General features: G+C 69.7%; 55 protein-coding genes and 2 tRNA genes (1 of these 57 cut by a window edge). 23 read left to right on the forward strand and 34 right to left on the reverse strand.

Going from position 1 to position 55,291, the window contains the following annotated elements; translation table 11 throughout:
* Window positions 1-159 precede the first annotated feature (159 nt).
* Entirely contained in the window at window positions 160-4,164 is a 4,005-nt protein-coding gene (dnaE, locus tag IEY21_RS00005) for a DNA polymerase III subunit alpha (protein ID WP_188900050.1), read from the forward strand.
* A gap of 106 nt (window positions 4,165-4,270) precedes the next feature.
* On the opposite strand, the gene IEY21_RS00010 is transcribed toward dnaE, so the two are convergent.
* Window positions 4,271-4,447, reverse strand: coding sequence for a hypothetical protein (locus IEY21_RS00010; protein WP_188900053.1), 177 nt, complete (start codon window positions 4,445-4,447; stop codon window positions 4,271-4,273).
* Between the two features lie 38 nt (window positions 4,448-4,485).
* The gene (locus tag IEY21_RS00015; protein WP_188900055.1) at window positions 4,486-4,995 is read right to left on the reverse strand and encodes a GNAT family N-acetyltransferase; all 510 of its coding nucleotides are present in this window, start codon (window positions 4,993-4,995) and stop codon (window positions 4,486-4,488) included.
* A gap of 197 nt (window positions 4,996-5,192) precedes the next feature.
* Between IEY21_RS00015 and IEY21_RS00020 the strand changes: the two genes are divergently transcribed.
* Complete coding sequence (locus IEY21_RS00020) at window positions 5,193-6,224, forward strand: tRNA dihydrouridine synthase (protein WP_188900057.1); 1,032 nt, start codon at window positions 5,193-5,195, stop codon at window positions 6,222-6,224.
* Window positions 6,221-6,787 carry a DinB family protein gene (locus IEY21_RS00025; RefSeq protein ID WP_188900059.1) on the forward strand — a complete coding sequence of 189 codons (567 nt, stop codon included), beginning with the start codon at window positions 6,221-6,223 and terminating at the stop codon, window positions 6,785-6,787. Before IEY21_RS00020 ends, IEY21_RS00025 begins: the two co-directional genes overlap by 4 nt.
* Before the next feature lie 80 nt (window positions 6,788-6,867).
* On the opposite strand, the gene rocF is transcribed toward IEY21_RS00025, so the two are convergent.
* Together rocF and IEY21_RS00035 are read right to left on the reverse strand one after the other, a co-directional pair.
* Window positions 6,868-7,767 (reverse strand): arginase, encoded by a 900-nt coding sequence (rocF, locus tag IEY21_RS00030; protein WP_188900061.1) that lies wholly within the window; start codon window positions 7,765-7,767, stop codon window positions 6,868-6,870.
* A 114-nt stretch (window positions 7,768-7,881) separates the two neighbouring features.
* On the reverse strand, window positions 7,882-8,424 hold the full coding sequence (locus tag IEY21_RS00035; protein ID WP_229752710.1) for a GNAT family N-acetyltransferase: 543 nt from the start codon (window positions 8,422-8,424) through the stop codon (window positions 7,882-7,884).
* A gap of 116 nt (window positions 8,425-8,540) precedes the next feature.
* Here IEY21_RS00035 and IEY21_RS00040 point away from each other — a divergent pair, with 116 nt between their 5' ends.
* Both IEY21_RS00040 and IEY21_RS00045 read left to right on the forward strand, forming a co-directional pair.
* A complete protein-coding gene (locus IEY21_RS00040) occupies window positions 8,541-9,188 on the forward strand; it encodes a metallophosphoesterase family protein (protein WP_229752711.1) in 648 nt (215 codons plus the stop codon).
* Window positions 9,189-9,484: 296 nt separating this feature from the next.
* Window positions 9,485-9,937 (forward strand): pyrophosphohydrolase domain-containing protein, encoded by a 453-nt coding sequence (locus IEY21_RS00045; protein WP_188900063.1) that lies wholly within the window; start codon window positions 9,485-9,487, stop codon window positions 9,935-9,937.
* Here the strand turns inward: IEY21_RS00045 and hisD are convergent.
* Genes hisD through IEY21_RS00060 form a run of 3 tightly spaced genes read right to left on the reverse strand, consistent with a single transcriptional unit; the run spans window position 9,934 to window position 13,142 of the window.
* On the reverse strand, window positions 9,934-11,271 hold the full coding sequence (hisD, locus tag IEY21_RS00050) for a histidinol dehydrogenase (RefSeq protein ID WP_188900065.1): 1,338 nt from the start codon (window positions 11,269-11,271) through the stop codon (window positions 9,934-9,936). The genes IEY21_RS00045 and hisD overlap by 4 nt on opposite strands.
* 51 nt (window positions 11,272-11,322) lie before the next feature.
* A complete protein-coding gene (locus IEY21_RS00055; protein ID WP_229752712.1) occupies window positions 11,323-11,916 on the reverse strand; it encodes a hypothetical protein in 594 nt (197 codons plus the stop codon).
* Window positions 11,917-11,966: 50 nt separating this feature from the next.
* Entirely contained in the window at window positions 11,967-13,142 is a 1,176-nt protein-coding gene (locus IEY21_RS00060; RefSeq protein WP_188900067.1) for a phosphopentomutase, read from the reverse strand.
* A 157-nt stretch (window positions 13,143-13,299) separates the two neighbouring features.
* Here IEY21_RS00060 and lptB point away from each other — a divergent pair, with 157 nt between their 5' ends.
* The 4 genes from lptB to IEY21_RS00080 all read left to right on the forward strand — a co-directional run bounded on the left by lptB (window position 13,300) and on the right by IEY21_RS00080 (window position 17,597).
* On the forward strand, window positions 13,300-14,049 hold the full coding sequence (lptB, locus tag IEY21_RS00065) for an LPS export ABC transporter ATP-binding protein (RefSeq protein WP_188900590.1): 750 nt from the start codon (window positions 13,300-13,302) through the stop codon (window positions 14,047-14,049).
* Between the two features lie 19 nt (window positions 14,050-14,068).
* Window positions 14,069-15,862 carry a DUF3084 domain-containing protein gene (locus IEY21_RS00070; protein ID WP_188900069.1) on the forward strand — a complete coding sequence of 598 codons (1,794 nt, stop codon included), beginning with the start codon at window positions 14,069-14,071 and terminating at the stop codon, window positions 15,860-15,862.
* A gap of 80 nt (window positions 15,863-15,942) precedes the next feature.
* Complete coding sequence (locus IEY21_RS00075; protein ID WP_229752713.1) at window positions 15,943-17,145, forward strand: ABC transporter substrate-binding protein; 1,203 nt, start codon at window positions 15,943-15,945, stop codon at window positions 17,143-17,145.
* A gap of 14 nt (window positions 17,146-17,159) precedes the next feature.
* Entirely contained in the window at window positions 17,160-17,597 is a 438-nt protein-coding gene (locus IEY21_RS00080; RefSeq protein ID WP_188900071.1) for a hypothetical protein, read from the forward strand.
* Window positions 17,598-17,629: 32 nt separating this feature from the next.
* On the opposite strand, the gene IEY21_RS00085 is transcribed toward IEY21_RS00080, so the two are convergent.
* The 3 genes from IEY21_RS00085 to IEY21_RS00095 all read right to left on the reverse strand — a co-directional run bounded on the left by IEY21_RS00085 (window position 17,630) and on the right by IEY21_RS00095 (window position 21,250).
* The gene (locus tag IEY21_RS00085; RefSeq protein ID WP_188900073.1) at window positions 17,630-18,289 is read right to left on the reverse strand and encodes a potassium channel family protein; all 660 of its coding nucleotides are present in this window, start codon (window positions 18,287-18,289) and stop codon (window positions 17,630-17,632) included.
* A gap of 78 nt (window positions 18,290-18,367) precedes the next feature.
* A complete protein-coding gene (locus tag IEY21_RS00090) occupies window positions 18,368-19,741 on the reverse strand; it encodes a TrkH family potassium uptake protein (protein WP_188900075.1) in 1,374 nt (457 codons plus the stop codon).
* A gap of 99 nt (window positions 19,742-19,840) precedes the next feature.
* Window positions 19,841-21,250 carry a TrkH family potassium uptake protein gene (locus IEY21_RS00095; RefSeq protein WP_188900077.1) on the reverse strand — a complete coding sequence of 470 codons (1,410 nt, stop codon included), beginning with the start codon at window positions 21,248-21,250 and terminating at the stop codon, window positions 19,841-19,843.
* A gap of 142 nt (window positions 21,251-21,392) precedes the next feature.
* Here IEY21_RS00095 and IEY21_RS00100 point away from each other — a divergent pair, with 142 nt between their 5' ends.
* Both IEY21_RS00100 and IEY21_RS00105 read left to right on the forward strand, forming a co-directional pair.
* Window positions 21,393-22,475: a methyltransferase domain-containing protein gene (locus IEY21_RS00100; protein WP_188900079.1), complete on the forward strand. Its 1,083-nt coding sequence runs from the start codon at window positions 21,393-21,395 to the stop codon at window positions 22,473-22,475.
* Window positions 22,476-22,494: 19 nt separating this feature from the next.
* The gene (locus tag IEY21_RS00105) at window positions 22,495-23,508 is read left to right on the forward strand and encodes a Gfo/Idh/MocA family protein (protein ID WP_188900081.1); all 1,014 of its coding nucleotides are present in this window, start codon (window positions 22,495-22,497) and stop codon (window positions 23,506-23,508) included.
* A 62-nt stretch (window positions 23,509-23,570) separates the two neighbouring features.
* Here the strand turns inward: IEY21_RS00105 and IEY21_RS00110 are convergent, their stop codons facing one another.
* The 7 genes from IEY21_RS00110 to IEY21_RS00140 all read right to left on the reverse strand — a co-directional run bounded on the left by IEY21_RS00110 (window position 23,571) and on the right by IEY21_RS00140 (window position 29,284).
* The gene (locus IEY21_RS00110; RefSeq protein WP_188900594.1) at window positions 23,571-25,700 is read right to left on the reverse strand and encodes a DNA internalization-related competence protein ComEC/Rec2; all 2,130 of its coding nucleotides are present in this window, start codon (window positions 25,698-25,700) and stop codon (window positions 23,571-23,573) included.
* 72 nt (window positions 25,701-25,772) lie between these two features.
* Window positions 25,773-26,162: a ComEA family DNA-binding protein gene (locus IEY21_RS00115; RefSeq protein WP_188900083.1), complete on the reverse strand. Its 390-nt coding sequence runs from the start codon at window positions 26,160-26,162 to the stop codon at window positions 25,773-25,775.
* Window positions 26,163-26,227: 65 nt separating this feature from the next.
* Window positions 26,228-26,593 (reverse strand): hydroxyisourate hydrolase, encoded by a 366-nt coding sequence (gene uraH, locus IEY21_RS00120; RefSeq protein ID WP_188900090.1) that lies wholly within the window; start codon window positions 26,591-26,593, stop codon window positions 26,228-26,230.
* Window positions 26,593-27,462: a factor-independent urate hydroxylase gene (pucL, locus tag IEY21_RS00125; protein ID WP_188900092.1), complete on the reverse strand. Its 870-nt coding sequence runs from the start codon at window positions 27,460-27,462 to the stop codon at window positions 26,593-26,595. Before pucL ends, uraH begins: the two co-directional genes overlap by 1 nt.
* A gap of 35 nt (window positions 27,463-27,497) precedes the next feature.
* Window positions 27,498-28,031 (reverse strand): 2-oxo-4-hydroxy-4-carboxy-5-ureidoimidazoline decarboxylase, encoded by a 534-nt coding sequence (uraD, locus tag IEY21_RS00130; RefSeq protein WP_188900094.1) that lies wholly within the window; start codon window positions 28,029-28,031, stop codon window positions 27,498-27,500.
* Window positions 28,032-28,280: 249 nt separating this feature from the next.
* Window positions 28,281-28,715: a hotdog fold thioesterase gene (locus IEY21_RS00135; protein WP_229752714.1), complete on the reverse strand. Its 435-nt coding sequence runs from the start codon at window positions 28,713-28,715 to the stop codon at window positions 28,281-28,283.
* A complete protein-coding gene (locus IEY21_RS00140) occupies window positions 28,712-29,284 on the reverse strand; it encodes a PaaI family thioesterase (protein ID WP_188900096.1) in 573 nt (190 codons plus the stop codon). Before IEY21_RS00140 ends, IEY21_RS00135 begins: the two co-directional genes overlap by 4 nt.
* A 166-nt stretch (window positions 29,285-29,450) precedes the next feature.
* Between IEY21_RS00140 and hemC the strand changes: the two genes are divergently transcribed.
* Together hemC and IEY21_RS00150 are read left to right on the forward strand one after the other, a co-directional pair.
* Window positions 29,451-30,392, forward strand: coding sequence for a hydroxymethylbilane synthase (gene hemC / locus IEY21_RS00145; RefSeq protein WP_188900098.1), 942 nt, complete (start codon window positions 29,451-29,453; stop codon window positions 30,390-30,392).
* A gap of 108 nt (window positions 30,393-30,500) precedes the next feature.
* A complete protein-coding gene (locus IEY21_RS00150; RefSeq protein ID WP_188900101.1) occupies window positions 30,501-31,343 on the forward strand; it encodes a VOC family protein in 843 nt (280 codons plus the stop codon).
* A gap of 65 nt (window positions 31,344-31,408) precedes the next feature.
* Here the strand turns inward: IEY21_RS00150 and proS are convergent, their stop codons facing one another.
* On the reverse strand, window positions 31,409-32,911 hold the full coding sequence (proS, locus tag IEY21_RS00155) for a proline--tRNA ligase (RefSeq protein ID WP_188900102.1): 1,503 nt from the start codon (window positions 32,909-32,911) through the stop codon (window positions 31,409-31,411).
* A gap of 127 nt (window positions 32,912-33,038) precedes the next feature.
* Between proS and IEY21_RS00160 the strand changes: the two genes are divergently transcribed.
* From IEY21_RS00160 to IEY21_RS00170, 3 genes are all read left to right on the forward strand, one after another.
* On the forward strand, window positions 33,039-33,320 hold the full coding sequence (locus tag IEY21_RS00160) for a DUF2171 domain-containing protein (protein ID WP_188900104.1): 282 nt from the start codon (window positions 33,039-33,041) through the stop codon (window positions 33,318-33,320).
* A gap of 176 nt (window positions 33,321-33,496) precedes the next feature.
* Window positions 33,497-33,796 (forward strand): DNA-directed RNA polymerase subunit omega, encoded by a 300-nt coding sequence (gene rpoZ / locus IEY21_RS00165; RefSeq protein ID WP_188900106.1) that lies wholly within the window; start codon window positions 33,497-33,499, stop codon window positions 33,794-33,796.
* Between the two features lie 142 nt (window positions 33,797-33,938).
* Window positions 33,939-35,195: a cation:proton antiporter gene (locus tag IEY21_RS00170; RefSeq protein ID WP_188900108.1), complete on the forward strand. Its 1,257-nt coding sequence runs from the start codon at window positions 33,939-33,941 to the stop codon at window positions 35,193-35,195.
* 74 nt (window positions 35,196-35,269) lie between these two features.
* Here IEY21_RS00170 and IEY21_RS00175 read toward each other — a convergent pair whose 3' ends face one another.
* Entirely contained in the window at window positions 35,270-35,845 is a 576-nt protein-coding gene (locus IEY21_RS00175) for a peptidylprolyl isomerase (RefSeq protein WP_188900110.1), read from the reverse strand.
* 124 nt (window positions 35,846-35,969) lie between these two features.
* Entirely contained in the window at window positions 35,970-37,238 is a 1,269-nt protein-coding gene (locus tag IEY21_RS00180; RefSeq protein WP_188900112.1) for an aminopeptidase, read from the reverse strand.
* A 105-nt stretch (window positions 37,239-37,343) separates the two neighbouring features.
* Between IEY21_RS00180 and IEY21_RS00185 the strand changes: the two genes are divergently transcribed.
* Entirely contained in the window at window positions 37,344-37,643 is a 300-nt protein-coding gene (locus tag IEY21_RS00185) for a hypothetical protein (protein WP_188900114.1), read from the forward strand.
* 8 nt (window positions 37,644-37,651) lie between these two features.
* On the opposite strand, the gene IEY21_RS00190 is transcribed toward IEY21_RS00185, so the two are convergent.
* From IEY21_RS00190 to IEY21_RS00215, 6 genes are all read right to left on the reverse strand, one after another.
* A complete protein-coding gene (locus tag IEY21_RS00190) occupies window positions 37,652-38,113 on the reverse strand; it encodes a tRNA (cytidine(34)-2'-O)-methyltransferase (protein ID WP_229752715.1) in 462 nt (153 codons plus the stop codon).
* Complete coding sequence (ispF, locus tag IEY21_RS00195) at window positions 38,110-38,601, reverse strand: 2-C-methyl-D-erythritol 2,4-cyclodiphosphate synthase (RefSeq protein ID WP_188900116.1); 492 nt, start codon at window positions 38,599-38,601, stop codon at window positions 38,110-38,112. The genes IEY21_RS00190 and ispF overlap by 4 nt, the downstream gene beginning before the upstream one ends.
* A 46-nt stretch (window positions 38,602-38,647) precedes the next feature.
* Entirely contained in the window at window positions 38,648-39,268 is a 621-nt protein-coding gene (locus tag IEY21_RS00200; RefSeq protein WP_188900118.1) for an IMPACT family protein, read from the reverse strand.
* A complete protein-coding gene (locus tag IEY21_RS00205) occupies window positions 39,265-39,876 on the reverse strand; it encodes an NUDIX domain-containing protein (RefSeq protein ID WP_188900120.1) in 612 nt (203 codons plus the stop codon). Before IEY21_RS00205 ends, IEY21_RS00200 begins: the two co-directional genes overlap by 4 nt.
* A 100-nt stretch (window positions 39,877-39,976) precedes the next feature.
* Window positions 39,977-40,051: transfer RNA gene (locus tag IEY21_RS00210), tRNA-Val, on the reverse strand.
* A gap of 40 nt (window positions 40,052-40,091) precedes the next feature.
* Window positions 40,092-40,165, reverse strand: a tRNA-Cys gene (locus IEY21_RS00215).
* Between the two features lie 131 nt (window positions 40,166-40,296).
* Between IEY21_RS00215 and IEY21_RS00220 the strand changes: the two genes are divergently transcribed.
* Complete coding sequence (locus IEY21_RS00220; protein WP_188900122.1) at window positions 40,297-41,202, forward strand: glycerophosphodiester phosphodiesterase family protein; 906 nt, start codon at window positions 40,297-40,299, stop codon at window positions 41,200-41,202.
* Between the two features lie 69 nt (window positions 41,203-41,271).
* Here the strand turns inward: IEY21_RS00220 and IEY21_RS00225 are convergent, their stop codons facing one another.
* Complete coding sequence (locus tag IEY21_RS00225) at window positions 41,272-42,489, reverse strand: adenylosuccinate synthase (protein WP_188900124.1); 1,218 nt, start codon at window positions 42,487-42,489, stop codon at window positions 41,272-41,274.
* Between the two features lie 168 nt (window positions 42,490-42,657).
* Window positions 42,658-43,077, reverse strand: a complete 420-nt coding sequence (locus IEY21_RS00230) for a secondary thiamine-phosphate synthase enzyme YjbQ (protein WP_188900126.1) — start codon at window positions 43,075-43,077, stop codon at window positions 42,658-42,660.
* Window positions 43,078-43,130: 53 nt separating this feature from the next.
* On the opposite strand from IEY21_RS00230, the gene IEY21_RS00235 reads away from it, so the two are divergent.
* On the forward strand, window positions 43,131-44,402 hold the full coding sequence (locus tag IEY21_RS00235) for a hydroxyacid-oxoacid transhydrogenase (protein WP_188900128.1): 1,272 nt from the start codon (window positions 43,131-43,133) through the stop codon (window positions 44,400-44,402).
* 19 nt (window positions 44,403-44,421) lie between these two features.
* On the opposite strand, the gene IEY21_RS00240 is transcribed toward IEY21_RS00235, so the two are convergent.
* On the reverse strand, window positions 44,422-45,885 hold the full coding sequence (locus tag IEY21_RS00240; protein ID WP_188900134.1) for a GGDEF domain-containing protein: 1,464 nt from the start codon (window positions 45,883-45,885) through the stop codon (window positions 44,422-44,424).
* A complete protein-coding gene (locus tag IEY21_RS00245) occupies window positions 45,869-47,410 on the reverse strand; it encodes a FecR family protein (RefSeq protein WP_188900136.1) in 1,542 nt (513 codons plus the stop codon). The genes IEY21_RS00240 and IEY21_RS00245 overlap by 17 nt, the downstream gene beginning before the upstream one ends.
* Before the next feature lie 65 nt (window positions 47,411-47,475).
* Here IEY21_RS00245 and abc-f point away from each other — a divergent pair, with 65 nt between their 5' ends.
* Window positions 47,476-49,386 (forward strand): ribosomal protection-like ABC-F family protein, encoded by a 1,911-nt coding sequence (gene abc-f / locus IEY21_RS00250; RefSeq protein ID WP_188900138.1) that lies wholly within the window; start codon window positions 47,476-47,478, stop codon window positions 49,384-49,386.
* Between the two features lie 59 nt (window positions 49,387-49,445).
* On the opposite strand, the gene IEY21_RS00255 is transcribed toward abc-f, so the two are convergent.
* The 4 genes from IEY21_RS00255 to IEY21_RS00275 all read right to left on the reverse strand — a co-directional run bounded on the left by IEY21_RS00255 (window position 49,446) and on the right by IEY21_RS00275 (window position 52,985).
* The gene (locus IEY21_RS00255) at window positions 49,446-50,120 is read right to left on the reverse strand and encodes a phosphoribosyltransferase (protein ID WP_188900140.1); all 675 of its coding nucleotides are present in this window, start codon (window positions 50,118-50,120) and stop codon (window positions 49,446-49,448) included.
* 103 nt (window positions 50,121-50,223) lie between these two features.
* Window positions 50,224-51,051 carry a nucleoside/nucleotide kinase family protein gene (locus IEY21_RS00265; protein WP_229752716.1) on the reverse strand — a complete coding sequence of 276 codons (828 nt, stop codon included), beginning with the start codon at window positions 51,049-51,051 and terminating at the stop codon, window positions 50,224-50,226.
* Between the two features lie 18 nt (window positions 51,052-51,069).
* Window positions 51,070-52,290 (reverse strand): toxic anion resistance protein, encoded by a 1,221-nt coding sequence (locus IEY21_RS00270; RefSeq protein WP_188900144.1) that lies wholly within the window; start codon window positions 52,288-52,290, stop codon window positions 51,070-51,072.
* Between the two features lie 128 nt (window positions 52,291-52,418).
* Complete coding sequence (locus IEY21_RS00275; RefSeq protein WP_188900146.1) at window positions 52,419-52,985, reverse strand: flagellar hook assembly protein FlgD; 567 nt, start codon at window positions 52,983-52,985, stop codon at window positions 52,419-52,421.
* A 150-nt stretch (window positions 52,986-53,135) separates the two neighbouring features.
* On the opposite strand from IEY21_RS00275, the gene gatC reads away from it, so the two are divergent.
* From gatC to IEY21_RS00290, 3 genes are all read left to right on the forward strand, one after another.
* Entirely contained in the window at window positions 53,136-53,426 is a 291-nt protein-coding gene (gene gatC, locus IEY21_RS00280) for an Asp-tRNA(Asn)/Glu-tRNA(Gln) amidotransferase subunit GatC (protein WP_188900148.1), read from the forward strand.
* Window positions 53,427-54,704, forward strand: coding sequence for a serine--tRNA ligase (gene serS / locus IEY21_RS00285; RefSeq protein WP_188900150.1), 1,278 nt, complete (start codon window positions 53,427-53,429; stop codon window positions 54,702-54,704).
* Window positions 54,705-54,809: 105 nt separating this feature from the next.
* On the forward strand, window positions 54,810-55,291 hold the 5' portion of the coding sequence (locus IEY21_RS00290; RefSeq protein ID WP_188900152.1) for an endonuclease. 1,489 nt of this gene lie beyond the right edge of the window; only the first 482 of its 1,971 coding nucleotides appear in the window; the start codon lies at window positions 54,810-54,812; its stop codon lies beyond the right edge, outside the window.

Genomic DNA, 55,291 nt, shown 5'->3' on the forward strand with positions numbered 1-55,291 from the left:
TCAGAACCATACGTCTGAGAGGCCATTCCTCATGGTATTTGCTCGCCCAGAGAGGCGTGAAATTCCAAAACGGGCTCTAGCCCTGAACAGATGGGCGGCCAAGCAGCGTCAAGGCCTGGAGTCACGGACAGCGGGCGCGGGGCGACCTATGCTCTGGGCATGACCGTGCCCGCCGATTCTGCTCCCCATATCCACCTTCCGGACGGCTCGTGCTGCGCGCCGGAAAAGAGCTACAGCGGACGCTTTGCACACCTGCACCAGCACACCCAGTACTCGCTGCTGGACGGCGCGGCCAAACTCAAGGACCTGCTCAAGTGGGTGAAAGAGGTCACGCCCGAGGGCCAGGACGCCGCGTGCGCCATGACCGACCACGGCAACATGCACGGCGCGGTGCACTTCTACAACTACGCACAGGCGGCGCAGGTCAAGCCGATTCTGGGCTACGAGGCGTATGTGGTGCCGGGCATGGGCACGCGGCGCGACAAGAAACCGGGTGTGAGCGGCGAGAAGGGCATCTTTCACCTCACGCTGCTGGCCCGCGACTTCGAGGGTTACCAGAACCTGTGCCGCCTGAGCAGCCGGGGCTACACCGAGGGCTACTACTACAAGCCGCGCATTGACCACGAACTGCTGCAGGAGCACCACAAGGGCATCATCGCCTTTTCCGGGTGCCTGGGCAGCGAGGTGCAGCAGCTGCTGCTGCAGGGCCGGGAGGACGAGGCCAGGCAGAGACTGATGTGGTACCGCGACCTGTTCGGCGAGAACTACTACATCGAGATTCAGGACCACGGCCTGCCCGAGCAGCGCAGGAACAACCCGATTCTGAAGGCCTGGGCACAGGAACTCGGCATCGGCATGGTGGCGACGAACGACGGCCACTACGTCAAGAAGTCCGATGCCACCGCCCACGAAACCCTGCTCGCGATTCAGACCAAGGCCACCCTGGCCGACGAGAACCGCTTCAAGTTTCCGTGCGACGAGTTCTACGTCAAGGACCTCGACGAGATGCACCGCGCCCTGCCTGTGGCCGAATGGGGCGAGGAAGTCTTCGACAACACTGCCCGGATTGCCGACCTGTGCAATGTGGACCTGCCGGTGGGCAAGAAGCGCGTGTACCAGATGCCCGCGCTGCCCATTCCCGAGGGCCGGACCATGGCCGAGGAACTGCGGGTGCAGACCTACGCCGGGAGCCTCAAGCGCTACCCGCACCACGTCACCGAGGCGTTGCTGCGCGAGTACGCGGTGCGGAGCCTCGCGGCGCTGGAGCCGGAAGAGCGTGAGCGGGTGCTGACGCGCACCCACGGCTGCGACGCCCGCACCTGCGACCAGGACACGCTGCTGACCCTGGTGGCCTTTTTAGGCAGCGAGTGGGAGGCGCGCGGCAAGGCGGCGGGGGAGAAGTACACGCCGTACCCGGCGCTGGAAGTCATGGAAGCCGAGGCCGGCAGCGGTCCCCTGCCCAGCTACGCCTGCACCGACTGGCAGCGCAGCAGGGGCGAGGCCAGCGACACGGCCATCCAGCTTGATCCCGGCAGCGAGGAGGAAAGCACCTGCCGCGCCCACCATACCCACGCCCTGGTTCTGCTGCGCCGCGCCGAGTACGAGTTGAGCGTCATCAACAACATGGGCTTTCCCGACTACTTCCTGATCGTGGCCGATTACATCAACTGGGCCAAGGACCAGGACATCAGCGTGGGGCCGGGGCGCGGTTCGGGCGCAGGGTCGCTGGTGGCCTACGCCATGCGCATCACCAACCTCGACCCGCTGGAGTTCGAGCTGCTGTTCGAGCGCTTCCTGAACCCCGACCGCATCTCCATGCCCGACTTCGACATCGACTTCAACGACGCCCGGCGCATCGAGGTCATCCAGTACGTGCAGGACAAGTACGGCGAGGACAAGGTGGCCCAGATCGCCACCTTCGGGACCATGGCGAGCAAGGCGTGCCTGAAGGACGTGGCCCGCGTGATGGGCCTGGAATACGCCAAGGTGGACAAGGTCAGCAAGCTGATTCCCATCAAGTTCGGCAAGAGCTTCTCGCTGGAGCAGGCCCGCGGCGCCGTGCCGGACATCCAGCAGATGCTCGCCGAGGACGCGCAACTGCTCGAGGCCTACGAGTTCGCGCAGAAACTCGAGGGCCTGACCCGTCACGCCTCGGTCCACGCGGCGGGGGTGGTGATCGGCAAGACGCAGCTCACCGACCTCGTGCCGGTGATGCGCGACACGTCCGGCATGGGCATGGTCTGCCAGTACGACATGAAGGCCGTCGAGGACATCGGCCTGATCAAGATGGACTTCCTGGGGCTGCGTACCCTGTCGTTCCTGGACGAGGCCCGGCGCATCATGCGCGAGTCGCGCGGCATCGAGATCGACTTCGACGCCATTCCCTTCGACGACGCCCGGACCTACGAGCTGATGAGCCGGGGCGACACCAAGGGCGTGTTCCAGCTGGAAGGAGCCGGGATCGCCGACGCCTCGCGCCGCCTCAAGCCGCGCCGGCTGGCCGACATCATCGCGCTCTCGGCGCTGTACCGCCCCGGCCCGATGGAGAACATCCCCACCTACGTGCGCCGCCACCACGGCATCGAGGAAGTGGACTACGTGCGTGACGGCTTTCCGCACAGCGCGCAGTACCTGGAAAAGATCCTGGCCGAGACCTACGGCATTCCGGTGTACCAGGAACAGATCATGCAGATCGCTTCCGAGGTCGCGGGTTTCTCGCTGGGCGGGGCCGACCTGCTGCGCCGCGCGATGGGCAAGAAGGACGCCGAGGAGATGAAGCGCCAGCGCCAGATCTTCGTGACCGGGGCCGAGGGCAACGGCGTTCCCAAGGACGAGGGCAACCGCCTGTTCGACCTGCTGGACGCCTTTGCCAACTACGGCTTCAACAAGTCGCACTCGGCGGCCTACGGGGTCATCACGTACCAGACCGCGTGGCTCAAGGCGAACTACCCGGTGGAGTTCATGGCCGCGCTGCTCACGGTGGAGCGCAAGGACAGCGACAAGGTGGCCGAGTACATCAGTGACGCCCGCAAGATGGACGTGCGGGTGCTGCCGCCGGACATCAACCGCTCGGCTCCGGACTTCGCGGTGGCGGGGCAGGAAATCCTGTTCGGGATGTACGCCATCAAGGGCCTGGGCGAGGGCGCGGTGCAGCGCATTCTGGAGGAGCGCGAGCGCGGCGGGCGTTTCAAGTCGTTTGCCGACTTCTGCTCACGGGTGGACAACAAGACCTGCAACCGCAAGGCCCTGGAAAGCCTGATCAAGAGCGGTGCCTTCGACGCCTTTGGCGAGCGCCGCCAGCTGCTCGACAGCCTGGAAGAGACGCTGGCCTGGGCGCAGGGAGCCGCCTCCATGATCAGCAGCGGCATGGACGCCCTGTTCGGCCTGGAAGAAACCGCCCCCGAGCCGCCGCTGAAATCCTCTTTCACCCCCCTGACCGATCTGGAACGCCTGAGCATCGAGAAGGACGCCCTGGGTCTGTACATCTCCGGTCACCCGCTGGAGCAGCACGAGGGCCTGCGCGAGGCGGCCAGTTGCCGCATCAGCGATCTGGACACGTGGTTCCAGACCCAGAACGTCGCTCCCGGCAAGCGCATCAAGGCGGTGCTCGCGGGCATGGTGGAAAGCGTGGTCAAGAAACCCACCAAGTCGGGCGGCATGATGGCCCGCTTCATCCTGGCCGACGAGTCCGGGCAGACCGAGCTGGTGGCCTTTTCCCGCGCCTACGACCGCATTCAGGACAAGCTGGTGAACGACACGCCCGCGCTGGTGATCGTGGAGCTGGAATCCGAGGACGGCGGCCTGCGCGCCATTGCCGAGGAACTCGTGAGCATCGAGCAGCTCTCGGAGGTGCCCAAGGTCATGTACGTCAACATCGATCTGGAAACCGCCAGCCCCGACGCCGTGGGCGAGTTTCAGAGCGTGCTGGATGAACACGCAGGCAGCATGCCCACCTACCTGCGCCTGGAAACGCCCGAGCAGTTCGTGGTGTATCAGCTGGACCACGGCATGGGCAGCCCCGACGCGATCCGGGTGCTGAACAGCACCTTTCCGTGGATTGAGGCGTACCTAGCCTACGACCAGCAGACCATCCTGGGCCGCTTTGCGCCCAAGCCGCCCGCGTGGATGAACCGGCAGAACGGGGGCGGGGGGATGCGGGCGTGAGGTTGTCCAGCCGGACTGCGTTCTGATCGGAATGAGAAAGGTCGGCTCGTGTGCTTCCGGAGGACACCAGAGGGACACACCAGCCGACCCGCGTTACAGAACCCGTTTACCCGCAGTGGAGGGGATGGAGATTTCCCATCCCGCCCACCAGCTCCGTCTTGCTGTGGCCCCGGCGGCGGCTCTGGGGGTGCTCGCGGGTGTCCTCCAGCACGTCCTCTAGCACAGTGACGCCGTGGGCGCCCAGCGTGTCCAGAAGGGCGTGCAGCTCAGCGTTCTCGGTCAAATAGTCCACAGGGTGGGCGCGGCGGCCGGGTCCACCGCTCAGTCGCTCGCCACACTCACGTTCAGGACCGGATCGGGGTCGTGCAGGCGGGTGTGGACCGGTTTGGCATACCAGGACATGACCGGGCGGGCGTCCACCGTGAAGGCAAAGCCCAGGCGTTCCCAGAAGCGGGCGCCGCGTGGGTTGTCGCCCAGCACGCTGGCGAGGACGCGCCGGATGCCCGGCGGCAGGCGGCCTTCCAGATGCCGCATGGCGGCCTCGCCCAGGCGCTGCGACTGGCGATCTTCGCGGATCAGCAGCAGGTTGATGGTCAGGTCGCCTTCCTGCGGGTAGTCAAGTTTGTAGTCCAGGCTGCCCACCAGCTGCCCGTCATGGTCATGGAGCAGTTCCAGACGCCGGCGCGGGTCAAGCAGGGCGATCTCCACGTCCCGCTCGACCTCTTTCAGGGACGGAACGCGGGTGCCCAGCAGGGCGAAATAGCCTGGAGCGGCGGTGTAGAGCGTATGAAGCAGCGGCGCGTGGTGGAGCGCCAGCGGCGTGGCATTCAAGATGAAGCCTCCCCCATCCAGCAGGACCGGAAAAGAGTGAAAGTAGCGCAGTAACGTCCAGAGAGGATCATCACTGTGGTGTGCTGGACTGCTTTAAAGCATACCCCGTGAAGCGCAAGAAGGGTACGCATGGTGCGTGGACGGCGTTTGAGACGGTCTTCACGCAATGGCGGGGGGGGGTGAGGTACCCTGAGACCATGAGCAACCGCCCCACCCCCAGTTCCTTTTATGCGGCCCGGCTGACCCGTCCGGGAGCGGTGCTGGCGCCCATGGCGGGTTACAGCGACGCTCCCATGCGCCAGCTGGCCTCCGAGCACGGCGCGCTGTGGACCGTTAGCGAGATGATCAGCGCCCGCGGGCTGGTGATGGGTGGAGACACCGAACGCCTGAACCTGGGCCGGCCGTATCCCGGCGAGGCGGGGCGCGTGGTGCAGCTGTTCGGCGCCGAGCCGGAAGTTCTGGCCGAGGCGGTGGGCCGGGCCGAGGCGTGGTTTGCTCCGGCGGCCCTCGACCTGAACATGGGCTGCCCGGTGCCCAAGGTGCGCGGCAAGGGGGGAGCGTGCCTGCTGCAGACGCCGGAGGTGGCCTTCACCCTGATCCGCGCGATGCGCTCGGCCACCTCACTGGACGTGAGCGCCAAGATCCGCCTGGGCTGGGACAGTGACCGCAGTGTGGAGGTCGCGCAGGGGCTGGCCGCGGCGGGCGCGGCGCTGATCACCGTACACGGGCGCACCAGCCGCCAGCGCTACACCGGCGAGGCCGACTGGGACGCGATTGCCCGCGTCGCCGCGAGCGTGGACGTGCCGGTGGTGGGCAGCGGGGACATCCTCAGCGCCGATCATGCCCGCGTGCGGCAGCGCAGCGGGGTGGCCGCCGTGATGATCGGGCGCGGCGCGGTGGGCAATCCCTGGATCTTCCGGGCGCTGTCCACCGGCGACGACACAGCGCCGGATCTGGATACCCGCGCCCACACCGCGCTGCGCCACGCCGAACTCCAGACCCGCTTTTATAACGATGACAGCGGTCGCCTGACCCTGCGGCCACTGCGCAAGGTGCTGCCCAGGTACCTGCCCGACCGCCCCGAACTGCACGCCGATCTGGTACAGGTGGTCGACCTGGACGACGTGCGGCGGGCACTGGCCCCGGTGCTGGGCGGGCTGCCCGGCGCGGCGAACGCAACCTGGGCCCCGGGGGCGGCGCCCGGGGAGTATGCTGGGAATCACTCATGAACGTTCGCGAGTTCTACACTTACCTGTCTGCGGCGCGCGAGCAATTGTGGAACTACCTGCGTGCCCTGCCCACTGCCGACCTCAACCGGGACCTGATCGAGACGGGCGACCGTTTTCACAACATCAAGGACCTGCTGCTGCACACCATTGATTTTGAGGACCACTGGGTGCATTCCATCGCGCGCGGCGACAGCGTGCACAGAGCGGGGCACTTTCAGCACGACTGGGTCAAGCCCCAGGCCGAACAGTACGACCTGAGCTGGATCATCGACTATGGCCGCGAGGTAGGCGCGCGCACCATGACCTTCCTGGAGGGAGAGCCGGACCTAGAGCGCAGCATCCGGTTGGTGCAGGATGATCCGGGCAGCGACGTGGTGACTCTGGATCAGCTGATGTGGAACGTCATGACCCACGAGGTACGCCACACCGCCCAGATTGCCCTGCTGGTGCGGCAGCTGGGCCACACGCCCCCCTGGCTGGACTACATGCGTTTTGCGCGCCCGCACGTCATCCCCGAGCCGGTGCGCGCCGAAGACGACCTCGACGTTGACCTGGAGGACTGAACCGGGGACTGAGCCGGTGAACCGAACCGGCAGCTTGAGCGGGGTGCCGGCCCCCGGCGCCCCGCCCGCACTTCACGGTTCTACAGGATGCGCTGGCCCAGCAGGCTGGCGGCCATGCCCACCATCACCTCGGCCGTCTGGTTGTGCAGGTCGAGCACCGGGTTGACCTCCACGATGTCCATGCTCGTCACGCGCCCGGACTCGCTCAGCAGTTCCATCAGGAGGTGGCCCTCACGGTAGGTCAGGCCGCCGGGAACAGGCGTGCCGACACCCGGGCACACACTGGGGTCCAGGGCGTCGGCGTCGAAGGAAACGTGCAGGCGCGTTACGCCTGACAGACGTTCCAGGGTTTCCTCGACGATGCGGGTAATGCCCATCTGGTCCACCTCTTTCATGGTGTAGGCCTGGATGCCGGCCTCGCGCAGCAGATCGCGCTCGTGGCGGTCCACGCTGCGGATGCCGATCATCACGATGTCCTCGGGGCGCAGCTGCCACGGACCGCCCAGGCCGCTGAGGCGGGCGTCGCCCAGGCCGGTCAGGTGGGCAACCGGCATGCCGTGGATGTTGCCGCTGGGGCTGCTGCGGGGCGTGTTGTAGTCGGTGTGGGCGTCCACCCAGATCAGGCCGGTCCGCTCGCCCGCCGGGTTGCCGCGCAGGGCGTTGCCGGTCACGGTTCCCATCGCCACGCTGTGGTCGCCCCCCAGGGTCAGGGGAAAGGTGTCGGCGGGCAGTTCGGCCACCCGCCCAACGGTGCTGCGGCAGGCGTCCAGAATGGGTTCCAGAAAGACCAGTCCGGCTTCCTCGTGCTTGTCCAGCGTCTCGGGCAGCGCGACACCGATGTCGCCCAGATCGTGGACCTCGTGGCCCAGTTCTCGCAGGCGGGTCGCGAGATGGGCGTTGCGCAGGGCCGAGGGCCCCATATCCACGCCGCGCCGTCCCGCGCCCAGATCCATCGGAATTCCCAGAATAGAAACGTTCATGCCTGCAGCTTAGGGGCTGCCACGGCTTATGCCTTACGGCTGCAACATTATTTTTCCGGAAGTGCGGTGGCGCGCACGTCGGCGGGCCAGCGGTGAATATTCATGCTCCCTGGCCTAAGGCTGGTACGCCCACTGCGTCAGTTCGCCGTCCTCCTCGTCCCAGCCCGTGCCGGTCCGCACGAAGCCCAGCTTTTCCAGCACGCGCTCGCTGGCGCGGTTGTGCAGGGCGGTCTGGGCGGTCACGGTCTGCACGTCGGGCCGGGCGTGCAGCCAGGCCACCAACGCCCTCACCGCCTCGGTGGCGAGGCCCTGGCCCCAGGCTGATGGGTTCATGCCGTAACCGATTTCCAGCGCCCCCGCCGCGTCCGGCTGGCCCTTGCTGCCCAGCTGTCCCACGGCCCGGCCCGTTCCCGGGCGCTGGGGGTCGCGCTGCACCGCCACAAAGGAGCCGGGCTTTTCCCCGTTGGAATCCACACGGGTCAGGTACAGCGGAAAGATCGGCAGCGGGTCGCCGGGCCACTGGGCCGGAAAGAAGACCTGCAGCGGTCCCTGCGGCGTGTCGCAGGTCAGCTCGAAATCGGTGCCTTCCAGGCGGGCCACGATCATGGCGCGGGTCAGGGGCAGCAGGAGTAAACGTGGCGTAAAGAGGACGGACACGGCGTCAGGGTAGGCTGCGGGTTCACGGCCTGTCGTCGGCCAGATGACTTATGGCCGGCGCCACCTCTGGCCCGTTGCGCGGCCTCCGGGCCTAGACTGGGCCCACGTTCCCCGACATGACTGATCCCATCCCCGCTTCCCCTTCCGTGCCCGCGCTGGGCAAACGGCTGATGCTGCTGGCGGACTACGTGCATCCCTTCGTGTACCGCTCGGGCTTTCCGAAGGGGGTGCCCGACGTGGACGCCGTGCTGGCCGCCGGGGACATTCCAGGGTATTACCTGGAGTTCCTGGCGACCAAGCTCACGGTGCCGATTCTTTACGTGCATGGCAACCACGAGAACGAGTCGGTGAACGAGGGCGACGGCCGCATTCCGCCGCGCGGCGTGATTCCGGTTCATGGCCGTGTGGTTCAGGAGGCGGGGCTGAGGGTCGCGGGCTGGGGCGGCGTGCCGCGCTACCGTCAGGACGGCCACGGGCAGTACAGCTCCTCGGAGGCGCGCTGGGGTCTGGGTAAGCTGGCGTGGCGGGCGCGCAGGGGGGTGGACGTGCTGCTCACCCACGCTCCGCCGGTCGGCCCGCACGCGGGCAGTGACTACGCCCACCGGGGTTGCCCGGAACTCAACCGCTTTATGGTCCGCCGCCGTCCGGCGCTGGTGGTCCACGGACACATTCATGAATACGAGGGCCGCAAGCTCGAATACACCGACGAGGCTTCCGGCGCGCGGGTGGTCAACGCCTACGGCTACCGGATCGTCGAACTGTAAGCGGGCACGCCAGATGGCTTAAGGTTTGCTGTGTACCTGGCAGACGCGCTGCTGACGCGCCCGCGCCATACTTTCGCATGGCCCTGGAAGCGCCGGATTCCGCTGTGTACGGACGGTGCCAACGGTCAGGGGAAAGACGCCCACCCCTCTATCAAACGGGCGCGCGAGCGGGCCGGCAGGCCACCGGAGGGTTCAAGTCCCCCCACCCGCCCCAACACCACCATGCAGGGCCGGGAACGCCATGTTCCCGGTCTTTTTTCTGGATTCCTTCCCAGGCGCCCGTTATGGTGCGCGGCATGACGACCGACCCGGCCACCGACGCACCCGGAACCAACGCTGAGCGCCTGCGCGAGTTTCACCGCGCCATCGGCCTGCAGGTGCCGGCGCATCCCGCCGTTCCCGCGCCGGACGTGCTCGCCCTGCGCCGCACCCTGATCGAGGAGGAGTTCGCGGAGGTGCAGGCCGAATTCGGAGCGCTCGCCGCCCGCCTGCAGGCCGGAGAGCTGGCCGGAGGCACCGATCTGGCCCCGCTGGCCCACGAACTCGCCGACCTGCTGTACGTGACGTACGGAGCCTTCGTGACCCTGGGCATTGATGTCGACGCGGTCTTTGCAGAGGTGCACCGCGCCAACATGCACAAGGTGAGCGGTCCCCGGCGCGCCGACGGCAAGCAGCTCAAGCCGGAGGGCTGGCAGCCCGCGGACGTGCGGGGGATATTGGAGGGCAGGACAGGAGCGAGCGGGAGTTAGTCCGTGGTCCCGCCGCCGGTGTCGCCGGTCAGCCGACCCTCGATGGCCCGTGCGTGCGCCTCCAGGCCCTCGGCGCGGGCGAGCTGTGCCCCGGCGGGACCAATGCGGCGCAGCGTCTCGCGGTTTACCCCCACCACGCTGATGATGTTCTGAAAGTCGCGCACATTGACCGGGCTGGCAAAGCGCGCGGTGCCCCCGGTAGGCATCACGTGACTGGGGCCGGCCACGTAGTCGCCCAGCGCCTCCATGCTGTCCTCGCCTATGAACACGCCGCCCGCACGCTGCACGCGGCCCAGCAGGCTCCACGGATCGCGGGTGAGCAGGCACAGGTGTTCGGGGGCGTACAGATTGGCGAGGTCCAGCGCCTCATCCAGCGAGGCGGCGAGCACCACCTTCATGCGGCTCGTCACGCTGTCGCGTGCCCAGCCGCGGTTGGGTTCGGGCAGCGCCTCAAGCTGTCCGTTCAGCTCGGCCTGCACGGCGACGAGCAGCCCACGGCTCGTCGAGACAAGCACCGGCTCGGCCCCCAGGTGTTCGGCCTGGGCCAGCAGATCGGCGGCGACGAAGCGGGGGTCGGCGCTGTCGTCAGCCAGAACCAGCGTCTCGGTGGGGCCGGGCAGGCTCTCGATGCCGGTGACGCCGTACACCAGCCGCTTGGCAATCACCACGAACAGGTTGCCCGGCCCGGCGATCTTGTCCACCCCCGCGATGCTGGCGGTGCCGTAGGCGAGCGCGCCGATGGCCTGCGCCCCGCCGACCCGGTAGACCTCGCTGAGGCCCAGTTCGCGCGCCGCGACCAGAATGGCCGGATGAATGCCGCCGTCCTTGCCGGGGGGGGTGGCCACCACGATCTCAGGCACGCCCGCCACCTGGGCGGGCACCGCCGTGTGGATCAGGGTGCTGATCAGCGGCGCAAGCCCGCCGGGCACGTACACTCCCACCCGGCCCAGCGGCCGGACGAGCTGCCCCAGCGCCCCGTCGGGGCCGTGGTTCAGGAAACCGTGGGCGGGCTGCTGTTCGTAGAAGGCCCGCACCCGGGAGATGGCGAGGCGCACGGCGGCGTGCAGTTCCGGCTCGATGTGCGCCGCCGCGAGGTCCTGTGCGCTGATCCGCAGGGCGTCCGGGCGCACTCCGTCAAGGCGCTCGGTCCAGTCGCGCACGGCGTCGTCGCCACGTTCGCGCACGTCGGCGAGAATGCGCTCGACGACCTGCTGTGGGGTCAGGCGCTCGCCGAAGGTGCTCTCGATGCGGGCGAGCACGCTCTCGGGCACCGGCAGGTCGTTGAAGCTGCGCGTCAGGGCGCGGCGGGCAGAGGGTCCTTCAAGCACTTGCATGACCGTCCCAGGAAAGCACACCTGCGGCCTGAGGGGGCGTAGGGAGGACTGCTAACTCCGGGCGCGGCGGCGGCGCTCGTTGCCTGCGCGCGGCGCGGCAGCCTGCAGGTTGGCCTCCACCGGCCCGAAGTCGGTGGGCTGGATCAGGCGCAGCAGGCGGTGGGGAGCGGCGCGCTCCACGTACACGTAGGCGTTGCCGGGTCGCAGGTAGTAGCCCAGGGCGGCTGTTCCCGCGATCTGGTCTTCCGGCAGCCGCTGGATCAGCACGCGCCCGCCGGTGAGGTGGGCCTGGAGGCGCTCGGGGCCGCCGCGCGCGACCTGGGCCCGCAGCCACAGCAGCAGCCCCACCGGATCATGGTGGTCGGTGGTCAGGGCCGAGCGGCTCTCGTCCTTGCCCTGTCTCAGGGTAACCATGCCGCTGGAGCGGTCAAAGGTGGTCTCGAAGGCGGCGCGGCCCCGCCCGTCCCCCTCGGCGTAGCTCACGCTGGTCAGGTCGTGCGGATGCAGGCGGCTGGTCTGCACCCGCCGCAGGTCCGGCAGCACGCCGCCGAAATCGGTCTGCACGCGCGCCACCACCACGCCGCGCTCGGGCGTCACGCTCCAGGCCTGTTCCCCGGCGTAGCGCCCGCCCAGGGTCAGGGTCATGGAGAAGGCCTCGGGCGCGGTGTAAAGCCGGCCCGCGCCCCCGTCCGGGGTCAGCGCAGCGCGGTCCAGAATCCCTCACCCGGCCCTGTCCACGCCACACCCAGCGCCTCGGCCACGGTGGCCCCGATGTCCGCGAAGGTGGCGCGCTCGCCCAGGTCCACGCTGCCGATGCCCGGAGCGTAGGCGAGCAGCAGGCCGTACTCGCGGGTGTGGTCGGTGCCGTGCCAGGTGGGGTCGTTGCCGTGATCGCTGGTGATGATCAGTGCTCCGCCCTGCGGCACGCTGTCCAGCAGCCCGGGCAGGGCGGCGTCGAACTCGGCCAGCGCGGCGCTGTAGCCGGCCGGGTCGCGGCGGTGCCCGAACTTGGAGTCGAAGTCCACGAGGTTGGTGAAGATCAGGCCCGAGGTGCCCTCGGCGGCGGCCTCCCGCATGCGCGCCACCGTTTTCTGAATGCCGTCGGCGTTGCTGTCGGTGTGGATCTCCTCGGTAAAGCCCTGGTGCGCGAAGATGTCGGGGATCTTGCCGATGCCGATCACCGCCTGCCCGCTGGCCTTCACGGCGTCGAGCACGGTGGGGGGCGGCGTCAGCGAGAAGTCCCTGCGGTGCTCGTTGGCGCGCTCGAAGGGCCACTCGCCCCGGAAGGGCCGGGCGATCACGCGGGCCACGGCATACTCGCCCTGCAGCAGCTCACGCGCGGCCTCGCACCAGCGGTACAGCGTTTCCAGGGGCACCACGTCCTCGTGCGCGGCAATCTGGAACACGCTGTCACCGCTGGTGTACACGATGGGATCGCCGGTCTTCAGGTGCTCGCGGCCGTAGTCGCGGATCACCTCGGTGCCGCTGTACGGCCGGTTGCACAGGTGGCCGTGTCCGGTCGCGGCGTCGAAGGGGTCCATCACGGCGGGCGGAAAGCCCTCGGGGAAGATCTGGAAGGCGTGTTCGAGCTGCACCCCCATGAATTCCCAGTGCCCGGTGGAGGTGTCCTTGCCGGGGCTGACCTCGCGCAGCCGTCCGTAGCCGCCCTGCGCCTCCACGCCAGGTACGGTACCGGGGCCCGTCTGGACCGTGGGAACGTGGGCCAGTCCCAGTCGGGCGAGGTGGGGGAGGAGCACCGGGGCGGCCTCCAGCGTGTGGTTGAGGGTGTGGGACCCCACGTCCCCGAACTGCTCGGCGTCCGGCAGCGCGCCCACTCCCACGGAATCCAGCACGATGATGGTGAGTAACATGCCCGCAGTTTAGGCCCCCTCCGGGGGAGGCGGGCGGAATCGGAATTTGCTCACGGGCCCCTGTGGGCGCGCGTGGTACGCTGCCCAGGTGACTGCGCCCGCCCCCCGATCCGTCCCCGCCTCGGCCCAGACGCTTGTTTCCGGGGAACCGGAAGGGGTGTCCGCCGGGGCCCAGGCGGCGCGTCCGGTCCTGACGGCCACCGGCCTGAGCAAGACCTACGGGCGGCGTCAGGTGGTGCGCGACGTGAACTTCACGGTGCATCCCGGCGAGATCGTGGCGCTGTTCGGCCCCAACGGAGCGGGCAAGACCACCACCTTCTACATGCTCGTGGGGTTCATCCGCCCCGGCGGCGGCCAGATCACGCTGGGCGAGCGCGACGTGACCCGGCTGCCCATGCACCAGCGCGCCCGGCTGGGCCTGGGCTACCTGCCGCAGGAACCCAGCGCCTTTCGCAAGCTCAGCGCCCGCGACAACCTGCTCGCCATCCTGGAATACCAGCACCTGTCCCGCGCCGAGCAGGAGGCCCGCGCCGACGCGCTGCTCGCCGAGTTCGGCCTGACCCACCTTGCGGGCAGCGCCGCGTATCAGCTTTCGGGCGGGGAACGCCGCCGTCTGGAGCTGGCCCGCGCCCTGACCACCGACCCAGATTATCTGCTGCTGGACGAGCCGTTTACCGGCGTGGACCCCAAGAGCATCCGCGAGATCCAGCGCCTGATCCGCGAACTGCGCGACCGCCGCGGCATCGGCGTGTTCATCACCGACCACAACGTGCGCGAGACCATCGCCCTGACCGACCGCGTGTATCTGATGTTCGACGGCCAGGTGAAGTTTGAGGGCACGCCGCAGGAGTTTGCGCGCGATGAGCACGCCCGCAACGACTACCTCGGCGACGATTTCGAGCTGTAGGGCGAAGGGGAGCTGAGGCGTGCTGTGGCTCTTTCTGCCCTTTGTGGTCGTGCTGTCCGGCGTGGTGGCCTACGCCGCGGACACCATCGCCCGCAAGGCGGGGCGCAAGCACATCCGCTGGTTCGGCCTGCGGCCCAAGACGACGGCCCTTCTGGTGGCGATCCTGTCGGGCATGGGCATCAGCGCGGCCAGCCTGGCGGCCTTTCTGGTGCTCAACCGCAGCGCCGTGTCCACCATTGCGGCGGCCGATCAGCTGCGTCCCCAGATCGAGTCGCTGCGGCGCGAGGTCGGGGTGGCCCAGGGCGACCTGCGGGCCGCGCAGCGCGAGCGCGATCAGGCGCAGAAGGAGGCCGCGCGGCTGGGCGAACTGCAGGCCCGCGCCCAGCGTGACCTGCAGACCACCCGCGCCGACCTGAACGCCACCCGCGCCGCCGAGGAGAAGCTGCGCCAGGACACGGCCGCGCTGCAGCGTCAGGTCGAGGAACAGACCACGACCCTGCAGGCCCTCAAGGACCGCGCCGCCGAGAACCGCGCCAAGCTCCAGCAGTCCGAGGAGGCCCTGAAGGCCAGCCAGGACCGCGCGCAGGTTCTGGACTCGCAGGTGCTTGACCTCAAGACCCGCATCGCGTTCTCGGAACAGGAAACCCAGGCGGCCCAGGAGCGTGCCCAGGCGGCCCAGACCGGGGCCGAGGCTGCGCAGGCCCGGGCCGAGGCCGCCCAGCAGGTCGCCGCCGCCGAGCAGGCCCAGGCCCAGGCGGTCCAGACCGAGGCGCGCCGCCAGCAGCAGGCGGCGCAGGCCCAGGCCGCCGCCGCGCGCAAGCAGGCGACCGAGGCGCGGGCCCAGGCGGCGGCGGCGGCGGCGCAGGTCAAGACCCTCAAGGCCCAGGCCACCGCCCTGGAGCAGTCGCGCGATCAGGCGGCCCAGGCGCTGGCGGCCGCCCAGCAGCAGCAGCGCGCCGCCCAGAAGGCCCTGGATACCCTCACGGCCGAACGCGACCGCCTGGGCGCGGAGCGCGACCGCGTGGCCCGGGAGCGCGACGCCGCCGCCAGCGACCGGGACCGAGCGCGCCGGGACCTGGGCGCGCTGCAGCAGCAGGGCCAGCAGCTGCGGACCAGCAACACGAACCTGAAGGCCAGCAACGAGGCGCTGGCCCGTGACCTCGCCGCCGCCCGCAGCAGCCTGGGCCAGCTGCAAGACGAGTACAGCTCCAGCCGCGCCGAACTCAGCGCGAGCCGCAACATTGATCTGGCCTACCCCAAGAACGAGCTGGTCTACGCCGCCGTGGTGCCGGGGGTCCGCAACCTCGACAAGTTTCTGCAAGACGCCTCCGGGGCGGCCCAGACCCGCGGCGCCAGGGGAACGGCGGGAGCGCCCAGCGCCCGCCTGAGTGCGCCCGCCCGCAGCGTGCTGGAGAACAAGCTGCGCGGTCTGAACGCCAGCACCTTCGTGCAGTGCCGCGCGGCCCAGAACGCGGCGGTAGGCTTTCCGGTGGACCTGAGCTGCGAGGCCCGGCCCAACACCGTGCTGTACCGCTCGGGCGAGGTGATCCGGCGCGTCAGCATCAACCTGGGGGCCGATCCGCAGACCATCCAGAACCAGATTCTGGATCTGGTCAAGGACGCCGTCACCGACATCACCACGCGCGGGGTGCCCAGCGAGTACATCCTGAACAAGGGGCTGGACGTGGGCGAGTTCCTGACCCTGCTCACCCGGCTGAATGCCCGCGACGGAGCCACGGCGGTGGTGGGCGTGGCCGCGCGGAGCGACGTGAAGCCCAGCGTCCGGGTGGATCTGTACCCCGTGTTGCCGTGACGGCGGCGCCCCGAACGCATCAGCCCCGGACGGTCAAGGCCGTTCAAGCCGGCGTCAGCTTCAGCCGCTAGACTCCGCGCGTGCGCCTCCTGCCTGCTCTGGCCCTGTCTGCCCTGCTGCTCACGCCCGCTGCCCAGGCCGCGCCGCTGCGCCTGGAGTTCTGGCACGCCATGACCGGCGTGCAGGACACCGTGGCGGGATATGCCCGGGACTTCAACGCCTCACAGAGCGCCTACGAAATCGTGCCGGTGGCGCAGGGCAACTACCGCGAACTGCAGCCCCGGCTGGAGGCGGCCATCCGGGCGGGCAAGCCCCCCGCGCTGGCCCAGGTGGAGTTCACGCAGTTTCCGGATCTGGTGGCCGGGGGGCAGCTGATGGACCTGAGCCGCGCCGAGGCCGAGCTGCCCGAGGCCCTGAAGAACGACTTTTACCCGGCGGTGTGGCGCTCGGGGCAGCAGGCCGGCAAGACCTACGGCCTGCCGTGGAACGTCAGCGTGCCGGTATTGATGTACAACGCCGGAGCCCTGAAGAAGGCCGGGGTGGCGGTGCCGGGCACCTGGAGTGCGCTGGAGGCGGCCAGCGGGCAGCTGGTGGGCGGGGGCCGCCGGCCGCTGGTCGCGCTGGCCGACGGCTGGACCTTCGAGGCCAACGTGCTCTCGCGCGGGGGCGCGCTGGTCAGCGGCAATCAGCCGGCCCTCAACAGCCCCGAGGCGGTCGAGGCGCTGACCCAGCTTGCACGCATGAGCGCCGCGAAGTCGGCCCAGCCGCGCGGCCTGGGGGAGGCCACCCGCGCCGCCTTCGACTTCGCGCGCGGGCAGAACGTCTTCGCCCTGGCGAGCGTGGCCAACTGGACCGACGCGCGCCGGCTGCCGTTTTTTCAGCTGGGCATCGCGCCGTTTCCCTGTGAGAAGGCCGGGGCCTGCACGGTGCCGCTGGGCGGCGCGACCCTGACCGTGCCGCGCGGCAACGGCGCGGGCGCGCAGGCGGGGGCGCTGGCCTTCTGGCAGTACCTGATGGACCCGGCCCGCCTGGCCGGCTGGGTGCAGGCCACCGCCTACGCGCCGCCGCGCCGCGCCGTGACGCCGCTGCTGGAGGGTTGGTATGCCAAAAATCCTCAGCTGCGCGCCGCGCACGCCCAGCTGGGCCGCGCCGTGCCGCGCCCGGCGGTGCCCGGGTACGAGGGCTGGTCCCGGCTGCTCGAAGACGCGATCACTGCCGCCACCAGCGGCCGGCAAAGTGCCCGGGCCGCGCTCGACGACGCTCAGCGCAAGGCGCTGAGATAGAGGTAGGGGCCGCCATGACCGTCTTCTATCTGCTGCTCACGCTGGCCTTCGCCGGGGTCCTCGGCGCGCTGCTGTGGCGCCCGGGCGCGGCCCGCGCCACCGTGGTGTGGGGGCTGGCGGGGCTGCTGCCGCTGCTCGCGGCCCTCACGAGCGCGGTGGGGGCCCAGAACCAGGCCGCCCGCGTGCTGGGCACGTACCAGCCGCGCGCGGTCGGGGTGGTAATCACCAACGGCGTCCACACCCAGGGTGTGGTCCTCGACCCGCAGGATGCCGCGTGTGTGGAGCGGGCCCTGCGCCTGCGCTCGAAGGCCACGCTGATGACCCCCGCCGGTCCGGTTCCCCTGAACAGCGCCACCCGCGTCACCGGCCAGCTGCCCCCCCAGGCCGCCGTCGAGGCGCTGACCGTGCGCGGCGAGCTGAACTGCCCCCACCTCAGGGCGACCCGGGAGTAGGCGGGGCCCCCGCCAGCCCCTGTTGCTGGCTCCTATTCCCCCAGGTAGCGCCGCAGCTCGTCAATGTTGTGGCTGGTGCCGATCAGGACCAGCTTGTCGTGTGGGCGCAGCTCGTCCTCGGCCCGGGGGGTCACCTCGATCTTGCCCGCACGGCTGATCGCGATGATCTGCACGCCGAAACGTCCGGTGAGGTTCAGGTCACGCAGGGTGCCCTTGAGGCGCTCGTTGGCCTCGATCTCCACGATGGCGTGGTCGCCGCCGAGGTCCAGCGTGTCCACGATGTTGGGGGTGGCGATCTGTCGGGCCAGCCGCACCCCCATATCGTGTTCGGGCCGGATCACCAGATCGGCCCCGATGCGCTCGAGGACCCGGCGGGCCATCTCGTCCACGGCCTTGGTGACCACGTAGCTCGCGCCCAGGCTCTTGGCATTCATGGTCGCCAGGATGTTGGCCTGCACGTCGGTGCCGATGGCGACCACCACCACGTCGAAGTCGCCCACGCCGATGGCCCGCAGCGCCCGCTCCTCGCTGGCGTCCACGATGGCCGCGTGGGTCACCAGATTCATTACCCGTTCCACGTTTTCCTCGTTGTGGTCAATCGCCACAACCTCATGGCCCATCTCGTACAGGGTGGTGGCCACCGCCGTTCCAAAACGGCCCAGGCCAATCACGAGACATTGTTTGGTCTTCATTCTCAGTTCCTTTGGGCGGTTGTCCGGCCGCCGTCTGCAGCGGATGGCTGTGGTCCGCGCCGTGCCTTCCGCGCCGCTTTATCCCACCAGAATATCGCGCTCCGGCGGATACTTGACGTTGCGTTTCTGGGTGCTGCGCAGGCTGAAGGCCACCGCGAAGGTCAGCGGCCCGATGCGCCCCAGGTACATCAGGGCGGTCAGGATCAGCAGGCCGGGGTCGTTGATCAGGTGGGTGGTGTTCATGCTCAGGCCCACCGTGGCGGCGGCGCTGACGGTCTCGAACAGCAGGTGGGTAAAACCCAGCTTGGGATTGGTGGCGAGCAGCGCAAAGAAGGAGGTGGCGACGAGCAGCGTGTACAGCGTGGTGATGCTGCCGGCGCGGACGACGTTCTCGCCCTCCACCCGCCGCCGGAACACGATCAGCTCGCCGCGTCCGCGCACCATGTTCCACGCGCTGCCGACCAGGATGGCGAAGGTACTCGTCTTGATGCCGCCCCCAGTAGAGCCGCTGTTCGCTCCGATGAACATCAGCCCGATCACGGTGAAGATGGTCGCGGTGTTCATGGCCTCGATGTTGACGGTCGAAAAGCCGCCGGACCGGGGGGTCATGCTCTGGAAGAAGGCGGCCAGGAACCGGCCCGGTGTGGACAGCGCCCCCAACGTGCGGCTGTTGTTCCACTCCAGCGCCAGAATGATCAGCGTGCCCAGAACAAGCAGGATGGACGTGGTGAGCATGGTCAGGCGGCTGTAGACGAGCAGGCGGTTGCGCCGGGGCTGCAGCAGGTGCGACACATAGTTCAGCTGCACCAGAAAGCCCAGGCCGCCCAGAATGACCAGTGCGCTAATGGTCAGGCTGACCAGCGGATCGGCCGCGTAGGGGGTCATGCCGCCCGACAGCACCACGAAGCCGCCGTTGTTGTAGGCGCTGATGGAATGAAAGACCGCCTGGTACAGGCCCTCGCCCAGGCCGTACTGCGGAACAAAACGCAGCGAGAGCAGCACCGCGCCCACCAGTTCGGTGACGAAGGTGTAGGCCAGGATGGCCCGCAGCAGCGGCATCACCCCGCCCACGTTCAGGGCATTGAGCTGCGCGACTAGGCCCTGACGCTCGCTGAAGTTCAGCCGCCGCCCGGTCAGGAAGGCGAACAGCGTGCTGAAGGTCAGGATGCCCAGCCCGCCGATCTGAACCAGCGTGATGATGATGATCTGTCCCAGCCGCGTGAAGGCCTCGCCGGTGTCGGCAACCACCAGCCCGGTGATGCAGATGGAACTGGTGGCCGTGAACAGCAGGTCAATGCTGCTCAGGTTCGCGGCGGGCCGCTGAACCCCCGGCAGGTGCAGCAGCGCCGTGCCGATCAGGATGCCGGCCAGATACACCAGCGCCAGCAGCTGCGGCGGCGTCAGGCGCGCACTCAGCGTGCGGCGCGGCAGGGAAAGGGGGCGGGCCTTCACGGGTGCGTTCCTTTATAGCGGAAGCGGAGCGGCGGTGCGTCCGCCGGGGCGGGGAACGCGGACCCCTGCCTCCCGTGCCCGCTCACCCGACCGGCCCCTTCACCCGATCAGGATGTCGTGCTCGGCCGGATAGCGCACCAGCCTGCGCGAGTCCGGGCGGCTGAAGGCGACCGCGAAGGTGAGCGGCCCGATGCGGCCCAGGAACATCAGGAAGATCAGCACGACCTCCTGATCGGGGTTGAGCAGTGGGGTGGTGTTCATGCTCAGGCCCACCGTGGCGAAGGCGCTGACGGTCTCGAAGAACAGCTGAAGAAACAGGATGTCCTTGTTGGTGTTCAGCAGCAGCAGCAGCAAAAAGCCCAGGTTGACCAGTCCCAGGCTCAGCAGGCCCACGGTCATGGCCCGCAGGATGGTGGTGGTGTCGATGCGCCGGCGAAACAGCGTGGTGTCGCTGCGTCCGCGCACCATGCCCCACGCCGAGGCCATCATCACGTAGAAGGTATTGGTCTTGATGCCGCCGCCGGTCGAACCGGGATTGGCCCCGATAAACATCAGCAGAATGGTCATGAACAGCGTAACGAAGCCCATGGTGCTGTAGTCCAGCGTGTTGAAGCCGGCGGTGCGCGGCGTGACGCCCTGGAACCACGACGCGAGCAGCTTGTTGCCCACGGACAGCGTGCCCAGGGTGGAGGGGTTGTTCCACTCGGTCAGGGCAAAGCCCAGCGTGCCGATCAGCAGCAGCGCGCCCATCATGGTGAGCGACAGCTTGCTGTTGGCGCTCAGGCGGGCGCGGCGGCGGTCGCGCAGGTGGGCAAGCACGTTCAGCTGGACCAAAAAGCCCATGCCGCCCAGCACGATCAGCAGCGGCACGAAGATGTTGATGACCGGATTGGTCACGAAGCCGGTCAGGCCGGTGGCGTACAGGCTGAAGCCCGCGTTGTTAAAGGCGCTGACCGAATGAAACAGCGCGAAGTACAGCCCGCGTCCCAGCCCCTCGGCGGGCACGAACACGGCGCTCAGGACCACGGTGCCCGCCAGCTCCACCAGCACCGAACTCAGGACGATGGTGCGGACCAGCCGGACCACGCCGCCCAGTTCCAGGGCGCTGACCTGCTGCGCCACCTGGATGCGGTCGGTGACCCCCACACGGCGGCGCAGCGCCAGTGCGAACAGCGTGCCCAGCGTGATCAGTCCCAGGCCCCCGATCTGAATCAGCCCCAGCAGCACCACCTCGCCGAAGGTGGAGAAGGTGGTTCCCGGGTCCACCACCGCCAGACCCGTGACGCACACCGCGCTCGTTGCCATGAACAGCGCCTGTACCGGGCGCAGGGTCTGGCCCGGCTCCAGGCTGATGGGCAGCAGGAACAGCCCGGCCCCGATCAGGATCGTGACCGCAAAGGACACGGCGATCAGCTGCGGCGGGTTGAGCCGCGCGAGCCAGCGCCGGCGGATGCGGGTCCCGCCGGGCGACTCGGGGCCCCGGGGGCTGGAAGGGGGGAGCCGGGTCATGCGGCGTCCGGCGACAGGAGCGGGCCCTGTCCGGGAGCGGCGGAACTGAGCGGGGTCCGTGTCATTGCGCGGCCCGGATTGTACGCCTCTCGGAAGCCGGGGGCGGGAAACAGGGGGGCCGGGCAGGCTATACTGCCCTGCTATGCCCCGTTCCCCCCGTACAGACCGTCTGCATCCCGCCGGGAAGAGGAAATCGGGCCGTCCCAAGGTGGACCACCGCACCCGCCAGCCCGCCCACGAATATGAGCTGGAGGTGCTGCCCGGCCTGGAACACGTCGCCGAGACCGAACTCGCGGCCGTGCCGCTGGCGCGTGACCTGCGGGGCCTACGCTTCTGGTATCCCGGCGACCCCGAACGCCTCACCCGCCTGCGCTCGGCGGTGGCCGCCTACCGCGTGCGCGCCTGGGACGTGCCGCGCCCGCGCGGCCTGCTGGGACACCAGCAACTCGGCGAGCTGACCGACTTTCTGCGTGGCGTGATCGCGCAGGGCGGGCACACCTCCTTCCGGCTGGGCGCGGCGGGCAAGGAATCGGGCGTGATGCAGCGGCTCGCCGAGGAACTGCAGGCGGGTCTGAACCTGCCGCACCACCCGACCGAGGGCGAGCTGCTGATCCGCCTGCGCCCGCAGCAGGACGGCCCCGGCTGGGAGGTGCTCGCCCGGCTCACGCCCCGCCCGCTCAGCGCCCGTGCGTGGCGGGTGTGCAACCGCGAGGGTGGCCTGAACGCCACGCTGGCCTACGCGACCCACAAACTCGCCGGACAGCGTGATGTGGACCGCATCTTCAACCCCATGTGCGGCAGCGGCACCCTGATGATTGAGCGCGACCTGCTGGGACCGTCCGACGCGCTGGTGGGTGTGGACCTCGATCAGGGCGCGGTGGACTGCGCGCGCGCCAACATCCAGGCCGCCGGGCGCACCCTGGAAGTGGCCCGCATAGACGCGCTGCACACCGGCCTGCCGGCGCGTTCCTTTGACCTGATCGTGGCCGACCTGCCGTGGGGCGACGCCATCGGGACCCACGGGGGCAACGCCGCACTGTACCCGGCTTTCTTGCAGGAGATGCACCGCCTGATCAGCCGCCAGGGCCGCCTGGCCGTCATCACCCACGAGATCCGGTTGTTCGAGGGCCTGCTGCGGGACCAGACCGCGTGGGCCGCGCGTGAACTGCTGCAGGTGTACAGCGGCGGCCACCACCCCAAGGTGTATCTGCTGAACAGGCGCTGAGGCACGGTACCCTGCCCCCATGTCAGACAACGGGCAGGCGGCGGGACTGCGGTGGGGACTGCTGGGGGCGGCGCGCATTGCGCGGGCACTGATTCCGGCCATCCGGGCCAGTGGGGGCGAGGTCACGGCGCTGGGCGTGCGCGATCCGGCCTCGGTGCGGGCCCAGGCCTTCGCCGAGGAATGGGGAGTGCCGCTGCTCGGCGGCTATGACGCGGTGCTCGCGGCCGATGTGGACGCGGTCTACAACCCGCTGCCCAACGACCTGCACCGCCCGTGGACCCTGGCGGCGCTGCGGGCGGGCAAGCACGCCCTGACCGAGAAGCCGCTGACGCTGAACGCCGCCGAGGCGCAGGAGCTTGCGGACGCGGCGCAGGAGACGAACCGGGTGCTGCTGGAAGCCTTCGCGTACCGCTTTCATCCGCACATCACCCGTCTGCGTCAGATCGTGCGTGGCGGTGACCTGGGAGAAGTCCGGGCGGTGCACGCGGCCTTCGGTTTCGCGATGGACAATCCCGACGACTTCCGCTGGGACCCGGCCAGAGGCGGCGGCGCCCTGTACGACGTGGGCACCTATCCGGTCAATCTGATCCGGCTGTTGCTGGGCGAACCGCGCTCTGCCGTGGCCCGCGCCCGCTGGACGCCCGGTGGGATAGACATAGGACTGAGCGGCGTTCTGGAATACGGCGGGACCCTGGCCAGCCTGGACTGTGCCTTCGACTGGGGCAGCCCCTCCACGCAGCGTCTGACCGTGGTGGGTACGCACGCAACCCTGGATGTGGACGGGGTCTTCAGCAGCAACATGCAGGTGCCTGTCATCTTCAGGATCACGGACGCCGGGGGCGCACGCACCGAGGAATTTGCGCCCTTCAACGCCTACACCGCGATGGTCGGGCACTTTCAGCGGGTGGTGCGCGGCGAGGAGGCCGCCCTGTTTCCTCCCGGGGACAGCGTGAGGCACGCGCGGGTGATGGACGCGCTGTTTGAATCGGCACGCACGGGACAGCGGGCCGACATCGGGGAGCGGGGCCTGTAAAGGGCAGCCGGCAGCCGGCCACAGGTTCCGGGTTCTGGAGATGGGGCCCTGCGGCCTACCCCTCACGGAATCGGCCAGCGGATCGTGCCCGACTGGTCGGTGCGCCACACCCTGACCCCCGCCGCGCCCAAACGCCCCAGCACGTCCGGGTGGGGATGGCCGTAGGTGTTGCGGCCGACGCTGATCACCGCGTCGGTGGGGGCGGTCTGGCGCAGCAGCTCGGCGTCGGTGCTGAAGCGGCTGCCGTGGTGGGCGACCTTCAAAACATTGAGTTTGCCCACCCCGATCAGGTCCTCGGCCGGGTCGGGCAGGTCGCCCAGGATGGCCGTGCTCCATGCCCCCGACTGCACGCGCAGGGCCACGCTGTTCTCGTTGTCCTCGGTGCTCCAGACCCTACCCTCCGGCCACAGCACGCTCAGGTCCACTCCGTCCGAGCGGACGTGGTCGCCGCGCCGGACCTCGCGCACGGGCACGCCCTCTTCCCGGGCGGCGGCGAGGAGAGTGTCCAGCACCGGGTCGCCCGCCTTGTTGTGGCCGATCCACAGCTCGCCCACCGGCAGGGCGCGCAGCACGCTGTTCAGGCCCTCGATGTGGTCGGTGTCGGCGTGGGTGCCGACCACCACGTCGAGGTGGCGCACCCCCAGCGCCCGCAGCGCCGGGACCACCGTGCGGCCGCCCACGTCGTAGTCCGAGCCAACCGAGCCTCCGGCGTCCACGAGCACCGTCAGGTGGGGCAGCCGGATCAGGGTGGCGTCGCCCTGGCCCACGTCGAGGTAGACCATCTCGCGCGCGGGATGCAGGCGCGGGGGCAGCGCGAGCAGCAGCGCACAGGCCAGGACGGTTCCCAGCGCCACGGGCGCGCGGACGCGGCCCAGCAGCCACAGCACGCCCGCCCCGGCACATACGGCGTAGGCGACAAATCCAGCCGGGGAGACCTGTCCCCACGCCAGCACCGGGGCCTGACCAAATGCCTCCACGATGCCCAGCAGGCCAGCCGCCAGCGGCCCCACAAGCACATTGACCGGCGCGGCCAGCGGGCCGAGCAGGCCGGCCACGAAGCCCAGCGGCACCAGCGCGGCCATCACCACGCCCGCCGCGAGGTTGGCGGGCAGGCCCACCAGCGGCAGCTGGCCGAAGGTGGCGGCAATCACCGGCAGCGTGCCCAGCTCGGCGAGCACGCTGGCCACCAGCGCCAGCCGCAGCCACAGCGGCCAGCGTTCCGGCAGCCGCCGCGCCGCCCGGCCCGAGAGACTCAGGGCGAGCACCGCCAGAAACGACAGCTGAAAGCCGATGTCCAGCAGCCACATCGGAAACAGCAGCAAGCAGACCAGCGCAGCCAGGGCCGTGATGCCGATGGGATCGGGGCGACCGCGGCCCACCGCCAGCGCGAGCAGCACCACCCCGCCCATGACCACCGCGCGGGTGATGCTGGGCGAGACCCCCACCAGTACGAACAGGTAGGGAACGAGCAGCGCGGCAGGCAGGCCGTAGCGCCACGCGGGGGGCCAGCCCAGCCGGGTCAGCAGCCAGATCAGCACCCCCGTGATCAGCGCGACGTTCTGCCCCGACAGCGCCATCAGGTGGGCCAGCCCGGCGCGGTTGAAGGCGTCGCGGACACGGTAGCCCTGCGTGAACTCCTGCTGCCCGATGTCGTTGCGGTCGCCCAGTTCGATGGCGGTCATCAGCGCCGCCTCGCGCGTGGGCAGACCCGCCGTGAGGCCGCGGCGGAACCAGCCGCGCAGGCCGCGTTCCGGCTGCGAACCGCGCACCTGGGCGGCCACGAGCACCGCCGTCGGGGTGGGCACAAAGACCCCGCCCTGGGCCCGCAGCCACGCCGCCTGGTTAAAGCCGCCGGGCGTGCGCTGGCCTTCCGGGGCCACCAGACGCCCGCTGACGACCAGCGGCCCTGGCCTGACCAGTGGCTTGGGGGCAAGCACCAGCCGGGCACGCGGATCTCGCAGGTTCAGAAACTGGCCGTCCCACTCGCCGCTCAGCGTGACCTGTGCGCCGCGCCACGGCAGCAAGGGATCGGGCCGGGCCGCCACCAGCCGCTCCGATCCGAAACCCGCCGCCGCGCCGGCCAGCGCCAGCACGGCGAGCAGCGGGCGGGCGTCGCGCAGGGCCAGGACCATGCCCAGCAATAGGGTCAGCGCTCCCCACCACACGCCCAGCCCCAGCTGAATGCCGCCCATCACCCCGAACACGGCGGGCACCGACCACGCCAGCCGGCCCGCCCCCCCTGACGAGAAGCCGGGCCAGGACACCTAGAAGCCCACCAGTGGAGCCAGCGTGTTCAGGGTGGCCTCGCCCACCCCCTTTACAGCGTCCAGATCGGACAGCGAGCGCAGGGGGCGCGCGGCGATGATCCGGGCGGCCATCACCGGCCCGACCCGGGGCAGGGCCTCAAGCTGTTCCTCGGAGGCGGTGTTGAGGTTCAGGCGGCCCGAGATCAGCGGTTTCACGCTGGCGGTGGTCGGATACGTGGGCGGTTCGCTGGCTGCCGTTCGGGAGGCCGGTGCCGTGACCGGCGGCAGCGCCGCGCGGGTCACCGTGGGCACCTGCGGACGGGGCAGCAGCGCCGGCCCCAGCGCCAGCACGCTGACCAGCACCACGCCTGCTCCCAGTCCCAGGATCCAGCTGCGCTCGCTGTCCATTACGCGCCGCAGTGTAGGTCAGCGCCGGTGCCGGGGCGCGCAGATTTGAGCGGTGGCGTGGAGCGCTAGCTGCCCCGGTAGGTGCTGTACGACCACGGCGTCATCACCAGCGGCACGTGGTAGTGGGCGTCCGCGCGGCCCACCGTGAAACGCAACGTCACCACGTCCAGAAACGGTGGATCGGCTGCCGCCGCAAAGTCGGCGAAATACTCGGCCACAAAGAAGGTCAACTCGTAGGTGCCGCGCTGCAGCGCGCCGCGCTCTATGAGTGGAGCGTCGGTGCGGCCGTCGGCGTTGGTCACGGCCGCCGTGAGCCTGAGGCGTTCCTCTGCGTTCACCCGCCACAGTTCCACCCGCACGCCCTGTGCGGGGCGTCCCCGTGCGGTGTCCAGCACGTGGGTGCTGAGTCCGGCTCCAGCGTGGGCCGCCATCAGGCGCGCTCGACCCAGCCCTCGATCAGGCCGAAGGGTTCGGCGTCGGCGTGGAAGATGGTGTTGGGATTGTCCACACCGTAGCGTTCCAGGTTGTAGGGGATGTGGTGGCGGTTGGGAAACGAGAAGTGAATGCGGCTGATTTCCGGACAGCGGGTCAGCACTTCCTCGCCAAAGACGAACAGCAGGTTCTGCACGCTGGGCGAGTAGTGGTCGGGGAACTTGTCCATCAGGGCGTTCATGACGCGCTGCCACACGTCCTCGTAGTCGCAGCTCTCGGCTGCATATTCCCACTTGGCCGTCACCACCGTCGCCAGGATGCGGTCGTTGGTCTCGGGCAGCGAGGTGTACTGCTCTTTCAGGTAACCTTCCCAGCCGCTGTTGGTGGTCTTGAGCACGTACAGCTCGTCAATGCCGCTCGTGACCTTGAAGGTCTGGCCGTCGCCCTCGACCCAGGCGGTGTGCTTGGGCATCTGGCGCACAAAGGCGTGGTCGTGTTCCTGTCCGCCGCTGAGCATGCGGCCCCAGGTGTGTTCGGTGAAGTGGACGCTGCCCCCGGTGACCTTCGGGCCCGCCGAGACGAAATGGCGAATCAGGGCCTTGCCGAACTCCTCCACCGAAGTGGTGAGCTGATCCTTGGCCAGCGCATAGATGGTGTTGCGGACGGTATCGGTGGCGATCAGGTCGGTGTTGTCGCCGGCCACATGGGCGGCGTCGAAGTCGCCGGTCATCAGCGCCCGGACCCATACGTCCTTGATCTCGTGGCGCGGCTCGTCGCGGAACACCTTGAACAGGCGCACGTCGGCCTTGCCGTACTGGTTTTCGCCCATCCGGACCTGGGCGCGGGGGGGGTGCTGGGTCTGCGTCATCGTCGGTGCTCCTTGAAGTGTCCTGCGGCCTGGGGTCAGGCGATCAGGTCCAGAATGCGCAGCCGGGCGATGCGGCCGATCTCGTGCAGGGCGGCGGCGCGCTCCTGCTCGGGGGTGTTCTCCAGCCGGCGCCGGGCTCCCTCGAAGATGCCCGCCTTGTCGTGCTCGCGCACGCACACCACGTAGGGCAGCCCGAACCGGTCGTGATACGCCGCGTTCAGCCGGTTGAACTCGGCAAATTCCTCGGGGGTCAGGCGGTCCAGCCCCGCCGAGGCCTGCTCGTGGGCGCTCTCGGCGGTCAGCTCGCCGGCCAGCGCCGCCTTGCCGGCCAGATCCGGGTGGGCGCGGATCAGCCGCAACTGCGCGTCCTCGCTGTCGGCCTGCACGGCGTGGGCAAAGGCGGTGGCCACCGCCTCGGCGTCTGCAAATGGGCGCGCGGCCGCCGCCGCCCGGGCATACTGCGGCGAGTGTTCCAGCACCCCGGCAAAATATGCCGTGAACTCGGGGACGCTCAGGGCGTTGATCTCCGCCAGACTGTGGCGGTCGGCGGGGGCAGGGCTGTGGGTCAAGAGACACCTCCGGCAGCGGGAACGGCAGATGGATGCGGATAGATACTTAGAAGGCTAACTATTCGACACGGGCATCTTACGAAGCCGGGAGGGGGCTGTCAAGAGGTCGGGTCCACCGGGGCGGGGCAAAGGGTCCTGCCGGCGTGAAGCACGCACCGCCGCTGGAAGAGCACCGGGGGGTGCGGCCTGTGGCGGCGGTGGGCAGGCCTTGTCCTGTTCTCACCGCCCGCCACGGACCGCCGCGCGCCGTCAGCCGGACTGGCCGCCCTGGGGCGCGGGAATGACCGCCAGCGTGCAGCGTGAGACGCACACCGGCTTGCCGCGTTCGTCCACGAGTTCGATGCTCCAGACCTCGGTGGTGCGGCCCTGGAAGATGGGCGTGCCGGTAGCCGTCACCGTGCCCGAGGTCACGCCGCGCAGGTGGTTGGCATTGATTTCCAGTCCCACGGCGACCATGCCCCGCGCGCAGACATTCAGGTACGCGCCCACGCTCGCGACCGTCTCGGCCAGGGCGACGCTCGCGCCGCCGTGCAGCAGGCCCATGGGCTGGTGCACCCGGCTCTCCACCGGCATCTGCGCCACCACCCGCGTGCCGCTGGCCTCCAGGAAGATGATGCCCAGATGCTCAACCAGCGTGCCGCGGCCCTGCAACTCGTCCGGCAGAACCGGCGCGCCGCCGCTCACGGCGTGGCCCCGGAAGCGGCGGTGGGCCGCAGGATCAGGCAGGTGGTGGTGGCCGTGGCGTACAGCTTGCCTGAGTCGTCCAGAACCTGCGCGCTGGCGGTGGCGACCTGCCGCGATACGCTGAGCACCTCGCCAACCGCGCGCACCTCGCCCATGCCGAGCCGCAGCGGACGCAGGTATTTCACCGCCAGGTCCACGGTGGTGTAGCCGACCCCGGCGGGCAGCCGGGTATGGATGGCGCAGCCCAGCGCCGAGTCCAGCAGCGTGGCATACACGCCGCCATGGACGCTGCCGATGGGGTTGTAATGAAACTCCTCGGGCGTCATGCGAAAGGTCACCTGACCGGGCTGCACGTCGTGCTCGTCGCGGATGCGGAAACCCAGGGTCTGGCCGATGGGCGGCGCGGCAAAGTCACCGCGCGCCATGCCGCGCAGGTAGTCCAGCCCGCTCAGGTCCTGCGCGGCCCCGGCGCCGACCAGAGGATCAGCCCAGGTGTAGGTGCGGGTGCGCGGCGGGGAAGAGGACTGGGGAGTGGAATCGTCGGTGGGGGTGTCTTGCGTCAGGGTCATGGTTCTCCTCGAAGCTGCCGGGAAAGCAGGCGGGTCGCTGTGTCGCTCTGCCGAGCATCCTATCCAGAACAGACCGTGGTGGTCCGGATTCCAGAGTGCCCGCGGGGTGCATGAAGGACAGGGGCCGTAGGCGCACGCCGCAGCAAAGCCCTATACTGTTCGGGTTATGCGTACGGTGACGGTAGGAACGCGCGGCAGCACGCTTGCGCTCGCGCAAACCCACTGGGTGGTGGCCCGGCTGAAAGAGGAGTGGCCTGAAACGGACTTCCGGATTCAGACCATCAGCACGAAAGGGGACCGCAACCGCGACCGCCTGATCACCATGGCCCGTCAGGGGGACAAGGGCTTCTGGATCAAGGAGATCGAGGACGCCCTGCTGAGCAAGCGCATCGACATCGCGGTGCATTCGCTCAAGGACCTGCCCACCGCCCAGCCTCCGGAGCTGGAAATCGCCTCCATTCCCAAGCGGGTCGACGCCCGCGACGTGCTGATCGGCAAGGAGGGGCGCAAGAGCCTGGCCGAGCTGCCCCAGGGCGCGCGCGTGGGGACGAGCAGCATCCGCCGCAAGGCCTTTTTGAAGGCCTACCGCCCCGACCTGCAGGTCGTGGATCTGCGCGGCAACATCGACACGCGCCTGGCCGCGCTCGCCGGGGACGAGTACGACGCGATCATCCTGGCCGCCGCCGGACTCATTCGCACCGAGATGCGCCACCGCATCGACGAATTTATCGAGCCGGACCTGATGCTGCCCGCGCCCGGTCAGGGCGCCCTGGCCCTGGAGACCCGCGCCGAGGACGACCTGAGCGTGGAGGTCGTCTATGCCATTCACGACCACACCACCGACGACCGCATCACCGCCGAACGCGAGTTCCTGGCCGGTCTGGGGGCGGGGTGTATGGCCCCGGTGGGCGCGCACGCCACGGTCAAGGGCGGCATCCTGACGCTGGAGGGCTGGGTCGCGGCGCTGGACGGCGAGCAGGTGATCCGCGGCACGACCAGCGGCGAGGTCAGCGAGTGTGCCGACCTGGGGGCTGAACTCGCCGCCGACATGCTCGATCAGGGCGCACAGGCCCTGGTGGACGCGGCGCACGTGGAAATCGCGGGCTGAGGCCCCGGCCCGCCTGCCCCGAACTCAGGACCCCGAACTCAAGAAAAGCGAAAGGAAAAGGCGAGCCGGCTGACCGTTGCGCCGCCGGCCACGCGTTCCAATCGGGGCATGACCTCCTCTCCCATCCTGGACCTCGCCGGCCTGACGCTGGAAGTCAACCACCTGGCGCGCGGCGTGCGCTTCTACACGCAGGTGCTGGGCCTGCACCTGCGGCGGCATGATCCGGCAGCGGGCGTGGCCGAATTCACGGTCAACCCGCACCAGACACTGACCCTGTGGCAGCCCATCACCCGGCAGGCCAGCGACGAACGCCTCGCCCCCTTGAGGCCGCGCGGGGCCTCGCACCTGCACTACGCGTGGCAGATCGAACCCGACGATCTGGACGCCTGCAAACCGCTGCTGGACGCCCACGGCCTGGAGTGGCAGGAAATTGATCTGGGTACGCCGGACGCCCCCGACCGCACGCTGTACTTCTTCGATCCCTTTGGGCACGGCCTGGAGCTACGCGGCGTGAACCGCGCCGACGCACGGCGGCCGCACTTTCCGCCGCAACCGGTGGACCGTCCGGAATTCGCCCTGCCGGTCATGGGGCTGCGCGAGGTGGCGCTGGCCTTTGGGGACTACGCCGGCATGAGGGAGCGGCTGCCCGGCGCCTACGGCTTCGCCCTCGCCAAGGAACAGCCGGACCGCAATTTCGCCCAGTTCACGCTGGGGCCAGAGGCCGAACCGGACGGCGACGGCACCCCGCGCCGCTGGCTGTACGCCTGGGACCCGCAGGTGGGTCTGGCCGACATGCTGGGGGGCGACCACGCCCTGGTGCGTTTTTATGCCGATGTGGAGGCGGTGGCGCGCCGCGTGAAGGCCGAGGGGCTGCCCTGCATTCAGGACGCTCACGGGCTGGCGGTGCGTGACCCTGAGGGCCATGTGTTTGAATTCGTGGCCCCCACCTGAGCACGGCATAAGGGAGGGAACGCGGGAGCCCTGTAAAAGAGCCCCGGTCCCCTCTCCGGCCGCGCTCAGTACTGGCGGCCGAACAGAATCCGCTTGCCGTACGCGGCGGGCTTGCCGGTGTGAACGCACACGCCGCCCTCCTCGCGTTCGTTGAAGAACTCGGCGTCGTCCAGCGGCACGTTGCGCACGGTGGCCTTGGTGTCCTCCTTGATCTTGCGCTCGGATTCGGGGTCACCGCAGTGGAAGGCGCGCACCCACTTGCCGTCCTCGATGGCGGCCTTGAACTCGTCGTAGGTGTCCACCGTGACGGTGTTCTCCAGCATGAAGTCGGTGGCGCGCGCCAGCAGCCACGCCTGGATGCCGTCCAGCCGCTCCTGCATGCCGCCCACGGCGAGGTCGCGTTCCAGCGTTTCCTTGTCGTCCGAAGTGCGGTTCTTGACGACCACCACGCCCGCCTCCAGATCGCGCGGCCCCAGCTCGATGCGCACCGGCACGCCCTTGAGTTCCCAGTCGTTGTACTTGAAGCCGTTGGTCACGCCGTCGCGCTTGTCGACCTTCACGCGCAGGCCATTCTGGCGCAGCTGCGCGGCCAGCCGCTCGCCCTCGGCCACCATCTCGTCGAAGTTGTCCTTGCGGCCCACCGGCACGATCACCACCTGAATCGGGGCGATGCGGGGGGGCATCATCAGGCCCGCGTCGTCGCCGTGGGTCATGATCAGCGCGCCGATGATGCGGCTGGAAATGGCCCAGGAGGTCGTGTGGGCGTAGTCCTCCTTCTGGTCGCGGGTCTGGAACTTCACGTCGAAGGCCCGGCTGAAGTTCTGGCCCAGGTAGTGCGAGGTGCCGCTTTGCAGCGCCTTGCCGTCGCGCATCATGCCCTCGATGGAGTAGGTCGCCACCGCCCCGGCAAAGCGCTCGGAGGCCGACTTCTCGCCGCGCACCACCGGCAGCGCGAGCACGTCACGGCAGAACTCGTGGTACAGGTCCAGGATGGTCCGCACCTCGGCGCGGGCCTCGGCCTCGTCCGCGTGGGCGGTGTGGCCCTCGTGCCAGTAGAACTCGGAGGTGCGCAGGAAAGCCTTGGTCCGCAGTTCGGCGCGGAACACGCTGCCCCACTGGTAGTGGAGGAAGGGCAGGTCGCGGTAGCTGTTGAGCCAGCCCGACCACATGTGCCCGATGATCGTCTCGGAGGTGGGACGCATCACGTACGGCTCGGCGAGTTCCTCGGTGCCGATCTTGTTCACCGTGAACAGCTCGGGCGCGAAGCCCTCGACGTGGTCGGCCTCGCGGGCGATGAAGTTCATGGGAATCAGGGTGGGAAAGATCAGCGATTCATGGCCGGTGGCCTTGAAGCGGTCGTCCAGCCAGCGCACGATGTTCTCCCACAACGCCGAGCCGTAGGGCTTGACCACCATCGCGCCCGCCACCGGGCTGTTGTCGGCGAGATCGGCCTTCTTGACCACCTCGTTGTACCAGTCGTTGAAATCCACGCTCTGGGGGGTCACGCCGTACTGCTGCGCCTTCTTGTCCTGCCCCTTGCCCTTGTTCCCGCCGCCATCCTTCGTCATGGCAGGCATGATAGCCGCCGGGCAGGCCTGGGCCTCCGGGGCGCGGTGGGGACCGGGCCAGGGGTCTCTCAATATTCGGTAACGACGCGCCCATCTGCCGCAGACAGGCCGGGCGTAGCGTGGACCCATGACACAGAATGACAGCGCACAGGCCGGCCAGATCACCGAGCGCATCGCCCAGGAGCTCAAGCAGCGTCTGGACCAGGGCGGCGAGCATCTGCAGGTCAAGGACAGCAACGGCGAGCACGTGGGGACCGTGGATCACCTGGAAGGCGACCGCGTGAAGCTGACCAAGAGCGACAGCAGCGACGGTCAGCACCACTACGTGCCGCTTTCCCAGGTGGAAAGCATGGACGGCGTGGCGGTGTACCTCAACGTCACCCGTGACGAGCTTCAGCGCGGCAGCTGAGCCGGACGAACCGCAGCGGCCCACATCCCCTTTCTCCTCTTCTGTCTCCGGTACCTACCGGGCCATAGGTCATGTGTGTTCCCGGGCGGTGTTGGCGGCGCTCCGGTGGGCTACACTGGGAGGCTGAGAGGACGCGCCGGGTTCAACCCAGGCGACCCTGAGGGAGGTTGGGAAGAATGGCGGAAAGAGACATTGACAAGTTGCTGTCCATGACGGACAGCAAGTACCGTTTGAGCGTGGTGACGGCCAAGCGTGCCCTGCAGTTGCGCTCGGGTGCGCCCAGCGTGTTGCCGGTAGAGCAGCGGGTGCGCACGCGCAATCTGGTGACCCAGGCCATGCGCGAGCTGGCGACCGGTCAGCTGACCGTGGGCACCGATCTGATGGACGAGAGCCGTTTTCATCAGGACTACGTGCGCCAGCGCCAGGCCCAGTTGCAGGCTCAGCTGAGCGCCGAGCGCGAGCGCGAACGCGAGTAAACACCTAGGCACGCAGGAAGAGGGCGGCTGACAGGAAATGGTCCTGTCCGCCGCCCTCTTTTGGGTTCCCTGACCGGGGGCAGGCACGCGGCACGCAGGCATCCGGTCAGGAGGCCCGCCGCGCCGCTCTATCGTGGGGTCCATGCTGACCGCCTTTGCCGTGCTGCTGTGTGCCACGGCCCTGCTTGCCTACCTCAACGAGCGCTTCCTGCATTTTCCGACCACCGTGGGCGTCACCCTGGCCGGAGCGCTGGCAAGCATCGGGTTGATCGCGCTGGACGCCCTGGGCGTGGTGCCCGGGGTGCGCGGCTGGGCGGCGGATCTGCTCAAGACCCTGAACTTCACCGACTTTGTGCTCAACGGGATTCTCAGCATCCTGCTGTTCGCGGGGGCCCTGAGCCTGGACGCGGGCCAGATGCTGCGTCAGCGCGGCAGCATTCTGCTGCTCGCCTTTCTCAGCACCCTGATCAGCACCTTCCTGATCGGGTTCGCGGCCTACTTCGTGTTTGCGCTGGTGGGCCTGAACGTGCCGCTGATCTGGTCGCTGCTGTTCGGGGCGCTGATCAGTCCCACCGACCCGGTGGCCGTGCTGGACCTGCTCAAGCGGGCGCGGGTGCCCAAGCGCATCGAGACCCTGATCGCCGGCGAGAGCCTGCTGAACGACGGGGTGGGGGTGGTGATCTTTCTGGTGCTCGCGGGCATCGCGGGCGTGGGGGGCCGGCACCCGGAAGGCGTTACCGTGCTGGGCGTGCTGGGGCTGTTTGCACAGGAGGCACTGGGCGGGCTGCTGTTCGGGGCCGCGCTGGGCTGGCTGGGATACCGCATGATCCGGCGCGTCGAGCAGCCGGCGGTGGAACTGCTGCTCACCCTGGCGCTGGTGGTGGGCGGCTTCGTGGCGGCGGCGGCGCTGGAGGTGAGCGGGCCGCTGGCGATGGTCTCGGCGGGTCTGGTGATCTCGGCGACCAAGCACCGCATCTTCAGCCCCCCGACGCTGGAACATGTGGAGGGCTTCTGGGAAACCACCGATCAGGTTCTGAACATCCTGCTGTTTGCCTTTATCGGGCTGGATGTGCTGCTGACCCGCACCACCGGGGCCCAGATCGTTGCGAGCATTCTACTGATCGGGGTGGCGCTCGCGGCGCGCTGGATCAGCGTGGCCCTTCCCTTCGCGCTGGTGCGCGTGCGCGAGGGCTACGGAGCCTACACCGTGCGTCTGCTGACCTGGGGTGGGCTGCGGGGAGGCATTGCGATCAGTCTGGTGCTGGGCCTGCCCGCCACCCCCTACCGCACGCACCTCGTGACCGTGACCTATGCCATCGTGCTGTTCACCATCGCCGTGCAGGGGCTGACCATCATGCCGCTGGTCCACCGGGCGTCGCAGGCGTCGCCGGAGGGCTGAAGCGGGGGGGGCGCACAGCAAGACAGCAGAAGGCCCCGGCGCATGTTCTGCCGGGGCCTTCCTGACCTCTGGGTTTACTTTTCGACGAGGTAAGCGCGCTCGATCACGTCGGGCGTGCCCGGCATGCCCGGCTGGATGCGGGTCAGACGGTCGAGAACGTCCAGCCCCTCCACCACCTTGCCGAAGACCGTGTGGCGGCCGTCGAGGTGTGGGGTGGCGGTAAAGGTGATGAAGAACTGGCTGCCGTTGGTGCCGGGGCCGGCGTTCGCCATGCTCAGCACGCCCTTGCCGCTGTGGCGGTGCGAGGACCCGAACTCGTCTTCAAACTTGTAGCCGGGGCCGCCCGCGCCGGTGCCGGTGGGGTCGCCGGTCTGCGCCATGAAGCCGTCAATGACGCGGTGGAACTTGATGCCGTCGTAGTAGTGGTGGCGCAGCAGGTACGCAAACGAGTTGACCGTCACGGGCGCGTCGTCGGGGAACAGTTCCACCACGATGCGGCCCTTGCTGGTTTCCAGCACGGCGCGGTACTGCTTGCCCGGCTCAATGCCGTCGCCCAGCTCGGGAGCGCTGGAGAACTTGGTCTGGCGCTCCCCGCTGAGGGCGGGCGTCTGCTGAAAGCCGTCGGCGGCGTAGATGTCCGATGAAGTCATGGGCCCATTGTAACGGGGCGGCGGTGGCTTGCCCAAGGCCGCTTTGCTCACGTGAACTCATCCGGTTCCGTGGAGGCGGCCCTGGAACACCCCACGGGCCGTGCGGCGGCGTGGGTGCCGGAGGTTACAGTCCTTCCATCACCCACTCTCCGGCGCGCATCAGCGGCTCGCGCCCACCATCTGCCGTGATGCCGTCCACGTCGGTATCGGGCGTGCCGATCATCCAGTCGACGTGAATCAGGCTGTCGTTGCCGCCTGCTGCCCGCAGCGTGTCCTCGTCCTCACCGCCCCGCACGTTGGTGGGGTAGCAGCGGCCCAGCGCGATGTGTGAGGCCGCATTCTCGTCGAACAGGGTGTTCAGGAAGAGCGTGCCGGTCTGCGCGACGGGCGCCGAGGCAGGCACCAGCGCGACCTCGCCCAGGCGGGCCGCGCCGTCGTCGGTGCCGATCAGGGCCTGCAGGGTCGCTTCTCCGGTGGCGGCGCTGACCTCCACGGCCCGGCCTCCCTCGAAGCGCACCCGGATGCCCTCGATGAGTTGCCCGCGCGCACTGAGGGCCTTGGAGGCCACCGCCACGCCGTCCACCCGCTCGCGGTGCGGCGCGGTAAAGACCTCATCGGTGGGCAGGTTGGGGACACCGTAGATGCCGTTCTTTGCCGCCTCGCCCCCACCCTGCCAGAGGTGATTGTCGGCCAGCCCCACCGTCAGGTCGGTGCCCAGCCCGTTGCGGAAATGAAGGGCGCGGTACTGCTTGTCGGTCAGCAGGGCAGTCAGGCGGCTGAGCTGCGCCAGGTGCGCGTCCCAGGCGGCCACCGGATCGGGTGCGTCGGCGCGCGTGACCTGGAAGATGTCGGTCCACAGCCGCGCCACGGCCTCATCCTCAGGCAGCCTGGGGTAGACGCGCTTTGCCCACGCCGGGGTGGCCATGGCCGCCACCGTCCAGTTGACCTGAAAGCTGCCGATGGCCTCACTGACTGCGCGGGTGGCCTGCGCCTGCAGTTTGTTGCGCCGCGCCACCCGTTCGGTATTGACGCCGGCAAGCAGCGAGGGATCGCTGCCCACGATGGAGATGAAGGCGTAGCCGTCGGCCACCATGTGCTGGCTTTCCTCGGACAGCCACGCGGGCAGGTACTCCACCGCCGCCTCTGAGCCGTCCTCGTACAACGCCAGCGCCAGATGCGGGTCGTTGTAGTTCACGCGCACGTCGGCGGCGCCGGCGCGGTAGGCCGCGCGCGCCACCAGCCGGGCCAGCTCGGCGGCCTCGACCGGCGCATTCACCAGCACCTTGCCGCCCTCGGGCACGTTGACGCCGGTGCGGACAAGCAGCTCGGCGTAGCGCGCGAGCCTGGCCTGAAACTCTGTGGAAGGAGAAGCAGCGACGGGTTGTGAAGTCATGGACCCACTGTAGAGGGTGCGGGGTCCGGGCGGAACGAACCCGGTGACCGGCCTGGGCGCGCCCGGCGGCCCTGTCCGTCCCCGCTGTCCCGGCTACACTGCCGTATGCGCCGCCGCTGGCTGATCGGGATGGGAGTGGTCTGGACCCTGTTCACCTTCGGGCCTCTGCTGGGGGTGCTGTTCGCCCTGGCGGTGGCCGGAGCCGCCGGCTGCCCGGTGGATGAGGGCGGTGCCTATCCCTGCGTCGTGGTCGGACAGGACCTCGGCGAGCTGCTGAACGTCCTGTTCGTGCTGGGCTGGCTGGGCACGGTGACCCTGCCCCTGGGGGCCGTGGCCGCCGGAGTGGCTGGAGTGGTCTGGGCCGCCTGGGGCGTCTACCGCTGGAGGGTTCGTTCCCGGCCCTAGCCGCTTCGTTACCACTCCTCGATCTGCCGGCCGGCCTCGAAGGCCGCTGCCCCCACCGCCACCGCCAGATTCAGGCTGCGGCCCCCGCCGGGCTGCGGCAGCTTCAGGGCGGGCAATCCCTCACGCAGCCACACCGGTAATCCACGCGATTCGGGACCGAAACACAGGTAATCGCCGCGCCGGAACCCCGCGCGGGTGTGCAGCACGGTGGCGTGGGTGGAGAACGCGAACACCCGCGCGTCCGGGGGCAGAGTGTCCTGAAAGGCGGTCCAGCTGGCGTGTTCGTGCAGCGTGACGCCCTGCAGATAGTCCATCACCGCCCGCCGGAACTCGCGGTCGTGCAGGTGAAAGCCAAACGGACGGATCAGGTGCAGCTCCGCGCCCAGCACGGCGCAGGTACGGGCCACGTTGCCCACGTTGCCCGCCTTTTCCGGTTCGAACAGTACGACATGCAGCAGCGGTCCGCTCACGGCGCCGTCCTCACGAGCAGCACGGTCACCCGCACCTGGACGTGGGCCGGCGCGAGGCCCTCGGAGGTCTTGAAGCTCACGCCCACCTCGGTGTCGGGCAGGCGCAGCAATGCCGCCACGCTGCGGGCGATCTCGGCGCGCAGCGGCCCCAGTTTGGGCCGGTCCAGCGTGACCACCAGCGCCACGTTGGCGGGCGCGTACCGCCACTCGCGCACCAGCGCCAGCGCGTGGGCCAGAATCTCGCGTGAGCTGATCCCGGCGTGGGCCGGGTCGGTATCGGGGTAATACTGCCCGATGTCGCCCAGGGCCAGTCCCGAGAGCAGCGCGTCGGCCACCGCGTGCAGCACGGCGTCGCCGTCGCTGTGGGCCACCGCGCCGTGTTCGGCCTGCGCGATGGGCACGCCGCCCAGGATCAGCGGCAGGCCGGGGGCCAGGCGGTGGGCATCTTCGCCGTAGCCGATGCGGTAGGGCAGGGGAGAGGAGGTCATGGAGCGAGGATAGAGGAGCGGCACGTTCACGCCATCCGGTCCGGACTCAGGGCGCGGCCTCCCCACCCACCTCGGCCTCGCCCCGGGTGCCGTCGCGCAGCGCCGCCGCAAAGGCGTCGGCGTCGCCGGGATACACCGCCACGGCCAGCGTGATGCCCGAGGCCGTGTACGCCTCCTCGCCGCGCACGGTATCGAAGGTGTCGAGCAGGTGGTACAGCGCTCCCAGGTGTTCAAACGGCACGGCCACCGACAGGGTCTGGCGGGGCCGCACCTCCAGTTTGGGGGCCGTGCGCAGACACTCGGCCGCCGCACCGCCATAGGCCCGCACCAGCCCGCCGGTGCCCAGCTTGACGCCGCCGTAGTAGCGCACAACCACGGCCATGACGTGATCCACGCCCTGACCCTCAATGGCCCGCAGCATGGGTGCCCCTGCCGTGCCGCCCGGCTCGCCATCGTCGTTGAAGCGGTACAGCGCGCCGATGCGGTAGGCCCAGCAGTGGTGGGTGGCGTCGGGGTAGCGCGCCCGGACCTCGCTCAGAAAGGCCAGCGCCTGCTCCGGCGTGTCGGCCCGCGCGGCGAAGGCCAGGAACTCGCTGTTCTCCACCACATCGCTGTGGCGGTGCTCGCCGGCCAGAGTGGTGAAGGGATCGGGAAGCCCGGCGCTCACAGCAAGCCGCGCTCCACCAGATGCCTCCGCGCGTGCCACAACGTCAGGCTGCTGGGGCCGTCTCCTATCTCACCGGCCTCCAGCATGCGGTAGGCTTCGGGCAACGGCACGACCAGCCGCTCGATGGTCTCGGTGTCCTCGTGCTGCATGTCGCCCAGCACCACATTCAGCGCCAGGGTGGCGTAGAAGACCACGCCGCTGATGCTGGGCTGGGGATAGAAGCCGGGCAGCGGCACCCACTCGCCCGCCACGCCGCCGACCTCCTCCAGCAGTTCGCGGGCGGCGGCGGGCACGAGGTCCTCGCCGCGTTCCACGCCCCCCGCCACAACCTCGGTGATGGTGGCGCGCAGCGGATAGCGGTACTGGCGGATCAGCACGGCCTCGCCGGCGGGCGTGACCGGCAGCACGAACACGGCGCGCGGCCCCCGCGGACGGTACTGGTACAGCGTCTCCACACCGGGGCGGACCTGCACGCGGTCTTCCAAGACCACCCGGAAGCCGTCCACCAGCACGCGGGTGGACAGCGTGTTCCAGGGCCGGGACTCGTCCTCGGTCAGCGTGGCCCAGTTCGGATGAGCTGTGGGGGGCGCCGGGCGGGAATCGCTCATGGCCCCAGGCTAGAGCATTTGCCCGCCGCGCGGCCCGCTCTGGCCGGGTCCCCGGCGCGGCGGTGCCAAGAAAAAACCCCCGCCTGAGCGGGAGTTCTCTTGGTAGAACCGAGGGGATTTGAACCCCTGACCCCTACCGTGTCAAGGTAGTGCTCTACCCCTGAGCTACGGTTCTACAACGGGCACTGTGCAGGAAAACGCTGTGCAGAAAAACTTGGAGGCGCTGACCGGACTCGAACCGGTGGTGGAGGTTTTGCAGACCTCTGCCTTACCACTTGGCTACAGCGCCGAAACCCTGAAGACATCTGGGGGCCATGATCTGGCAGGTCTCTCCTCTCCAGCGGAAGGAATGTTAGCACGCTCCCGTAAGCCTGTAAACGGGGGCACCGGGCACGCGCCGCGCCCGCTAGACTTGGGGTCATGAAAAAACGGACGCGGGGACGCGGGGGCCTGCTGGGGCTGGCGGTGGCGGGCGTGCTGGCGGGCTGCGGCAGGACGCCTCAGGCGGAGCAGCCCCAGCCGTTCATCACCGGGCGGGTGTGGAACGTGGCCCACCAGGGCGGGGAACTGCTGTGGCCCAGCAACACCATGCTGGCGTTCCGCAACGCCGCGAAGCTGGGCGTGGACATGCTCGACACCGACATGCACGCCACCAAGGACGGCGTGCTCGTGCTGGCGCACGACGAGACCCTGGACCGCCTGACCGACACACAGGGCCGGATTGCCGATCTGACGCTGGCCGAGGTGCGGGCGGCGGACGCGGGGTATACCCTGTCGCCCGACGGTGGCCAGACCTTTCCGTTCCGCGCTCAGGGTGTGCAGGTGGCCACCCTGTCCGAAGTGCTCAGCGAATTTCCGGAGATGCCGCTGTCCATCGAGATCAAGCAGGTCACGCCCAGCCTGGGGGTTCCGTTCTGCCGGGCGCTGCGTGTGGCCGGGGCCACCGGGCGGGTGATCGTGTCCAGCTTCAGCGACGTGGCCATGCAGGAGTTCCGCGCCGCGTGCCCCGAGGTGATCACGAGCATGACCGAGCGGGAACTGCGCCCGCTGGTGCTGCTGAGCAAGATCGGGCTGGCGGGTCTGGCGCCGCTGCCCGGCCGGTCGGCGCAGGTGCCGCTGCGCGCGGGCGGGATCGAGGTGGTCACGCCCGCGTTCGTGAAGGCCATGCACCGCCGGGGCGTGTCCGTGCAGGTCTGGACCATCAACGATGAGGCCACGATGCGCCGCCTGATCGCCATGGGCGTGGACGGCATCCTGACCGACGATCCGGTGCTGCTGGGGCGGGTGCTTGCCGGGACAGGTCAGGCGGGGCCAGCAGGACAATAAAACCAGCAGAACAAGCAAACACGGAGCGGAACCCGCAGGCTCCGCTCCGTCATGCCCTCCGGGTCCGGATCAGTTCCAGTTCACCGCGCCGTAGGTCTGCTCGCGGGCCGGGCCGCAGGAGAAGATCACGACCGGACAGTTCACGGTCTCCTCGATCAGGTCCAGATAGGCCTGGGCCTCCTTGGGCAGCGTGGCGCGGCTGTCCGCGCCGTCGGTGGTGGTCCAGCCGGGCATGTTCCGGTAGACCGGCTGACCGTCGGCGTCATAGCCCACGCATACGGGAATGGTGTCCAGGCCCGCCAGGATGTCCATCTTGTTGATGACCAGACCGTCGAGGCCGTTGACGTCCACGGCGTATTTCAGCAGCGCCAGGTCCAACCAGCCCACCCGGCGCGGGCGGCCGGTGGTCGTGCCGAACTCGTCCCAGGGCTTGCTGCCGTCGCCGCGCAGGCGCAGGATCTCGTCTGCCCCCGAGACCTCGGTGACGAAGGGACCATGCCCGACGCGGGTGTTGAAGGCCTTGGCGACGCCGTACACCTTGTGCAGCGCCTTGTGGTTGACGCCCGCGCCGACCAGGATGCCGCCCACGGTGGGGTGGGAGCTGGTCACGAAGGGGTAGGTGCCATAGTTCAGGTCCAGCAGCGTGGCCTGGGCGCCCTCGAATAGCACGTTGCGGCCCTCGGTGATGGCTTGGCGCAGCTGCGCTCCGGTGTCCTGCACGAAGGGCAGCAGCGCCTCGCGGGTGGGGGCCAGGGCGTCCAGGGCCACCTCCACGCTGGTCCAGCCCGCGTCGCGGGTGCTGTTGGGCTTGGCCTCCAGCAGCCGTTCCAGGCGCTCGCGCAGCACGCTGTCGTCGGCCAGATCGCCGAAGCGCAGGCCCACGCGCCGGGCGCGGTCGGCGTAGGCCGGGCCGATGCCGCGCCCGGTGGTGCCCACGAAATCCTTGCGGCCGTCCACATACTTGTGGTGTGGCAGCACCAGATGGGCGCGGTCACTGATGCGCAGTTCCGGGCTCAGACCCGCGTTCAGCAGGTTCTGGCGTTCTTCCAGGAACTTGTCGGCATCGATCACCATGCCGTCGCCCAGGATGCTCACTGCCCCGGGATGCAGCACGCCGCTGGGCAGCAGGTTCAGCTTGAAGGTCTGACCCTTGGCCGTGACCGTGTGCCCGGCATTCGCGCCGCCCTGAAAACGCACCACGTATTCCGCTTGCGGAGCCAGGAAATCGGTGATCTTTCCCTTGCCCTCGTCGCCCCACTGCGCCCCTAAAATTGCAATTCCAGGCATCTCAGCCCTCCGGCCATGCGCGCAGACTTGTTCTTTGTTGCCGGATGACAAAAAAAACACGGCGCACGGCACCGTGCCTCAGCTTAGTGGATGGCGGTGGCAAGGGGGTGAGGTTGTGTAGGGGTAGGGAAGGAGTGGGGGCACGCGGGGTGAGGGGGGGGGGCAGCGCTACTCCCCCGTCAGCGTCAGCACCAGCCGCCGCGCGCCGCCGCTGTCACGGTGTTCGCACAGGTACAGGCCCTGCCACGTGCCCAGGGCCAGCCGTCCCTGCCGCACCGGGAGGCTCAGGCTGGCGCCCAGCACACTCGCCTTGATGTGCGCGGCCATGTCGTCATCGCCCTCCAGGGTGTGCTCGAAGTCGGCCCAGCCGTCGGGCACGGCGTGGTTGAAGTAGCGCTCGAAGTCACGCCGCACGTCGGGACTGGCATTCTCGCTGACGGTCAGGCTGGCGGAGGTGTGCTGGATAAAGACGTGCAGCAGCCCCACCTGCACGCGGGCAAGCTCGGGCAGCGCCGAGAGCACCTCGCGCGTGATGAGGTGAAAGCCGCGCGGAAACGGTCTGAGGGTCAACTCGCGTTGGTGCCACATGCCGCCCAGCGTACGCCGCAGTTGCTACAGTCAGCCGCATCAGGGGGCAAACCATGAACGACGAACGGGAGAGGATTTTTACCGTGGAGGCCACGCCGGTCAAGTTTGGTCCCGGCGCGGCGCTGGACACTGGCTGGGAGCTGCGGCGGCTGGGGGCGCGGCGGGTGTTTTTCGTGGTGGACCCCGAGGTGCTGCGGCTGGGGCTGGCCGACGCCGTGCTGGACAGTGTCCGCACCGAGGGCATTGAGGTCACCGTGTATTCGGACGTGGAAACCGAGCCGACGCTGGCGTGCTTCGAGCGGGCCGTGGCGGCGGCGCGTGCAGCTGACGCCGACGCCTTCGCCGCGTTGGGCGGCGGCAGCGCCATCGACATCGCCAAGGTGGCGAATCTGGTGGTCTCGGACGGGGGCGCGATCATGGAGTACGTGAACGCGCCGGTGGGTGGGGGCCGTCAGCCGGCGGGGGCGCTGCGCCCGCTGCTGGCCATTCCCACCACCCCCGGCAGCGGCTCGGAGGCCACCACCGTCGCCATCCTCGACCTGCCGGAACTGCGGATCAAGACGGGCATCAGCCACCGCCGTCTGCGGCCCACGCAGGCCATTGTGGACCCGGAGCTGACCCGCAGCGCCCCCGCCGCCGTCACCGCCTCGGCGGGGCTGGACGTGGTGTGCCACGCCGCCGAGAGCTTTCTGAGCCGCCCCTACACCACCCGTGAGCGGCCCGCTACACCCGGCGACCGCCCCCCGTACCAGGGCAGCAATCCGGTGGCGGACGTGTGGTCGGCCCAGGCGCTGCGCAGCGGGGGCCGGTACCTGCGCCGCGCGGTCCACGATGCGGGCGACGGCGAGGCCCGCGGAGCCATGATGCTCAGCGCCACCATGGCGGGGGTGGGCTTCGGCTCGGCGGGCGTCCACATTCCGCACGCCTGCGCGTATCCGCTCGCGGGCCTCAGACACGTGTACCAGCACCCCGGATACCCCGGCGACAAGCGCTTCGTGCCGCACGGCTTCAGCGTGATCGTGACCGCGCCCGCCGCCTTCCGCTTCACCTTTGACAGCGATCCGGCCAAGCATCTGGAGGCCGCCACGCTGCTCACCGGGCAGACCTACGCCCCGGACGACCGCGAGGCCTTGCCCCGTGCCCTGCTGGCGCTGATGCGGGATGTCGGTGCGCCGCTGGGCATCCGCGAGTTTGGCTACGACGACCTGGATATTCCGGCGCTGGTGGACGGAGCCATGAAGCAGCAGCGGCTGTTGAACGTGGCTCCCCGCTCCCCCAGCGCCAGTGATCTGGAACGGATTTTTGCCGAATCCATGGACGGCTGAAGGGGAGGGAGCCTGGGGCTCAGCCGTCTCGTTGTTCGCGCTGATACTTGGCGCGGTAGCGGCTGCGGCTGGCCGCCTCGATCAGATCGTTGGGGGTGGCGGTGTCCGGACCGGTCAGGGCGCCGCCGACATTGGCCCGCAGCGTGAGGTCGCGGTAGGTCACGGCCCCCAGTGACTCCTGCATGCGCGCGGTCAGGGTGGTGAGTTCGGGGGCGCTGGTGTTGTCCAGCAGCACGGCGAACTCGTCGGGCCCCCAGCGGAAGATCAGGTCGCCGCGGCGTTTGTGCGGGCCAATCCGGGCGGCCAGGTCGCGCAGCAGCTCGTCTCCGGCGGGGCGTCCGTAGGCCTCGTTCACCTTGCGAAAGCCGCTGAGATCAATCAGCAGCAGGCCCAGCGGCCGGGTGCGCCGTCCCTGCCAGCGGCCTTCGAGGGCGCGGGTAAAGGCCAGGCGGTTGCCCAGGCCGGTCAGCGGATCACGCACCCCCAGATTGCGCAGGATCCACCAGCGTTCCAGCGCCACCAGCGCAGTGCCCAGGATGGCCGACAGAGAGACCGACATGCCCGGAAACAGCACGTTGAGCTGCCACAGCGGCGCGGCCAGGGCCAGCGTCCCCAGCGCCAGCACAAAGCCCCACAGCCCGCGCAGGGCCGCGGCCAGGGCGGCCACCCCCATGCACAGCACCAGCGTGAGCCACAGCGGCACCTTGACCAGCGGCGGTCCCAGCAGGGTGGACACGGCCCGCGCCTGCAGCAGCACGGCGGGCAGGGCCGCGCCCGCCGTGTCGCGCCACGCTGCGCCCGGCTGGCCCTCGGCGGTCAGGCCGATCAGAACCACCCGGCCCTGCAGATCGCCGAAGCGCACATTGCCGTTCACCACATCGCGGAAGGGAATCACCGACAGCCGTGCCGGATCGCTGCGAAAGCGCCGCAACAGCCGGGGCGCCGTGTCCAGCGGCACCGGCTGTCCGGCGCTGACGGCAAGCTGCCGCACGAAACTGGGCTGCAATTCGCCCCGCCGGTCCGGGTAGGCGGTCTGGAAGGTGCGGACCACGCCCTCCCGGTCGGCGTCCAGGGTGCTGACTCCGTTCAGGGAGCGCCGGCCCGGTGCCGGCAGTGCCGCCGCGCCCGGCTCGGTGGCCAGGACCATGTTGGGCCGGGCAAACAGCTCGCGCAGGCCGGACTGGTCCCGGACAAGCTGGGCGAGCTTGACGTCCAGCCCGATGGTCTGCACGCCGGCCTCATCCAGGGTCCGCAGCGCCTGGGCATACAGATCGGCCGGCCACGCCTCCAGGCGGCCATAGTCGCGCAGCGTGGCGTCGTCGATGCCGACCACGACCACGCGGGGTTCAGGCGGGCTGGGCAGCGCGCGGTTCAGGGCGTCCCACAGCGCGGCGTCGCCGGGCAGCAGGGCAAGTGCGGCGGCGAGCAGCGCCGCCGCCGGCACGGTGTAGCGCCTCAGGGTGCGTTCAGGGGAGGACCGCATCACTCTCGTTTCCGGCCTCGTCGCGCACGGTGACCCGGACCGGTGTACCGGGTGGGGGAGCGGGCAGGGGCAGCTCGAAGGTGCCGGCGCTGCCCCGCAGCGGCACACTTCGTTCAAAGCGGTTCTCGCCCAGGGTCACGGCCACGGTGAGGCGCTCGCGGCCCGTGCCTGCGTCCTCATCGCGTACGGCGCCGCGCAGGGTCAGCACGTTGCCGCTGCGCTGGGTCTGCACCGCGCCCAGGGTGGGCGGCGTGCGGTCCACCGTGAAGCGCAGCGTGCGGGTGCGCAGCTGCCCGCGCCACTCGGCCCGCACCACCACGGTGTGGGGCCCCTCGGGCAGCGGCGCGTCGGTGGGATCCAGGCGGAACCGGCCCGCCTGACCCGCCACCGGAGACAGGGGATAGCGGCGGGTGCCCACCTGCGCGGTGACGCGTGCGCCGGGGGCGCTGCCCTGCGGCACGCCGCGCACCGTCACGTTCAGGGCGAGGCGCTGCACCCGGCCCGGCACCGCGTCCACCTGCAGGGTGAGCGGCTGCGCGAGTTCGGCGTCCAGGTTCTGGTTCAGGTCGCCCGCCGCGGCCACATCCGGGCGGTCCACGGGCGCGGCGCCGAAGGTCTGTTTCAGGCCCCCCCCGCTCACCGCGAAGACGCTGCCGCGCAGGGCGCTGCCCAGCAGGGCCGTGCCTCCCTGGGGCCGCGAGGGCGAGACGTTCCACGCGCTGCCGCGGGTGAGCTGCAGGGCCGTGTCGGCGCCGCTCCGCAGCACGTTCAGCTCGCTGCTCGCCTGCAGGCGCAGGTAGCCGCCGCCCGAAAAGCCCACCTCGGCCCACGCTCCCTGGCCGGTGCTCAGGCGCTGCCCCGGCGCCAGCGTCCGGCCCACCTGGGCGATCTCGCGGGTGTCATCCGTGAGGTACACCGGCCCGCGCGTGGCCTGCACGGTGGCGCGGCCCACGCCCCGCAGCTGCGGGGCATACCACAGGTCCGTCTCGGCGTAGGCGGTCACGGCCCCGCTGTCCAGGTCCACCTGCCGCCCGCTGCCCAGCAGCACCACCCGGCCGGGCAGCGCCAGGCGGCCACTGCCCGCGAGCAGGGCGATCCGGCGCTCCCCGCCGATCAGGTCCACCCGCGCCTGCGCGCGGCCCTCCAGCACCAGATGGCGGCCCAGCACGAAGACCGCCAGCGGCCCCACCAGCAGAAACTGCCCGGAGCGCAGGGCCGCCTCGCCGCCCGACACGCCGAGCAGCGCCTGCGGGCCGGCCAGCACCTGACCGGCCCGGCCGGTGGCGGTGCTCGACAGCCACGCGCGGCCTCCCTCTCCGGTGCGCAGTCCCTGGCTTACCGCCGCGCCGGAGTGGGCCGGCTGCCAGCCGCTGCCGGCACTCAGCTCGGCGCGGCCCTCGATCTGCTCGACCCGCAGCGTGGCCTCCGCGGCGCTCTGTGCCGCGGCGGAGGCGCCGGGTGAGGCGACAGACACGCCCGCCGCCAGCACGGCGGCGAGCAGCCCTGGGGAGGCGGCGACACGCACGCCCGCAGTCTAGCGGCAAAACACCCGCCGGGGCGTGCGGCCCACCCCCGGCTATACTGCCCCGCGTGCTTGTCGCCGCCGCAGATGCCACCAAGGAATACGGACCGCTGACGGTGCTGGACGGAGTCAATTTTGCCGTGCAGCCCGGCGACCGGGTGGGGCTGGTGGGCCGCAACGGAGCCGGCAAGTCCACCCTGCTGAAGTTGCTGACCGGCCAGCTGGCCCCCGATGGCGGCAGCGTGCGCCGCGCTCCCGGCGTGCGTGTGCGCGCGCTGCAGCAGGACCCGGTGTTCGCCCCGGACGCCACGGTGGACAGTGTGCTGGACGCCGCGTTTCATGACCTTGACGCCCTGGAGGCCGAGCTGGCCCAGGCCGCTGCCGAGATGGAGCGGGGCACCCCCGAGAGCATCCTGCACCACGAGGCGGTGCTGGAGCACTACATCCGGCGCGGGGGCTTTGAGCGGCGCAGCCGCAAGGAGGCCGTGACCCTGGCCTTCGGCTTCCGGGGGCGCGAGACGGCGGCGGCCTCCAGCCTCAGCGGCGGCGAACGCACCCGCCTGGGCCTGGCGGCCCTGCTCGTCGAGAACCCCGACGTGCTGCTGCTCGACGAGCCCACCAACCACCTCGACATCGTGATGGTCGAGTGGCTGGAGACCTTTCTGGCCCGCTATCCCGGCGCGGTCCTGGTGATCAGCCACGACCGCACCTTCCTGGACACCGTGACCAACGAAACCGCCTACCTGCGCGGCGGCGGCCTGCGGGTGTATCCGGGCAACTACAGCGCCTTTCGCGCCGCGCTGGAGGCCGAACACGAACAACAGGCCGCCCGCGCCGCCCAGGACGCCCGGCAGGTCGCCTCTCTGCAGGCCAGCGCCGACCGCATGAAGATCTGGGGGCTGGGCATGAGCAAGCTCGCCCGCCGCGCCAAGGCCATGCAGGCCCGCGTGGACCGCATGCAGGCGCGCGCGACAGGTGCTCCGCCGCCCGAGGAACGCAGCGCCCGCATCACCTTTCACGCCCCCGAGAGCGGTGACATCGTGCTGGACGCCCGGCACCTGACCCGGGCCATTCCGGAAGAGAGCGGGGGGAGGCGCACGCTGTTTGCCGACGTGAATGTGCAGGTGCGCCGGGGCGAGCGCATCGCCATCATCGGGCGTAACGGAGCGGGCAAGACCACGCTGCTGCGCACGCTGCTGGGGCTGGAGCCCAGCGACGACCCGCGCGCGCGCGTGCTGACCGGGGCGCGGGTGGGGGTGGGGTACTACGATCAGGCGCTGCGCGGCGTGGAGCCGGACCAGACCCTCTACGACGTGGCCCGCGAGTACGTGCAGAAAGACCCCCAGGCCCACGATCTGCTGGGCACCTTCATGTTTCCCTACGATCAGCACGACAAGCCCGCCCGCATCCTCTCGGGCGGCGAGCGGGCGCGTCTGGCCCTGCTGAAACTCGCACAGGAGGACCGCAACCTGCTCGTGATGGACGAGCCGACCAACCACCTGGACATGGAGATGGTCGAGGCGCTGGAAGCCGCACTGGAAAACTTCGACGGCACCCTGATGATGGTCAGCCACGACCGCGCCTTTATCGAGGGCCTGGCCGACCGCATCTGGCTGATCGAGGACGGCGCCTTCTACGAATACCCCGGCTGGGAGGACTACCGCGCCAAGCACCGCACCCTGGCCGAGCGCGAGGCCGAGGCCGCCGCCGCCGCTCCGGTCAGCCGCACCGAGGTCAGGCCTGCGGCTCCCCGGGGCAAGGGCCTGTGGCACCTGAAGCGGGATCTGGAAGCCATTGAGGCCGACATCGCCCGTCTGGAGGCCGAGCTGGAACAGGCCCAGGCGGCCCTGAACAGCGCCCCGCCCGACGCCGACTTCACGGCGCTGGGGCAGGCGGCCCATGACCTGGAAGCGGCCCTGGAGCGCAAGATGGAGGAGTGGGGTACCAAGGGGGCCGAGGTAGAAGAAAAGGGCGGCTAGGTCTGCGGCCGAGCCGGAATCCTTTCTGGGTCCGGACTGTCCGGGTGCGGCAGATGGATTCAGGGAAGGTCGAGGGGAGCGTGGCCGGGGGCCAGGGGATGGGCCAGCCACGCGCGGACCTCCTCATCGGTGGTCTGCCCGAAGTCCCGGTAGAACTGGCCCACCGCGTGAAAATGGGCCGGGGTCCACAGGCAGACGACCTCGTCGGCCAGCGCCTGGAGTTCCCGGCAGGTGTCGGGCGGGGCCACCGGAACGGCCACGGCCACCCGGGCGGGCAACCGGGCGCGGACGGCCCGCAGCGCCGCGCGCAGGGTGGCCCCGGTTGCCACGCCGTCGTCAATAAGCAGCGCTGTCCATCCGGCCAGGGCCAGGGGGGGGCGCCCGCCCCGGTAGGCTGTTTCCCGGCGGATCAGCTCCGCTTTCTCGCGGGCCTCGGCGTCGGCCAGGGCCTGCGCCGATACTCCCGCGCGGCGCACCAGATCCTCGTTCAGAACCCGCACCCCCCCCGAGGCGATGGCCCCCATGGCCACCTCGGGCTGGCCCGGCAGCCCCAGCTTGCGCACCATGAGGACGTCCAGCGGCACGCCCAGAACGCGGGCAACCTGGGCGGCCACCGGCACGCCGCCGCGCGGCAGCCCCAGCGCGATGGTATGGGGCCAGGAGTGCAACTTGCTGAGGTGGACGGCGAGTTGCCGCCCCGCCTCCTGCCGGTTGTGGAACAGCGGATCAGCCATGGGGCACCTCCAGGTTCATTGTTCCGCCCACGCCGGCCCCACGCCGGTTCCTTTCTTTGATCAGGCTTGGGCAAGCCCTCACGGGCCTTTCAGACGCCGCCGCTCAGCCGGGTGCCACAGGCTGACTGGACGCTGTCCCCAGCCGCTCCAGGCACCCCCGCACAAAGGCCGTGGCCTGTGCCCGCACCCCGGATTCAAGGTCGGTGAGCGGGACGGCGAGGTCCGGGGCGTGCTGGATCAGGGCCGTCAGCCGGGGCTGCACGCTGGTGTCCGGGGTGGGGGCGGTACCCACAAAGGTGTCATGCCCCGGCACGGTTGTCCGCGAGCACGAAGGGCGCGTGCAGGTCGTTGTGGTCCACCACCACGCCCGCCCAGGCCTGGGGCTGCGCTTCACGGAAGTACAGCCGGTAGCCCTCCACATACCGGCGGTTGCTCTCGGCGTGCGGGTCGGGTGAGCCGTAACCGGGGCCCCGAGCGGTACCGAGACCGCGAACTCCACCTGCAGAAAGATGGAGTCGTACCACACTCCGCGCAACTCCGGGCGGTGCGGGAACAGACCATCCACGAGCAGGACGTGGCCGGGCCGGGCGGTGCGGACCTCCTGGACCACCGGCCGGTCGGCGGCCACGTCGAGAAGGGCGGTACGGTAGTGCAGAGAACCGCCCGGTCCCAGGGGCTCGAGCAGAGCGGACTTCAGCCCCGCAAGGTCGTGGGGACCGCGGTAGAAGCCCTCGGGCGAGTCCCGACCCCGCCGGTAGCGCACCGCCCGCGGGTGGTGAAGGTCATCGGCGCTGGCCCGGATCACGGTGTGGTTTTGCCCACGCAGCATGTCGGCCAGCTCGTCGGCGAAGCGCGCCGTCCACTCCGTCCACCGCCACGCGCAGCACGGGCTGCGCCGGTTGCCGGGCCAGCCGCTGCGCGAGCCGCTCAAGCAACGCCCGCCGGTTCGTCAAAGCTTCAGCTCGCCCTCGCGGGTCACGTTCAGGCCCTGGGCGACTTCACGGGCCACCCCCTGGCGCTCGCGGTCCAGGTAGGTCTGGGCCTGGGCCACCTCCTTGTCCAGCACGTGCATGGTCTCGGAAAAGCGTTCCAGGGCCTGCTGGCGGTAGCTGCTGATGGCGTCCAGTGCGCCGTACACGTCGCGGAAAGCTCCCTGGATGATCTGCGGGTCCACCGTGGCGCTCGCGGCCTGGCGCTGGATCTCGGTAGACTGCTGCTTGAGCAGGCTGGCCGTGGAGCCGATCATCTTGCCGGTCGTGTCGTTCAGGGCGGTGACCTGTCCCAGCACCGCGCCCTGGGTGCCCAGCGCCTGCGACACCATCAGCGCGGTCTTCAGGGCGCTGACGGTGGTGGTGGTGGCGCGGTCCACGCCCTTGATGAGTTCCAGGTTGTTGCGCCGCACCAGATCCAGCGCGAGGTAGCCCTGGATGCTCACGGCGAGCTGGGTCAGCAGGTCGGTCACGCGCTGGCGCACCGCGAACAGCAGTTCCTCGCTGACCATGCGGGCCTTTTCCGGGTCGGTGGTCTGCAACTCGGCCAGACGTTCGGTCAGGGCCTGATCCACCGCCTTGCCCACGTGGGCGTACTGCCGCAGCTTCTGCATGGTCTCCCACAGGTGCAGCTTCTCGGTCTCGATGGTCGCGTTGTCGCGCCGCAGCTCGTCCTGACCGCGGTACAGCGCCTCCAGGATACCGTTGAGGTGCGCCTGCGCACTCTGGTACTTGTCCATCGCGTTCTGGACCTTCTTCGCGCCCGGCAGAAGGCCAAACAGACGCCGCGGCGTGGGCGCGCGGCTGGGGTCCAGGTCCTCCACGGTGCGGCGCAGGTCGGTCAGGCTGTTGAGAATGTCGCTGCCCTCGGCGAGTGCGCCGCTGCGGGTGGCGCGCAGCGGGCGGTCGAGCATGCGGTTGCTCGTCTGCGCTGCGGCCCGCTGCTCGGGCAGGCCCAGGTCATGCACGGCGTCGAGCTTGCGCTTGAACTCGGGGCTATGGGTACCGGCGTTCAGCACGTCCACCGCAAAGGCGCGTGCCATGTCCTCCAGCCGGGCGCGGTCCTCGGGCGACAGGGGCACCATTTCCGGCGCGTCGTCGGGGGCCACGTTCCTCACCGCCGCCGGGGCGCTCAGGGTGGATTCGGGCGGGGTCAGCGGTCCGGGCTTGCCGTCAGTCATGCCTTCCATTACGCACCCAAACGGTGAGGGGTTGCATCCGGCAAAAGGCGGATCGGGGTGTGGACCGTGCGTGTGGGCGGATGGGAGGCGGGAGACGGCGGGGTCCGCGCCCTTTCCCCGGTGGTGGCTCAGCGCACCGTTACCGTAAAGTCCGCCGGACGGATCAGCACGCCCGCGCCGTCGAACACGCTGCGCAGGGTGTAGGTACCGGCGGGCAACGGCTGGCCCTGGATGCCCTGGCCCTCCCAGCGAATCTTCTGCAGCTCCGTCGTCTGTCCCGGATCCACGTCGGTGACCACCAGCTGCAGCGTGCATACGGTGTTCTGCGGATTGGGCCGGATGACCTGTCCCGCCGCGTTCACAACCTCGAAGCGCACGTTGCACGCGCCGTGTTCCAGATGAATCGCCTCGCTGCCGGTGTTTGTAAGGGTCACGGCCCAGGTGTTCGGCTGGCCCGCCCGAATGGTGGCCGGCCCGACGAGCTGCGCCCTGTGCGGCCGCGCCAGCGGCGGATTCCGGGCCGGCAGCGTGCTGACCGTGGGTGGAACCATGGGCGCGGGCGGGGCAGACTCCGGAGCGGGCGTGGCCGGGGCGCCGCTCCGGAGCGGCAGGGCCGGAATGTCCTGAACGCTGATCTGTGCGGATCCCAGGCCTGCGCCGAGCAGGGCCAGCGTGAACAGCAGATGTCGGCTCATGGCTCCACCCTGCCTGCGTGGGCCTGACGCCGGGTGAGGCGCGGTGAAGGCGGCGTTAAACCAATCCAGGGACGCCCTGGGCCGCCGGGGCGGGCGGGTCCAGGAGGACGGTGAGGACGTCCCCGGCACAGAGCTTCTATACTTCCCCCCATGATTGACGCGGCCCAGATCGAACACCTCGCCACCCTGGCGAGGCTGGAACTCACCCCCGAGGAGCGCGGGGCAATGCACGAAGACCTCAACCGCGTGCTGGGCTACTTCGAGCAGCTGCGCGCGGTGGACACCAGCGGCGTGGAGGAGATGCAGCGTCCCGTGGATCTGGTGAACGTCCTGCGCGACGACGTGCCCGGCGAGGCGTTCTCCGTGGACGTGGTGCGCGCTCTGGCTCCCGAGACCCAGGACGGATTCATCCGCGTGCCCCGCACGGTCGAGGCCGAGTAGATGCTGGACCTCAAATTCATCCGTGAGAATGCCGGAGCCGTGCGGCGCGCCATCGAGGTCAAGGGCGTCTCTCTGGATCTGGACGAACTGCTGACCGTGGACCGCGAGCTGCTGGGCCTCAAGCAGCGCGTCGAGGCCATGCAGGCCGAGCGCAACGCCAACGCCAAGCTGGTGCCCCGGGCCACGCCCGAGGAGCGCCCCGCCCTGATTCAGAAGGGCAAGGACTTGGGCGAGGAACTCAAGGGTCTGGAGCCTGCCCTGCGCGCCCATGAGGACGCCCTGAAACAGCTGCTGCTGCGCGTGCCGAACATCCCGCTGGACAGCGTGCCGCTGGGCGCCGATGACAGTGAGAACGTGGAGCTGCGCCGCGAGGGCACGCTGCCCCACTTTGGCTTCACGCCGCTGGACCACGTGGAACTGCTGGAGCGTCATGGCTGGAGCGACCCCGAACGGGTGGCGCAGGTGTCGGGCAGCCGCAGCTACCTGCTGAAGGGCGAGGCCGTGCTGCTGGAGATGGCCGTGCAGATGTTCGCGCTGGATTTCCTGGCGGGGCGCGGCTTCACTCCGCTGAGCACCAGCGCTCTGGTCAGGCCCGAGACGCTGGTGGGCAGCGGTCACTTTCCCGGCGGCGAGGATCAGGTCTACAAGATCGAGGGCGAGGAACTGATGCTGGCGGGCACCTCCGAGGTGCCGGTGAACAGCCTGTACGCCGGCGAGCAGTTGCCGCTCTCGGCCCTGCCCATCACCTTCGCGGCCATCAGCGCGGCCTTCCGCAGCGAGGCGGGATCGGCGGGGCGCGACGTGCGCGGACTGATCCGTGTGCACGAGTTCCGCAAGGTCGAGCAGTACGTGCTGTGCCGCGCCGACCAGACCGAGGCGCTGGCGTGGTTCGACCGGATTCTCAAGAATGCCGAGGACCTGCTCGCGGCCCTGGAACTGCCGTACCGCGTGGTGCAGAACTGCACCGGCGATATGGGGGCCGGCAAGGTCGTGATGTATGACATCGAGACCTGGGTGCCCAGCGAGCAGATGTACCGCGAGACGCATTCCTGCTCGTACCTGGGCGACTGGCAGGCCCGCCGCACCGGGCTGCGCTACCGCGACGAGGACGGCAAGCTGACGTATGCCCACACCCTGAACAACACCGGGATCGCCACGCCGCGCATCCTCGTTCCGTTCCTGGAAAACCATCAGCAGGCCGACGGCACCATCCGCATTCCGCAGGCGCTGCGGCCCTACCTGGGCGGCAAGGAGCGCCTGGGCCAGGCGGTGCGCTGAGCCACGGGCCGGTCCCGGAAACAGGGGATACCGGAAGCGGCGGGCCGGGGACGTTCTGAAGATTTGGCGCAGGCCGCGGTCCGGCGGGAACGCTACGCTGCCCGCATGGACATTCCGCCCGAGGTGCTCAAAGAAACGCAGGCCCGCTTTGTCGGGCGGGACTCCGTGCGGACGCACACCCTCGAGCGCCTGGGGGTGGGTGGGCCGCTCGCGGCGGAAACCCAGGCGCGGGTCCAGGGCCGCCTGACCCGGCTGGGGGTGCCGTTTCCGGACGCCTGCGCCCTGTCCGAGGGCCGCGAGACCATGCTGGAGGTGGCCGGGCGCCTGCCGGGCGACACCCGCATTCAGATGGAACGCATCCTGGGTGCCAACGATCTGGTGGGGGTGGCGTACCTGGACCTGGCCCGCGCCGCCGCGCAGGCGGTGGGCCGGGTGGTGCTGCGGGACCGCCGCGGCCGCACGGTGGGCTTCGGGACCGGGTGGCTGTGCAGCCCGCGCGCCATCTTGACCAACCACCACGTTCTCGAGGACGCCGCGAGCGCGCGGCTCTCGGTGATCGAGTTCAATTATGAGCTCAGGCCCGACGG

The sequence above is a fragment of the Deinococcus aerophilus genome, from assembly GCF_014647075.1.
In the GTDB taxonomy this organism is placed as follows: domain Bacteria; phylum Deinococcota; class Deinococci; order Deinococcales; family Deinococcaceae; genus Deinococcus; species Deinococcus aerophilus.

Bases quoted from the DNA above. Each gene is read 5' to 3' on its own strand.
- dnaE (WP_188900050.1), top strand. From the start codon at position 160: ATGACCGTGCCCGCCGATTCTGCTCCCCATATCCACCTTCCGGACGGC.
- IEY21_RS00020 (WP_188900057.1), top strand. From the start codon at position 5,193: ATGAGCAACCGCCCCACCCCCAGTTCCTTTTATGCGGCCCGGCTGACC.
- IEY21_RS00025 (WP_188900059.1), top strand. From the start codon at position 6,221: ATGAACGTTCGCGAGTTCTACACTTACCTGTCTGCGGCGCGCGAGCAA.
- rocF (WP_188900061.1), bottom strand. From the start codon at position 7,767: ATGAACGTTTCTATTCTGGGAATTCCGATGGATCTGGGCGCGGGACGG.
- IEY21_RS00040 (WP_229752711.1), top strand. From the start codon at position 8,541: ATGACTGATCCCATCCCCGCTTCCCCTTCCGTGCCCGCGCTGGGCAAA.
- IEY21_RS00045 (WP_188900063.1), top strand. From the start codon at position 9,485: ATGACGACCGACCCGGCCACCGACGCACCCGGAACCAACGCTGAGCGC.
- hisD (WP_188900065.1), bottom strand. From the start codon at position 11,271: ATGCAAGTGCTTGAAGGACCCTCTGCCCGCCGCGCCCTGACGCGCAGC.
- IEY21_RS00055 (WP_229752712.1), bottom strand. From the start codon at position 11,916: ATGACCCTGACCCTGGGCGGGCGCTACGCCGGGGAACAGGCCTGGAGC.
- IEY21_RS00060 (WP_188900067.1), bottom strand. From the start codon at position 13,142: ATGTTACTCACCATCATCGTGCTGGATTCCGTGGGAGTGGGCGCGCTG.
- IEY21_RS00080 (WP_188900071.1), top strand. From the start codon at position 17,160: ATGACCGTCTTCTATCTGCTGCTCACGCTGGCCTTCGCCGGGGTCCTC.
- IEY21_RS00085 (WP_188900073.1), bottom strand. From the start codon at position 18,289: ATGAAGACCAAACAATGTCTCGTGATTGGCCTGGGCCGTTTTGGAACG.
- IEY21_RS00095 (WP_188900077.1), bottom strand. From the start codon at position 21,250: ATGACCCGGCTCCCCCCTTCCAGCCCCCGGGGCCCCGAGTCGCCCGGC.
- IEY21_RS00100 (WP_188900079.1), top strand. From the start codon at position 21,393: ATGCCCCGTTCCCCCCGTACAGACCGTCTGCATCCCGCCGGGAAGAGG.
- IEY21_RS00105 (WP_188900081.1), top strand. From the start codon at position 22,495: ATGTCAGACAACGGGCAGGCGGCGGGACTGCGGTGGGGACTGCTGGGG.
- IEY21_RS00110 (WP_188900594.1), bottom strand. From the start codon at position 25,700: ATGGGCGGCATTCAGCTGGGGCTGGGCGTGTGGTGGGGAGCGCTGACC.
- IEY21_RS00115 (WP_188900083.1), bottom strand. From the start codon at position 26,162: ATGGACAGCGAGCGCAGCTGGATCCTGGGACTGGGAGCAGGCGTGGTG.
- uraH (WP_188900090.1), bottom strand. From the start codon at position 26,593: ATGGCGGCCCACGCTGGAGCCGGACTCAGCACCCACGTGCTGGACACC.
- pucL (WP_188900092.1), bottom strand. From the start codon at position 27,462: ATGACGCAGACCCAGCACCCCCCCCGCGCCCAGGTCCGGATGGGCGAA.
- IEY21_RS00140 (WP_188900096.1), bottom strand. From the start codon at position 29,284: ATGACCCTGACGCAAGACACCCCCACCGACGATTCCACTCCCCAGTCC.
- hemC (WP_188900098.1), top strand. From the start codon at position 29,451: ATGCGTACGGTGACGGTAGGAACGCGCGGCAGCACGCTTGCGCTCGCG.
- IEY21_RS00150 (WP_188900101.1), top strand. From the start codon at position 30,501: ATGACCTCCTCTCCCATCCTGGACCTCGCCGGCCTGACGCTGGAAGTC.
- proS (WP_188900102.1), bottom strand. From the start codon at position 32,911: ATGACGAAGGATGGCGGCGGGAACAAGGGCAAGGGGCAGGACAAGAAG.
- IEY21_RS00160 (WP_188900104.1), top strand. From the start codon at position 33,039: ATGACACAGAATGACAGCGCACAGGCCGGCCAGATCACCGAGCGCATC.
- rpoZ (WP_188900106.1), top strand. From the start codon at position 33,497: ATGGCGGAAAGAGACATTGACAAGTTGCTGTCCATGACGGACAGCAAG.
- IEY21_RS00170 (WP_188900108.1), top strand. From the start codon at position 33,939: ATGCTGACCGCCTTTGCCGTGCTGCTGTGTGCCACGGCCCTGCTTGCC.
- IEY21_RS00175 (WP_188900110.1), bottom strand. From the start codon at position 35,845: ATGACTTCATCGGACATCTACGCCGCCGACGGCTTTCAGCAGACGCCC.
- IEY21_RS00180 (WP_188900112.1), bottom strand. From the start codon at position 37,238: ATGACTTCACAACCCGTCGCTGCTTCTCCTTCCACAGAGTTTCAGGCC.
- IEY21_RS00185 (WP_188900114.1), top strand. From the start codon at position 37,344: ATGCGCCGCCGCTGGCTGATCGGGATGGGAGTGGTCTGGACCCTGTTC.
- ispF (WP_188900116.1), bottom strand. From the start codon at position 38,601: ATGACCTCCTCTCCCCTGCCCTACCGCATCGGCTACGGCGAAGATGCC.
- IEY21_RS00205 (WP_188900120.1), bottom strand. From the start codon at position 39,876: ATGAGCGATTCCCGCCCGGCGCCCCCCACAGCTCATCCGAACTGGGCC.
- IEY21_RS00220 (WP_188900122.1), top strand. From the start codon at position 40,297: ATGAAAAAACGGACGCGGGGACGCGGGGGCCTGCTGGGGCTGGCGGTG.
- IEY21_RS00225 (WP_188900124.1), bottom strand. From the start codon at position 42,489: ATGCCTGGAATTGCAATTTTAGGGGCGCAGTGGGGCGACGAGGGCAAG.
- IEY21_RS00230 (WP_188900126.1), bottom strand. From the start codon at position 43,077: ATGTGGCACCAACGCGAGTTGACCCTCAGACCGTTTCCGCGCGGCTTT.
- IEY21_RS00235 (WP_188900128.1), top strand. From the start codon at position 43,131: ATGAACGACGAACGGGAGAGGATTTTTACCGTGGAGGCCACGCCGGTC.
- IEY21_RS00240 (WP_188900134.1), bottom strand. From the start codon at position 45,885: ATGCGGTCCTCCCCTGAACGCACCCTGAGGCGCTACACCGTGCCGGCG.
- IEY21_RS00255 (WP_188900140.1), bottom strand. From the start codon at position 50,120: ATGGCTGATCCGCTGTTCCACAACCGGCAGGAGGCGGGGCGGCAACTC.
- IEY21_RS00270 (WP_188900144.1), bottom strand. From the start codon at position 52,290: ATGACTGACGGCAAGCCCGGACCGCTGACCCCGCCCGAATCCACCCTG.
- IEY21_RS00275 (WP_188900146.1), bottom strand. From the start codon at position 52,985: ATGAGCCGACATCTGCTGTTCACGCTGGCCCTGCTCGGCGCAGGCCTG.
- gatC (WP_188900148.1), top strand. From the start codon at position 53,136: ATGATTGACGCGGCCCAGATCGAACACCTCGCCACCCTGGCGAGGCTG.
- serS (WP_188900150.1), top strand. From the start codon at position 53,427: ATGCTGGACCTCAAATTCATCCGTGAGAATGCCGGAGCCGTGCGGCGC.